This is a genomic window from Streptantibioticus rubrisoli, from assembly GCF_024436055.1.
Lineage (GTDB): Bacteria > Actinomycetota > Actinomycetes > Streptomycetales > Streptomycetaceae > Streptantibioticus_A > Streptantibioticus_A rubrisoli.
Genome location: NZ_JANFNH010000018.1, coordinates 57,335 through 103,296, shown reverse-complemented (window position 1 = coordinate 103,296; position 45,962 = coordinate 57,335). Strand labels below are relative to the sequence as shown.

At 69.9% G+C, this 45,962-nt stretch carries 33 protein-coding genes (1 of these 33 cut by a window edge); 11 read left to right on the top strand and 22 right to left on the bottom strand.

Annotation, left to right across the window (positions count from 1 at the left end; all coding sequences use genetic code 11):
* Nucleotides 1-286 precede the first annotated feature (286 nt).
* From NON19_RS17165 to thyX, 3 genes are all read right to left on the bottom strand, one after another.
* Entirely contained in the window at nucleotides 287-1,972 is a 1,686-nt protein-coding gene (locus NON19_RS17165) for a ribonuclease J (RefSeq protein ID WP_255929038.1), read from the bottom strand.
* A 119-nt stretch (nucleotides 1,973-2,091) separates the two neighbouring features.
* Nucleotides 2,092-2,991: a 4-hydroxy-tetrahydrodipicolinate synthase gene (dapA, locus tag NON19_RS17160; protein ID WP_255929037.1), complete on the bottom strand. Its 900-nt coding sequence runs from the start codon at nucleotides 2,989-2,991 to the stop codon at nucleotides 2,092-2,094.
* Nucleotides 2,992-3,199: 208 nt separating this feature from the next.
* On the bottom strand, nucleotides 3,200-3,937 hold the full coding sequence (gene thyX / locus NON19_RS17155; protein ID WP_255929036.1) for an FAD-dependent thymidylate synthase: 738 nt from the start codon (nucleotides 3,935-3,937) through the stop codon (nucleotides 3,200-3,202).
* 172 nt (nucleotides 3,938-4,109) lie between these two features.
* Between thyX and NON19_RS17150 the strand changes: the two genes are divergently transcribed.
* Entirely contained in the window at nucleotides 4,110-4,352 is a 243-nt protein-coding gene (locus NON19_RS17150) for a hypothetical protein (RefSeq protein WP_255929035.1), read from the top strand.
* Between the two features lie 141 nt (nucleotides 4,353-4,493).
* Here NON19_RS17150 and NON19_RS17145 read toward each other — a convergent pair whose 3' ends face one another.
* Nucleotides 4,494-5,438, bottom strand: a complete 945-nt coding sequence (locus NON19_RS17145) for a LysR family transcriptional regulator (RefSeq protein WP_255929033.1) — start codon at nucleotides 5,436-5,438, stop codon at nucleotides 4,494-4,496.
* Between the two features lie 122 nt (nucleotides 5,439-5,560).
* Between NON19_RS17145 and NON19_RS17140 the strand changes: the two genes are divergently transcribed.
* On the top strand, nucleotides 5,561-6,793 hold the full coding sequence (locus NON19_RS17140) for an MFS transporter (RefSeq protein WP_255929032.1): 1,233 nt from the start codon (nucleotides 5,561-5,563) through the stop codon (nucleotides 6,791-6,793).
* A gap of 70 nt (nucleotides 6,794-6,863) precedes the next feature.
* Nucleotides 6,864-7,412 (top strand): SCO5741 family PH domain-containing membrane protein, encoded by a 549-nt coding sequence (locus NON19_RS17135; protein ID WP_255929030.1) that lies wholly within the window; start codon nucleotides 6,864-6,866, stop codon nucleotides 7,410-7,412.
* A 193-nt stretch (nucleotides 7,413-7,605) separates the two neighbouring features.
* On the opposite strand, the gene NON19_RS17130 is transcribed toward NON19_RS17135, so the two are convergent.
* The 6 genes from NON19_RS17130 to eccD form a co-directional block, all read right to left on the bottom strand.
* Complete coding sequence (locus tag NON19_RS17130) at nucleotides 7,606-8,046, bottom strand: tetratricopeptide repeat protein (RefSeq protein ID WP_255929028.1); 441 nt, start codon at nucleotides 8,044-8,046, stop codon at nucleotides 7,606-7,608.
* A gap of 4 nt (nucleotides 8,047-8,050) precedes the next feature.
* Complete coding sequence (gene dapB / locus NON19_RS17125; protein ID WP_255929026.1) at nucleotides 8,051-8,806, bottom strand: 4-hydroxy-tetrahydrodipicolinate reductase; 756 nt, start codon at nucleotides 8,804-8,806, stop codon at nucleotides 8,051-8,053.
* Between the two features lie 34 nt (nucleotides 8,807-8,840).
* The gene (locus NON19_RS17120) at nucleotides 8,841-10,223 is read right to left on the bottom strand and encodes a M16 family metallopeptidase (protein ID WP_255929024.1); all 1,383 of its coding nucleotides are present in this window, start codon (nucleotides 10,221-10,223) and stop codon (nucleotides 8,841-8,843) included.
* On the bottom strand, nucleotides 10,220-12,451 hold the full coding sequence (locus NON19_RS17115) for a polyribonucleotide nucleotidyltransferase (RefSeq protein ID WP_255929022.1): 2,232 nt from the start codon (nucleotides 12,449-12,451) through the stop codon (nucleotides 10,220-10,222). The genes NON19_RS17120 and NON19_RS17115 overlap by 4 nt, the downstream gene beginning before the upstream one ends.
* Nucleotides 12,452-12,841: 390 nt before the next feature.
* Nucleotides 12,842-13,129, bottom strand: a complete 288-nt coding sequence (gene rpsO, locus NON19_RS17110) for a 30S ribosomal protein S15 (RefSeq protein WP_255929020.1) — start codon at nucleotides 13,127-13,129, stop codon at nucleotides 12,842-12,844.
* Nucleotides 13,130-13,248: 119 nt separating this feature from the next.
* Nucleotides 13,249-14,691: a type VII secretion integral membrane protein EccD gene (eccD, locus tag NON19_RS17105; RefSeq protein ID WP_255929018.1), complete on the bottom strand. Its 1,443-nt coding sequence runs from the start codon at nucleotides 14,689-14,691 to the stop codon at nucleotides 13,249-13,251.
* Nucleotides 14,692-14,858: 167 nt separating this feature from the next.
* Between eccD and eccCa the strand changes: the two genes are divergently transcribed.
* The 3 genes from eccCa (at nucleotide 14,859) to NON19_RS17090 (ending at nucleotide 21,836) form a co-directional block, all read left to right on the top strand.
* On the top strand, nucleotides 14,859-18,812 hold the full coding sequence (eccCa, locus tag NON19_RS17100; RefSeq protein WP_255929016.1) for a type VII secretion protein EccCa: 3,954 nt from the start codon (nucleotides 14,859-14,861) through the stop codon (nucleotides 18,810-18,812).
* Between the two features lie 337 nt (nucleotides 18,813-19,149).
* Nucleotides 19,150-19,566: a WXG100 family type VII secretion target gene (locus NON19_RS17095; protein WP_255929014.1), complete on the top strand. Its 417-nt coding sequence runs from the start codon at nucleotides 19,150-19,152 to the stop codon at nucleotides 19,564-19,566.
* A gap of 20 nt (nucleotides 19,567-19,586) precedes the next feature.
* On the top strand, nucleotides 19,587-21,836 hold the full coding sequence (locus NON19_RS17090) for a hypothetical protein (RefSeq protein WP_255929012.1): 2,250 nt from the start codon (nucleotides 19,587-19,589) through the stop codon (nucleotides 21,834-21,836).
* Between the two features lie 955 nt (nucleotides 21,837-22,791).
* Here the strand turns inward: NON19_RS17090 and mycP (NON19_RS17085) are convergent.
* The 4 genes from mycP (NON19_RS17085) to NON19_RS17070 form a co-directional block, all read right to left on the bottom strand.
* Entirely contained in the window at nucleotides 22,792-24,051 is a 1,260-nt protein-coding gene (gene mycP / locus NON19_RS17085; protein WP_255929010.1) for a type VII secretion-associated serine protease mycosin, read from the bottom strand.
* A gap of 1,538 nt (nucleotides 24,052-25,589) precedes the next feature.
* Nucleotides 25,590-26,072 (bottom strand): DUF2563 family protein, encoded by a 483-nt coding sequence (locus NON19_RS17080; protein WP_255929008.1) that lies wholly within the window; start codon nucleotides 26,070-26,072, stop codon nucleotides 25,590-25,592.
* Between the two features lie 146 nt (nucleotides 26,073-26,218).
* The gene (locus NON19_RS17075) at nucleotides 26,219-26,506 is read right to left on the bottom strand and encodes a WXG100 family type VII secretion target (protein ID WP_255929006.1); all 288 of its coding nucleotides are present in this window, start codon (nucleotides 26,504-26,506) and stop codon (nucleotides 26,219-26,221) included.
* A gap of 89 nt (nucleotides 26,507-26,595) precedes the next feature.
* Nucleotides 26,596-26,940 (bottom strand): WXG100 family type VII secretion target, encoded by a 345-nt coding sequence (locus NON19_RS17070; RefSeq protein ID WP_255929004.1) that lies wholly within the window; start codon nucleotides 26,938-26,940, stop codon nucleotides 26,596-26,598.
* Between the two features lie 541 nt (nucleotides 26,941-27,481).
* Here NON19_RS17070 and NON19_RS17065 point away from each other — a divergent pair.
* Entirely contained in the window at nucleotides 27,482-29,011 is a 1,530-nt protein-coding gene (locus NON19_RS17065; protein WP_255929002.1) for a beta-N-acetylhexosaminidase, read from the top strand.
* Between the two features lie 77 nt (nucleotides 29,012-29,088).
* A complete protein-coding gene (locus tag NON19_RS17060) occupies nucleotides 29,089-30,192 on the top strand; it encodes a DUF8017 domain-containing protein (protein ID WP_255929000.1) in 1,104 nt (367 codons plus the stop codon).
* 28 nt (nucleotides 30,193-30,220) lie between these two features.
* On the opposite strand, the gene mycP (NON19_RS17055) is transcribed toward NON19_RS17060, so the two are convergent.
* Together mycP (NON19_RS17055) and eccB are read right to left on the bottom strand one after the other, a co-directional pair.
* A complete protein-coding gene (gene mycP / locus NON19_RS17055) occupies nucleotides 30,221-31,447 on the bottom strand; it encodes a type VII secretion-associated serine protease mycosin (protein WP_255928998.1) in 1,227 nt (408 codons plus the stop codon).
* Nucleotides 31,447-33,009 carry a type VII secretion protein EccB gene (eccB, locus tag NON19_RS17050; protein ID WP_255928996.1) on the bottom strand — a complete coding sequence of 521 codons (1,563 nt, stop codon included), beginning with the start codon at nucleotides 33,007-33,009 and terminating at the stop codon, nucleotides 31,447-31,449. The genes mycP (NON19_RS17055) and eccB overlap by 1 nt, the downstream gene beginning before the upstream one ends.
* Nucleotides 33,010-33,279: 270 nt before the next feature.
* Between eccB and eccE the strand changes: the two genes are divergently transcribed.
* The 3 genes from eccE (at nucleotide 33,280) to NON19_RS17035 (ending at nucleotide 38,280) form a co-directional block, all read left to right on the top strand.
* Nucleotides 33,280-34,626, top strand: a complete 1,347-nt coding sequence (gene eccE / locus NON19_RS17045; RefSeq protein WP_255928994.1) for a type VII secretion protein EccE — start codon at nucleotides 33,280-33,282, stop codon at nucleotides 34,624-34,626.
* Nucleotides 34,626-35,393: a hypothetical protein gene (locus NON19_RS17040; RefSeq protein WP_255928992.1), complete on the top strand. Its 768-nt coding sequence runs from the start codon at nucleotides 34,626-34,628 to the stop codon at nucleotides 35,391-35,393. The genes eccE and NON19_RS17040 overlap by 1 nt, the downstream gene beginning before the upstream one ends.
* Before the next feature lie 325 nt (nucleotides 35,394-35,718).
* Nucleotides 35,719-38,280, top strand: a complete 2,562-nt coding sequence (locus NON19_RS17035) for an SCO5717 family growth-regulating ATPase (RefSeq protein WP_255928990.1) — start codon at nucleotides 35,719-35,721, stop codon at nucleotides 38,278-38,280.
* 60 nt (nucleotides 38,281-38,340) lie between these two features.
* On the opposite strand, the gene NON19_RS17030 is transcribed toward NON19_RS17035, so the two are convergent.
* From NON19_RS17030 to infB, 6 genes are all read right to left on the bottom strand, one after another.
* Nucleotides 38,341-39,282 carry a bifunctional riboflavin kinase/FAD synthetase gene (locus tag NON19_RS17030; protein ID WP_255928988.1) on the bottom strand — a complete coding sequence of 314 codons (942 nt, stop codon included), beginning with the start codon at nucleotides 39,280-39,282 and terminating at the stop codon, nucleotides 38,341-38,343.
* 201 nt (nucleotides 39,283-39,483) lie between these two features.
* Nucleotides 39,484-42,978: a S1 family serine peptidase gene (locus NON19_RS17025; RefSeq protein ID WP_255928986.1), complete on the bottom strand. Its 3,495-nt coding sequence runs from the start codon at nucleotides 42,976-42,978 to the stop codon at nucleotides 39,484-39,486.
* A 392-nt stretch (nucleotides 42,979-43,370) separates the two neighbouring features.
* Nucleotides 43,371-44,258, bottom strand: a complete 888-nt coding sequence (gene truB, locus NON19_RS17020) for a tRNA pseudouridine(55) synthase TruB (RefSeq protein WP_255929041.1) — start codon at nucleotides 44,256-44,258, stop codon at nucleotides 43,371-43,373.
* Between the two features lie 17 nt (nucleotides 44,259-44,275).
* Nucleotides 44,276-44,725 (bottom strand): 30S ribosome-binding factor RbfA, encoded by a 450-nt coding sequence (gene rbfA / locus NON19_RS17015; RefSeq protein ID WP_255928984.1) that lies wholly within the window; start codon nucleotides 44,723-44,725, stop codon nucleotides 44,276-44,278.
* A 35-nt stretch (nucleotides 44,726-44,760) separates the two neighbouring features.
* Nucleotides 44,761-45,054: a DUF503 domain-containing protein gene (locus tag NON19_RS17010; RefSeq protein ID WP_255928982.1), complete on the bottom strand. Its 294-nt coding sequence runs from the start codon at nucleotides 45,052-45,054 to the stop codon at nucleotides 44,761-44,763.
* A gap of 151 nt (nucleotides 45,055-45,205) precedes the next feature.
* Nucleotides 45,206-45,962, bottom strand: the final stretch of a protein-coding gene (gene infB / locus NON19_RS17005; RefSeq protein WP_255928980.1) for a translation initiation factor IF-2. 2,267 nt of this gene lie beyond the right edge of the window; 757 of the gene's 3,024 nt are visible here — the last part of the coding sequence; its start codon lies off the right edge, out of view — the gene reads right to left on this strand; the stop codon is at nucleotides 45,206-45,208.

The window sequence follows — 45,962 nt, the reverse complement described above, 5'->3', positions numbered from 1 at the left end:
CGAGACCGTCTCACCGGCCCCTCCGGGCTTTCCCTTCGGTTTCTCCAGCTTATCAGACCCTTTCCGGCCCGATTCCCGCTGGCGGGATTTCACTGCTTCGCGTTCCTGCCTTTCGGCTTTCGCGCTCTCCGACTTTAGCAGAAGCTTTCCGCCGGATTTCCCACCCACACGAGCCACCCACCGGACACAGACGTGTCCGCTGGCACTCGGCGAGGCGGGGAGATGACAACGTACTGGAGCGGGGCGCCAGGATGCAAATCCGGGCGCCCCGCGCGATGACGATCCGTCAGACCTCTACGACGACAGGCAGGATCATCGGGCGACGGCGGTAGGTGTCGGAGACCCACTTGCCGACGATCCGTCGGATGAGCTGCTGCACCTGGTGCGGTTCCAGGACGCCGTCTTCGGCCGACCTGAGCAGCGATTCCTCGATCTTCGCCGAGACCGGCGCGAACGCCCCGTCCTCAATGCCCGAGCCGCGCGCCTGGATGTCAGGGCCGCCGACGACCTTGCCGGTCGTGCTGTCCACCACCACGAAAATCGAGACGATGCCCTCGTCGCCGAGAATGCGGCGGTCCTTGAGCGAGGTCTCGGTGACATCGCCGACCGAGAGGCCGTCGACGTACACGTATCCCGCCTGCACCTTGCCGGTGATCTTGGCGGTGCCGTCGACCAGGTCCACGACCACGCCGTCCTCGGCGATGACCGTGCGCTCCCGCGGAATGCCCGTGGCGATGCCGAGATCGGCGTTGGCCCGCAGATGGCGCCATTCACCGTGCACCGGCATGAGATTGCGCGGCTTGCAGATGTTGTAGAAGTACAGCAGCTCACCGGCCGACGCGTGGCCGGAGACATGCACCCGGGCGTTGCCCTTGTGCACGACGTTGGCGCCCCAGCGGGTCAGCCCGTTGATGACCCGGTACACCGAGGCCTCGTTGCCCGGGATCAGCGAGGAGGCCAGCACCACGGTGTCGCCCTCGGCGATCCGGATCTGGTGGTCGCGGTTGGCCATGCGGGACAGCGCCGCCATCGGTTCGCCCTGCGAGCCGGTGCAGATCAGCACGATCTCCTCGTCCGGCAGGTCGTCCAGCGTCTTGACGTCCACCACCAGCCCGCCGGGGACCCGCAGATATCCGAGGTCGCGTGCGATGCCCATGTTCCGCACCATCGAGCGGCCGACGAACGCCACCCGGCGCCCGTACTCGTACGCCGCGTCGAGGACCTGCTGGATGCGGTGCACATGGCTGGCGAAGCTGGCCACGATGATGCGGCGCTCGGCCTTGGCGAAGACCTGCCGCAGTACCGGCGAGATGTCGCGCTCGTGCGGGATGAAGCCGGGGACCTCGGCGTTGGTGGAGTCCGACAGCAGCAGGTCGATGCCCTCCTCGCCGAGCCGGGCGAACGCGGGCAGGTCGGTGAGGCGGCCGTCCAGCGGAAGCTGGTCCATCTTGAAGTCGCCGGTGTGCACGACCATGCCCGCGGGGGTGCGGATGGCGACCGCGAGGGCGTCCGGGATGGAGTGGTTGACGGCGACGAACTCGCAGTCGAACGGGCCGATGCGCTCCCGGCGGCCTTCCTCGACCTCCAGCGTGTACGGCCGGATGCGGTGCTCCTGCAGCTTGGCCTCGATCAGGGCGAGGGTGAGCTTCGAGCCGATGAGCGGGATGTCGGGCTTCTCGCGCAGCAGGAACGGCACGCCGCCGATATGGTCCTCGTGCCCGTGGGTGAGGACGATGCCGACCACGTCGTCGAGGCGGTCCCTGATGGAGCTGAAGTCAGGCAGGATCAAATCGATTCCGGGCTGCTCCTCCTCGGGGAAGAGCACCCCGCAGTCGACGATCAGCAGCCGACCACCGTATTCGAAGACCGTCATGTTGCGGCCGATCTCACCGAGACCGCCGAGCGGGGTGATGCGCAGACCGCCCTGCGGCAGGGCAGGCGGCGCCGCGAGATCAGGGTGCGGATGGCTCAAAAGTGTCTCCTTACCACTCGCGCCACGTGCCCTACGCGGGATCGTGGCGCGAGTGCGTCGTGCTGTGGTTCTGGTCCGGTATTCAGTTCTGGTCCGGTATTCGGTTGTGAAGTCTTTTGTTAAAGCTGTACCCCGCCTGCGCCGAGATCCCTCTTCAGCTGCTCGGTCTCGTCCTCGGACAGTTCCACCAGGGGCAGCCGCAGCGGGCCCGCGGGCAGGCCCTTGAGGGCGAGGGCGGCCTTGACGGTGATGACGCCCTGGGTGCGGAAGACGCCGGTGTAGACGGGCAGCAGCCGCTGGTGGATCTCCAGGGCCTTGGCCACGTCACCCGCGAGGTAGGCCTCGACCAGGGCACGCAGCTCCGGGGTGACCAGGTGGCTGACGACCGACACGAAGCCGACCGCGCCGACCGACAGCAGCGGCAGGTTGAGCATGTCGTCGCCGGAGTACCAGGCCAGGCCGCTGCGCGCGATGGCCCAGCTGGCGCGGCCGAGGTCGCCCTTGGCGTCCTTGTTGGCGACGATGCGGGGGTGTTCGGCGAGCCGGACGATGGTCTCGGTCTGGATCGGGACACCGCTGCGGCCCGGAATGTCGTAGAGCATCACCGGGAGGTCGGTGCTGTCGGCGATGGCGGTGAAGTGCCGGTGCAGGCCCTCCTGGGTGGGCTTGCTGTAGTACGGCGTCACGGTGAGCAGGCCGTGGGCTCCGGCCCGTTCGGCCTGGCGGGCGAGTTCGACGCTGTGCCGGGTGTCGTTGGTGCCGACACCGGCGACGACGAAGGCGCGGTCGCCCACCGCTTCCCGTACCGCCCGGACCAGCTGCTCTTTCTCCGCATCGCTGGTGGTCGGGGACTCGCCGGTGGTGCCGTTGAGGATCAGGCCGTCGTTGCCTGCGTCCACCAGATGGGCGGCCAGGCGCTGTGCGCCGTCGACGTCGAGGGCGCCGTCCGCGGTGAACGGCGTGACCATTGCGGTCAGGACCCGCCCGAAGGGGGTCTGCGGTGTGGAGGTCGGAGCCATGGGTCCAACGCTACTCGTAGCGAGTACGGGGGTGCCCCCTCGGGGACCTTTCATGGCTGCCCCAAGGGCTGCTCAGAGGATTCCGGCGCTGCCTGCTCGGGGGTCCAAGCAGCACCGGAATCCGTTTCTGCAGCCTAGATGAACTTCACCAATGCCCGCAATTTGGACACTTGGCGCCTTGTTCCGGTGGTCCGCCCGTCAGCGTGCGTCACGGAGCGATGCGTCCGTTGGCGTTGAAGGCGGCGTGGGTCAGCGGCATGAGCCTGGCCCACTCCGCCTCCATCTGCTCGCCCACCATCTCGATCTCCCGCTGCGGGAAGGACGGCACCTTGGCCAGCTCGTGCTGGGTGCGCAGACCGATGAAGTGCATCAGCGAACGGGCGTTGCAGGTGGCGTACATCGAGGAGTACAGGCCGACGGGCAGCACCGAGCGGGCCACCTCACGGGCCACACCGGCCGCCAGCATCTCCTGGTAGGCGTCGTAGGCGTGGCGGTAGGAGTCCGCCATCACCCGGCCGGTCAGTTCGTGCTGCGCCGGGGTGCCCTCGACGAAGACGTACTTGCCGGGACGGCCCTCCTGCACCAGTTTGCGGCTCTCGTCCGGCAGGTAGAACACCGGCTGCAGTTCGCGGTAGCGGCCGGACTCCTCGTTGTACGACCAGCCGACGCGGTGCCGCATGAACTCGCGGAAGACGAAGATCGGCGCGCTGATCAGGAACGTCATCGAATTGTGCTCGAACGGGCTGCCGTGCCGGTCGCGCATCAGGAAGTTGATGAGCCCCTTGGACCGTTCGGGGTCCTTGGTCAGCTCGTCGATGGACTGCTCACCCGCGGTGGACACTCGCGCCGCCCACAGCACGTCCGAGTCGGCCGCGCTGTGCTTGACCAACTGCACGGTCATGTCACTGCGGAACCGTACGGCGGTCTCAGTGGAGGTGTCGGTCACCAATGGTCCTTCCTGCCTGCGGTGGTCGCCTGGGGACGCCCAGGGACGGCGCCAAGCTTACGTCGAAGAACTCCTGCGGATTCCGGGGGAAACGGGCACTACCGGGCGGCTTCGTACGTTTCCCGGACGGACGCTGAAGCAGGCGGGAGCCTACGACCAGGGAGGGTGCCCTATGTTCCGCCGGGGAGAGCCGGTTCCGTTCGCCTTCGTCGCCGAGGCGGACCGCTTCCGGAGCAATGTGACTCCTCCCCCGCGAGAACGTGCCACCCGCGCCCAGCTCGCCGGACGTGTGCTCGCCACGCTCACCGTGGTCGCCTCCCTGGTGGGCGCCGTCATCCTCGGCACGCCCGCGCTGCAGGCACACCAGCCGGACACCACGGGCCAGCGCTCCACCGGCACCGCGCAGCACCGCTAGGCGCTCCGCTGGGAGTGCGGCGATGTGCCGTCGATCGTCAGCGGTGCCGTTGTGGCTGGTCGCGCCCACGCGGCGGAGCCGCACATGAACACAGCCCCGCGCCCCTTCAGGGCGCACCGCAGCGGGCTTCGCCCGACCTGCCTAACACCCCGGCTGCTGGTGCCGCCTCGCCCATGCCGGTGTCCAGGTGCCGGGCTGGTCGAGCGGTGGGGTGCCGAGGTAGGCGCGCAGGGCGGCGAGTGCGGGGTGCGGGTTGTCGCGGCGCCAGATCAGTGAGTGCGGGTAGACCGGTGTCGGGTCGCGCAGGGCGATGCGCCGCAGGCCGTAGTCGGCTGGCCACAGCAGCCAGGTCTGCTCGCCGACGAAGGTCGCCACGGTCGCGGAGTCGGCGATCACGTCCAGCAGCGGCTCTGTGCCGTAGTTGGGGCCGACCAGGTCGATGGTGAGCCCGAAGGCGGCGGCCAGTTCGTCGTAGTACGCGGCCGACTCGGTGCCCGTGGCGAGGCCGGGCATCCAGATCCGGTGCCCGACGAGCTGGGCGGGCGTGACCGTACGGGCGGCGGCGAACTCATGGGCCGGGCCGGTGAGTAGTTGCACGGGCTCGTCGTACACCCGGGCGGCCTCGATCTCGTCGGGCAGCTGTCGCCCCGGCATGGTGACGGCCCGGAAGGACGCGTCGATCGTGCCGGAGCGCAGAGCGTCGACGGCCGCGTCGGCGTCGTGCAGGGTCACGATGTCGAGCTCGGTGTCGGGGTGCGCGCGGTGGTAGTCGCGCAGCAGGACCGCCGGTGCCAGCCGACGGCCGATCACGTCGACGCGCAGCGCCCTGCGGCCGGGACGTAGCGAGGCGGCGGCCCGTTCCTCGGCCCGCAGCAGGTCGCGGGCGTACGGCAGGAACGCCTGACCGTCGATGGTGAGCCGGGCTCCGCGCGCGGTACGGGCGAACAGTCGGACGTCGAACTCCTTCTCCAGCGCGGCGATGCGCTTGGAGACCGCCTGCTGGGTGATGCCCAGGTCGGCGGCGGCCTCCTGGAACTGGCCCGCCTCGGCGGCGGCGACGAAGGTGCGCACGGCGTTGAGGTCCACGCCCCAGTTGTACAACGGACGGTTGTGGCTGGGGCTCGGTCGGTTGTTTGCTCCGCTGGTCGGCCGCTTGCTTAGATCTCGCCGGTCAACGTCGGGTTGTGCGGTGAGGGGCGGGGGGCTGGGTGGGCAGGCGGTCGCTGGGGCGGCGGTTCGGGTGGCTGTGGACGGCTTACGCGGTCAGCGCGTTCGGTACGGGGCTCGGGTTCGGTGCCTTTCCGCTGATCGCGATCCTCGTGCTGCACGCCGGGACCGCGGAGGTCTCCGCGCTGTCGGCCGCGGGAACGGTGGTGGGGGCGGCCGTCGCCGTGCCGCTCGGGCCGTGGATGGAGTACCGCCGCAAGCGTCCGGTGATGGTCGCGGCGGACCTGGCCCGGTTCGGGGCGCTGCTGAGCATCCCGGCCGCGTTCGCGCTCGGCTGGCTCAGCTTCGTCCAACTGCTGGTCGTCTCGGTGGTGGTCGGCGCGGCCGACATCACGTTCAAGGCGGCCAGCGGCGCACATCTGAAGGCGCTGGTACGGCCGGAGGACCTGCTCGTCGCCAACGCCCGCATGGAGTCGACGAGTTGGACCGCCATCGTGCTCGGACCGCCGCTCGGCGGGGCCGCGATCGGGCTGTTCGGACCGGTGACGACCGTGCTGGCCGACGCGGTCAGCTATCTGCTGTCGGCGTTGGGCATCCGGGCGATCGGCGGACAGGAGCCGCGCCCCGCGCGGGCGGACGCGCCGCGGCTGCGCGCCGCCGACCTGCTCGACGGGTGGCGGTACATCCTGCGCCACCCGGCGCTGCGGCCGCTGTTCCTCAACACGGTTCTGTCCAACGGCCTGATCATGGCGACCGAACCGCTGCTCGCCGTGCTGCTGCTCGGCCGCCTGGGGTACGCGCCCTGGCAGTACGGCCTGACCTTCGCGCTGCCGTGCGTCGGGGGCCTGGTCGGCTCACGGCTGGCCCGTCGGCTCGTCGCGCGGTTCGGGCAGCACCGGGTCCTGTTCGCCTCCGGGGTGCTACGGGCGTGCTGGTTGCTCGGGTTGGCGTTCATCCGGCCCGGCGTCGCCGGGCTGGTGCTGGTCATGGGCGTCGAGTTCGGGCTGATCTGCTGCTGCGGAGTGTTCAATCCGGTGCTCGCCACCTACCGGCTGGAGCGGACCGCGCCGGACCGGATCGCCCGCACCCTGTCCGCGTGGTCGGTCACCGGCAAGGTCACCATCGCGGCCCTGACCGCCCTGTGGGGCCTGCTGGCCAGCGTCACGAGCCCGCGCACCGCGCTCGGGCTGGCCGGTGTCGCCATCCTGGCCACCCCGCTGCTGCTCCCGCGACGCGAGCGCTCGGTGCCCGAGGTGGCGCCGAGCCGCGCCTGACCGCCCGCCGAGCGGCGCTGGTAGCCTCACCCGGCACAGATGCCTGTCCGACGGAAGGGACGTCGACGCCGTGCCCCTGTCCTTCCTCACCGACCAGTCTTCGGAGGCCGCGCCCACCGCGCGGCACCACCACCATGCCGCGCCGGACGGCGACGACCGCTGGACGCGGCCGTACCGGCCCGGTCCCTGGCGGGTGGCGATCGCCTCGCTGCTGCTGGTGCTCGCCTCGTACCTGCTGTTCGCCGGGGTGATCGAGGCGGCGGCGGGCAGCGCGTCCGGCGCCGGAGCGTGCCTGGGCGTTGCGGTGCTGGTGATCGCCGGGGCGCTGCGGTCGCTGCGGATGGGCGTCTGGGTGAGCGGCCGGGGGGTGCGGCAGGTGGGCCTGCTGCGTACGACGACGGTGCCGTGGAGGCGGGTCGGCACGATACGTACCGCGCAGCAGCCGGTGCGGTGGTTGGCGCTGCCGCGCACGGTTCAGGGGCAGGCGCTGGTACTGCACGGGACGGGCGAGCCGCGCACTTTGATCACCGACCACAACGCGGATTTCCTCGGCAGGCCCGAGGCGTTCGATCTGGCCGCCGACACGGTCGAGGAGTGGGCGGCGCGACACCGGCGGTGAACTCCCCTGTGATTGCGGTCAGTTGAGACCGCCGGTCTCCGCCGTGGTGGTTGCTCGCCGTCGCTGCGGAGATTTTCTACCGTCTCACCTGCGGCCAGCCGTACGGCGTGTATGGCAAGAACTGTCCGCCGCGACGGCGAGCAACCACGTACAAGTGCCCGGCGGTGCCGAACCAACCGCAACCGGAACCGAGTTACTTCCCGTCATGCAGCGCGATGGCCCGCTGCATAGCCTTCCGAGCGCGAGGCGTGTCCCGCGCGTCGTGGTACGCGACCGCCAGCCGGAACCAGCAGCGCCAGTCGTCCGGGGACGCCTCCGTCTCCGCCTTCCGCCGGGCGAAGACCGCGTCGGCGGAGGATCGGTCGATCCGGCCGCCGGGAGTGCGCGCCAACTCGTCCACCGGCAGGCCCCCTTCGGCGTCCAGTTCCTTGGCGAGTTGGTCCGCGCGGTGCGCGAAGCGCGTTGTCTGCCACAGGAACCAGGCGCCGATCAGCGGAATGACCAGCACGGCCACGCCGAAGGCGACGGTGACCGGCGTGCCCTGCTCGATGAGCACCACACCCCGGTCGCCGGCCAGGACGAAGTAGACGACCAGGACGGCGGCCAGGACGAAATACGTGATCTTGGCGCGCACGTCGTCAGTCCAGATCCATGAAGTGTTCGAGCCCGAAGGTCAGCCCCGGCACCTCGCCGACCCGGCGGGCGGCCAGCAGGATGCCCGGCATGAAGCAGCTGTGGTGCAGCGAGTCGTGCCGGATGGTGAGCGTCTCCCCGGCGTCGCCGAACAGCACCTCCTGGTGGGCGAGCAGCCCGCGCAGCCGCACCGCGTGCACCGGCACCCCGGCCACGTCCGCGCCGCGGGCGCCCTCAAGGCCGTGCGTGGTCGGGTCCTGCTGCGGCGGGATGCCCGCCTTCTCCCGTGCCGCGGCGATGAGTTGGGCGGTGCGGGTCGCGGTGCCGGACGGGGCGTCCGCCTTGCCGCGGTGGTGCAACTCGACCACCTCGACGGACTCGAAGAACCGCGCGGCGAGCTGCGCGAACTTCATGCCGAGCACCGCGCCGATGGAGAAGTTCGGCGCGATCAGCACTCCGGTGGACGGCGAGTCGGCCAGCCAGCCGCGCAGCGTGGCGAGCCGCTCGTCGGTCCATCCGGTGGTGCCGACCACCGCGTGGATCCCGGCTCGCACGCAGAACTCCAGGTTGCCCATCACCGAGTCGGGGTGGGTGAGTTCCACGGCGACCTGGGCGCCCGCGGCGGTCAGCGTCTCAAGCGAGTCGCCCCGCCCGAGCGCGGCCACCAGTTCCATGTCGTCGGCGGCCTGCACGGCACGTACCGCCTCGGAGCCGATGCGTCCGCCCGCTCCGATGACGGCTACCCGCAGCTTGCTGCTCATCTTTCGCGCTTCCTCCGGTTCAGGGGCCGAGTTCTCAGGCCACGGCCTCGTGCAGCCGGGCCGTCTGCTTGCCCAACGGGCCGATCGCGGCCAGCGACGGGCGGGCGTCCAGCACATCACGCGCCACCGCCCGTACGTCGTCCGGGGTGACCGCGGCGATCTTGGCCAGCATCTCGCCCACCGACAACTGCTCGCCCCAGCACAGCTCGCTCTTGCCGATGCGGTTCATCAGGGCCCCGGTGTCCTCCAGGCCCAGCACGGTGGAGCCGGACATCTGCCCGGCGGCCCGCCGCAACTCCTCGTCGGACAGCCCGTGTTCGACGATGTCGTGCAGCTGGTCGCGGCAGATCTTCAGCACCTCGCCGGTCTTGTTCGGCGCGCACCCCGCGTACACCCCGAACAGGCCGCAGTCGGCGAACGAGGAGGTGTACGAGTACACCGAGTAGGCCAGGCCGCGCTTCTCCCGGACCTCCTGGAACAGCCGGGAGCTCATACCGCCGCCCAGCGCGGTGTTGAGCACGCCGAGCGCCCAGCGCCGCTCGTCGGTGCGGGACAGTCCGGGCATGCCGAGGATGACGTGCGCCTGCTCGGTGCGGTGGTCGAGCAGTTCGACCCGTCCCGCACTGCGCACCAGACGGGAGCCGGAGCGCGGCGGGGTCGGCAGCGCCTGCGGGTCGCCGAGCGCGCCCGCGCGTTCGAAGGCGCGCCGCACCTGGCGCACCACCTTGCCGTGGTCGATGTTGCCCGCGGCGGCGACGACCAGGTTGGGGGCGCCGTAGTGCCGGTTGTAGAAGCGGGCGATCTGGTCCCGGGTGAGCGCGTTGATGGTGTCGACCGTGCCGAGCACCGGACGGCCGAGCCGGGAGTCGCCGAGCACCGCGGTGGTGAACAGGTCGTGCACCTGGTCGCCCGGGTCGTCCTCGGTCATCGCGATCTCTTCCAGGACCACGCCGCGCTCGGCGTCCACGTCCTCGGCGGTGATCAGCGAGCCGGTGAGCATGTCGCAGATGACGTCGATGGCCAGCGGCAGGTCGGTGTCGAGCACCCGCGCGTAGTAGCACGTGTACTCCTTGGCCGTGAACGCGTTCATCTCGCCGCCGACCGCGTCGATCGCCGCGGAGATGTCCAGCGCGGTACGCCGCTCGGTGCCCTTGAAGAGCAGGTGCTCCAGGTAGTGCGTGGCGCCGTTGAGCTTGGGCGTCTCGTCCCGTGAGCCGACGCCGACCCATATGCCGAACGTCGCCGAGCGCACGGTCGGCAGGGTCTCGGTGACGATCCGCAGGCCGCCCGGCAGGATGGTGCGGCGGACCGTGCCGCCGCCGTCCTCGCCCTTGAGCACGGTGCGGGTGGTGGTACGGGGGACGGCCCGCCCCTCGGAAGAGGTGCGGGCCGTCCCACGGTGTGTTGCCGAGGTCACTTGGCGGACTCGTCCTTCGCGGCGTCGTTCTCGCCGTCCTCGCCGTCCTCGCCCTCGATGACCGGGATCAGCGACAGCTTGCCGCGCTGGTCGATCTCGGCGATCTCGACCTGGACCTTGGCGCCGACGCCGAGCACGTCGTCCACGTTCTCCACGCGCTTGCCACCGGCGAGCTTGCGGATCTGCGAGATGTGCAGCAGACCGTCCTTGCCCGGCATCAGCGAGACGAACGCGCCGAACGTGGTGGTCTTGACGACCGTGCCCAGGTAGCGCTCGCCGACCTCGGGCATCGTCGGGTTGGCGATGCCGTTGATGGTGGCGCGGGCGGCCTCGGCGGCCGCGCCCTCGGAGGCGCCGATCAGCACCGTGCCGTCGTCCTCGATGGCGATCTCGGCGCCGGTGTCCTCCTGGATCTGGTTGATCATCTTGCCCTTGGGGCCGATGACCTCACCGATCTTGTCGACCGGGATCTTGATGCTGATGATCCGCGGCGCGTTCGGGGACATCTCGTCCGGAACGTCGATCGCCTCGCTCATCACGTCCAGGATGTGCAGTCGCGCGTCCCGGGCCTGCTTCAGCGCGGCGGCCAGCACGGAGGCGGGGATGCCGTCGAGCTTGGTGTCGAGCTGCAGCGCGGTGACGAAGTTGCGGGTACCGGCGACCTTGAAGTCCATGTCGCCGAACGCGTCCTCGGCACCCAGGATGTCGGTGAGCGTCACATAGTGCGTCTCACCGTCGATCTCCTGCGAGATCAGGCCCATGGCGATACCGGCGACCGGGGCCTTCAGCGGCACACCGGCGTTCAGCAGCGACATGGTCGACGCGCACACCGAGCCCATCGAGGTCGAGCCGTTGGAGCCCAGCGCCTCGGAGACCTGGCGGATGGCGTACGGGAACTCCTCGCGGGTCGGCAGCACCGGGATCAGCGCCCGCTCGGCCAGCGCGCCGTGGCCGATCTCGCGGCGCTTGGGCGAGCCGACGCGGCCGGTCTCACCGGTGGAGTACGGCGGGAAGTTGTAGTTGTGCATGTAGCGCTTGCGCGTCTCGGGCGACAGCGTGTCCAGCTGCTGCTCCATGCGCAGCATGTTCAGCGTGGAGATGCCCAGGATCTGGGTCTCACCGCGCTCGAACAGCGCCGAGCCGTGCACCCGCGGCACGACCTCGACCTCGGCGGACAGGGTGCGGATGTCGGTGACACCGCGGCCGTCGATGCGGACCTTGTCCTTGATGACGCGCTCGCGCACCAGCTTCTTGGTCAGCGCGCGGTAGGCGGCGGAGATCTCCTTCTCGCGCCCCTCGAACTGCGGCAGCAGCTTCTCGGCGGCCACCGCCTTGACCCGGTCCAGCTCGGTCTCGCGGGCCTGCTTGCCGGCGATGGTCAGGGCCTGGGCCAGCTCGTCGCGGACCGCCTCGGTCAGCGCCTCCAGGACATCGTCCTGGTAGTCGAGGAAGATCGGGAACTCGGCGACCGGCTTGGCGGCCTTGGCGGCGAGGTCCGACTGGGCCTTGCACAGCGCCTTGATGAACGGCTTGGCGGCCTCCAGACCGGCGGCCACGACCTCCTCGGTCGGCGCCTCGGCGCCGCCCTCGACCAGCTTGATGGTCTTCTCGGTGGCCTCGGCCTCGACCATCATGATCGCGACATCGCCGTCGTCGAGGGTACGGCCCGCCACGACCATGTCGAAGACGGCCTCTTCCAGCTCACTGTGGGTCGGGAAGCACACCCACTGGCCACGGATCAGCGCCACGCGCACACCGCCGATCGGGCCGGAGAACGGCAGACCGGCGAGCTGCGTGGAGCAGGAGGCGGCGTTGATGGCGACCACGTCGTAGAGGTGGTCGGGGTTGAGCGCCATGACCGTGGCGACGATCTGGATCTCGTTGCGCAGGCCCTTCTTGAAGGACGGGCGCAGCGGGCGGTCGATCAGGCGGCAGGTGAGGATCGCGTCCTCGGAGGGGCGGCCCTCACGGCGGAAGAACGAGCCGGGGATCCGCCCGGCCGCGTACATCCGCTCTTCGACGTCCACCGTCAGCGGGAAGAAGTCGAGCTGGTCCTTGGGGTGCTTCGACGCGGTGGTGGCCGACAGGACCATGGTCTCGTCGTCCAGGTACGCCACGGCGGAACCGGCGGCCTGGCGGGCGAGACGGCCCGTCTCGAAGCGGATGGTACGGGTGCCGAAGGAACCGTTGTCGATGACGGCGTCGGCGTAGTGGGTCTCGTTCTCCACTATGGGGATTCTCCTTGTGTCCGCCCCCGGGCAACCGCCCGGGGACCCTCTGCGGTGGAGCGCCGCACGTGCCGACTCACGGTCCCGGCCGGGCCGGTCTTCGATCGAAGCCACCGGGTGCCGCGCAAGCGCGCTGCCCGGGGGCCACTACCGAGGACCGGCGCCTCTGGCACCGACTCTGCGGTCGGCTGGCGCGGGCGCTCCTCCTTCTTCAGAAGCCTCTACCCGAGGCTTCTCCAGTGTGAAGTTGTCTTCTGTGCGAAGTCGCCTTCGTCAGGTGGTACCGGGGCCAGCCTACAAAGCTTGCGGTCCGGGCACATGCGCGGCGGAGTCACACATACGGCAAAGGGAGCGGCCCCCAGGTCTGGGAACCGCTCCCTTCACGGCGTCTTACTTGGCGCCCGCCGCACCGCGGCGGATGCCGAGGCGGTCGACCAGGGTACGGAAGCGCGTGATGTCCTTCTTCGCCAGGTACTGCAGCAGGCGGCGGCGCTGGCCGACGAGCAGCAGCAGACCACGGCGGGAGTGGTGGTCGTGCTTGTGGGTCTTCAGGTGCTCGGTCAGGTCCGAGATGCGCCGGGTCAGCAGCGCGACCTGGACCTCGGGGGAGCCGGTGTCGCTCTCCGAGGAACCGAACTCGGCGATGATCTGCTTCTTCGTGGCGGCGTCGAGCGACACGCGTACTCCTTCAGGTTTCGTTGTCCGCGAGCGCCCCTGGTCTTCATCACAGACGGGTCTTCGATGACTCGGCGGACAGCCGCATGTGGGCATGCAGCGGTCACCCAGAGTACCAGCCGTTACCCGGAGGTCATTCCGCGGGCCGCCGCGTACACGTTCAGCACCGCCAGGCACAACGGTACGAGACAGAGCAGCACCGCGCCCTCGACCAGGTCCAGCAGTCGGCCCCAGAACGGCGAGACGCCCTTCTTCGGCACGATCAACGCGATCGCGGTGAGCAGCCCCGCGCCCGCCGCGACACTGGCGGCGAGCCACACGGTGCGGATGTCGACCTGGGCGCTGTTGCCGGTGAGCAGGTCGCGCAGCAGGCTCGCCGGAGGATTGAGGGACAGCCCCAGCACCAGCAGGCAGATCGCGGCCAGCCCGGCCACCAGCAGGCAGCCGACCTGCGCGGTGTAGCGGAACAGCCGGGCCCGCAGCAGCGTGGCCACCCCGACGGCCAGCGCCAGCAGCTGCGCCCAGACCGAGTGCGTGAAGCCGAGCACCGCGGCGCAGCCCACCACCACCGCGGAGCAGCCGCCGACCAGGCCGAGCAGCATCTCGTGGCCGCGCCGGGCGCGGGCGGCGACCTTCTCCTCGTCCACCGGCTCGTCCCGGCCCTCCGAACCCTCGGCGCGCGGCGCGGTGTAGCCGATCGGCAGCCGGGCGAACCGGGCGGACAGCGCGGGCAGGAACGCGGTGACGGCGATCGCCGCGACCGCGCACACCGCGGCGGTCTCGGTGGCGGACGCCTGGGTGAGGATCCCGGCGAAGGTGGCCAGCGTGCCGACGCCGGAGACGAACGCGGCCGCCACGAACGGGGCATCACCTTGCGGGGTGAAGGCGATCAACAGCGTTGACACCACCAGCACGGTGACGCAGCCCAGCAGGAACTGCAGCCGCCCCTGCCCCTGTCCGGGGTCGGCGGCGATGATGCCGGATCCGGCGATCATCAGCAGCGGCAGCGCGGCGAGCCCCAGCGCGACGGCCGAGCCACGGTCCTGGTAGACCCGGGCGCGCACCGCCGACAGCGCGGTCAGCAGCACCCCCGCGGCGCCCGCGATGATCCCGGGCAGGCTGTGCATGTCGTGCCGTACCGGGTCGGCGAACCACAGCACGAAGCCCATCAGGGCCAGCAGCAGCACACCGCCGACCAGTCCGGCCGCGCGCATCAGATCGTCGCTCCAGCGCCGCAGGTCGCGGGTGACGGCGGAGGCGACGGCGTCCACCACGTCGTCGTAGACCGCGGGCGGCAGCGACTCGGCGAACGGCCGCAGGGAGAGCAGTTCACCGTCCAGCACGCGCTGCGCGGCGAGCGAACGCGCGCCGTCCAGCACCGTGCCGTCCCGCCGCACCAGGTGCCAGCCGGTGGGCACGCCGTCCGCCTGCGACTGTCCGGACAGCCGAAGGATCTCGGGGTAGACATCGGCGAGCGCGATGTCCTCCGGAAGGGCGACATCGATACGGCTGTCGGGTGCGACGACGGTGACCCGGCAGAAGCCGGTCCCTGCGGTCGTGCTCACCTCGCGGTTCCCCCTAGCGTGCGTACGGCGTGGCAGGTGCGGCTCGTCACCCTATCGGGATGGGAAGTTGGCATGCCCAGTAGGATCGGCCCCCGCGCGGAGGGAGGCCGTCGCCAGGGGGGCGCCGGTGCGCAACTGTCGTCTCCGCATTGAGGATTGATGCATCGGTGAGTGTGGTCGTCGTCAAGCGCCCGCCCCGGGCGGTACCGCCCGAGGTCCCGACCGAGGAGGTGCGACTGGAGACCCCTCCCGAACTGCCCCGGACCCAGGACCAGGGCATGTTGATGGCCCTGTTGCCGATGCTGAGCATGGCCTCGTCGGCCGCCTTCTTCTTCATGCCGGGCCAGCAGGCGTTCATGAAGGTCATGGGCGGTTTGATGGTGGCCTCCACGGGCGCGATGGCCATCGCCCAGGCGGTCAAGATGCGCCAGGGTCCCAGCGGCCAGATGTCGCAGGCCCGCCGCGACTACTTCAAGTACCTGGCGCAGGTGCGCAAGCAGGTCCGCAAGACGGCGGCCGCCCAGCGCGCCGCCCAGTTCCACCAGCACCCCGCCCCCGACCAGCTGTGGTCACTGGTCGCCGAGGGCAAGCGGGTGTGGGAACGCCGCATCAACGACGAGGACTTCGCCCAGGTGCGCATCGGCCTCGGCCCGCAGCAGCTGGCGACCCCGCTGGTCGCGCCGACCACCGCGCCGGTGGACGAGCTCGAACCGCTGACCGCCGCCGCGATGCGCCAGTTCCTCTCCGCGCACGGCGCCCTCGACGGCCTGCCGATGGCGATCAGCCTGCGCTCCTTCTACCACCTGACCATCTCCGGCGCCCCCGACTCGGTCTACGGCGCCGCCCGCGCCATGCTCGCCCAACTCACCGCCCTGCACTCGCCGGAGGACCTGGTCATCGCGGTGGTAGCGGGCCGCGGCGCGGCGTCGGAGTGGGAGTGGGTGAAGTGGCTTCCACACACCCAGCTTCCGGGGGCGCTGGACGGGGCGGGGACGCGGCGGCTGTTCCTGGACGATCTGGGCGAGTTGGAGGAACTGCTGGCCAACCGCCTCGACGGGCGACCCCGGTTCAGCCGCTCCGGTCAACCGCTGCTGGACCAGCCGCATGTGGTGGTGGTACTGGACCACGGTTCCGTCCCGCCGGACTCCGTACTGGCCAGCGCCGAGGGGCTGCAGGGGGTCACCCTGGTCGAGGTGGTCGCGGGCGAGTTGGACGAGGCGCGCGGCGGGCTGTCCATCGTGGTGCACCCGGACTCGCTGTGGCTGGAAGCCCTGGGCACCTCCGCCTACGAGGGCGTGCCCGACCTGCTGTCGGCCGTCGAGGCCGAGGCGCTGGCCCGCCAGTTGGCACCGCTGCGGATGGGTGGCGGCGACGATGACGAACCGCTGCTGGCGAACCTGGACTTCACCGACCTGCTGGGGCTCGGCGACGCCGCGACGGTGGACGTCGCCCGCACCTGGCGGCCGCGTGCGCAGCACGACCGGCTACGGGTACCGATCGGCGTCGGCGAGGACGGCGAGCCGGTGATGCTGGACCTCAAGGAGGCGGCGCAGGAGGGCATGGGCCCGCACGGCCTGTGCGTCGGCGCGACCGGCTCCGGCAAGTCGGAACTGTTGCGCACACTGGTCCTGGGCTTGGCGGTCACCCACTCCTCCGAGACGCTGAACTTCGTCCTCGCCGACTTCAAGGGCGGCGCGACGTTCGCGGGCATGGCCGAACTCCCCCATGTGGCGGCCGTGATCACCAACCTGGCGGACGACCTGACGCTCGTCGACCGCATGCGGGACTCGATCACCGGTGAACTCCAGCGCCGCCAGGAGCTGTTGCGGGCATCGGGCAACTACGCCAACATCCACGACTACGAGCGGGCGCGGGCCGCCGGAGCCGCCCTGGAGCCGCTGGCGTCGCTGGTCCTGGTGATCGACGAGTTCAGCGAACTCCTCACCGCCAAGCCCGAGTTCATCGACATGTTCATCCAGATCGGGCGCATCGGCCGGTCGCTGGGCGTGCATCTGCTGCTCGCCTCGCAGCGCCTGGAGGAGGGCAGGCTGCGCGGCCTGGACACCTACCTGTCGTACCGGATCGGCCTGCGCACCTTCTCCGCCGCCGAGTCGAGGGCGGCACTCGGCGTGCCGGACGCGTACCACCTGCCGTCGGTGCCTGGCTCCGGGTATCTGAAGTTCGGCACCGACACCATGGTGCGGTTCAAGGCCGCCTACGTATCCGGCAGTTACCGCACCGGCAGCACGTCCCGCCCGGGCGACCCGCTGCCGGTGGAGCGGCGCCCGGTGCGCTTCAGCGCCGCGTACGTGCCGGTGGTCTACGCCGCGCCCGCACCGGACTTCTGCGCGGCCACGGCGGGCGTGGACGAACCGGTCTCGGACACCGTGCTGGACGTGATCGTGCGCCGCTTGGACGGCCAGGGGCCGCCCGCCCACCAGGTGTGGCTGCCGCCGCTCAACGAGGCGCCCGCGCTGGACCAGTTGCTGCCGCCGCTGTCGGCGCTGGCGGAGCGCGGTCTGACCGCGCCGGAGTACCCGGCACTGGGCAGGCTGGTGGTGCCCGTCGGTCTGCTCGACAAGCCCTTCGAGCAGCGTCGCGACGTGCTGTACCGGGACTTCTCCGGTGCCGCGGGCCACATGATGGTCGTCGGCGGCCCGCAGTCCGGCCGTTCGACGCTGCTGCGCACCGTGATCAGCGCCTTCGCCCTCACCCACACCCCGCAGGAAGTCCAGTTCTACGGGCTGGACTTCGGCGGAGGTGCCATGGTCGCGCTGGACGGACTGCCGCACCTGGGCGGCGTCGCCACCCGTCTGGACGGCGACAAGGTCCGGCGTACGGTCGCGGAGGTGGCCGGGATCCTCAACCGGCGTGAGGCGCTGTTCCGTCGCGAGTCCATCGACTCCATAGCCACCTACCGCAAGCGCCGGGCGGCCGGTGAGCTGCCGGGCGAGCAGTGGGGCGATGTCTTCCTGGTGATCGACGGATGGGGTTCGTTCAAGACCGACTACGAGATGCTGGAGCCGGTCGTCACCGACATCGCCGGTCGCGGCCTCGGTTTCGGGGTGCACGTCATCATCACCGCCTCCCGCTACATGGAGGTCCGCCCGGCCCTGAAGGACCTGCTGCTCAACCGGCTGGAGCTGCGCCTCGGCGACCCCGGCGACTCGGAGATCGACCGCCGTACCGCCGTCAACGTGCCGATCGGCACGCCCGGTCGGGGCCTGACCACCGAGCGGCTGCACTTCATGGCGGCGCTCCCCCGGATCGACGGCTCCTCCTCGGCGACGGACCTGTCCGAGGGCACGGCGGACTTCGTGCGCACGATGGTGGCCAACTGGTCGGGGGCGTTCGCCCCGAAGGTGCGCATGCTGCCGACCAACCTGCCCGCGGGGAGGCTGCCGAAGGGCTTCGAGTTCCCCGAGCGGGGTCTGGCGATCGGCGTCGACGAGAACGACCTGGAACCGGTATTCGTCGACTTCGACAGCGATCCGCTGTTCCTGGTCTTCGGTGACAGCGAGTCCGGAAAGACCGCACTGCTGCGGCTGCTCATCAAACAGATAACCGAGCGGTACACCCCCGAAGAGGCCCTGATCGTCGTCGGCGACTACCGGCGCGGCCTGCTGGGAGCCGTACCCGACCCGCATCTGCTCCAGTACGCGGCGGCGCCCAGCGCGCTGCAGAACCACATGGAGCAGATCAACACCATCATGTCGCGGCGCGTACCCGGCCCCGACATCACCCCGCAGCAACTACGCGACCGCAGTTGGTGGTCCGGCCCGCAGGCGTTCGTCGTCATCGACGACTACGACCTGGTCGGCACGGCCTCCAACAATCCAATGCTCGCGGTACTGGAGAACCTCCCGTACGTCCGCGACATCGGCATCCGCTTCATCGTCGCCCGCAGCTCCGCGGGCGCCAGCCGCGCCTCCTACGAGCCCTTCATCCAACGCTTCAAGGAACTCGGCGCCCAGGGCGTCCTCCTGTCCGGCGACCCGGGCGAGGGCGAACTCCTCGGCAACGTCCGCGCCCGCCCGATGCCACCGGGACGGGGTTACTTCGTCTCCCGGCGCCGGGGCAGCCGACTCATCCAGACGGGGTGGCTGGCGCGGGAGAACTAGCCTCGTGCGCCACGCATTTGAAGTCCGCACCGCCCGCGGTTGAGGAGAACGTTCTGTCTGGTGAGTCGATGGTCGACGTCGGGAGCAGGCGGAGGCCCAGTTGCGGTTGCCTTCGCCGAAGTGACCAAGCTGGTCGAGGCACACGTTGCGCAGATCAACCCCGATTCCACCGTGTCGGTGACCCTCCCTGGCGCGGGATCTGCGGTCGGCATTCGGCACGTAGGGCCAACAGTCAGGACGCGTCCGAGTGGGGCGCAGTCGAACCGTGCAGCTCTGCAGCAACCAAGTTGATACCTGATCAGGACCGATCGCTGGGGGGACAACCATGAGTATGGACATGGACCGGAGACTCAATCCCTTTCGGTATGACGCCAATGGCAACCTGACGGAGGCGGCGAAGCAGCAGGACCAGGCGCTCCATCTGGACTCGTACGACGGCAGTGGGCCGAGCGGGCCAAAGCTGCACGTGACCGCAGGCGTACTCAACGACCGGGCGGACAAGACCGACAAGGTCGCGAGCGATTTCCACAGCGCCTGCGAAAGTCCCATGAAGAGCACTGGCGACGTAGCCAAGGGACTGAAGGGCTTCCGCTCCGCAAGCGCTTTCGCCACCTTCGAGGAGCGCTGGCGCTCCGAGGCCCACTATGTGGAGAACCAGTTGCTCGCCAAGTTCGCCCAGGCCCTCCGTGACGCGGCGACGGCGTTCACCACTCACGACACTGCCACAGCTGACCAGTTCAGCAATCGGCACTGACACTGACGGGCGACCAAAATATGCCGAGCTACGAGGATCTGCTAAACGCCGATCTCTCCTACCTCAAGACCGCCGTCGACGACTGGCAGAACCTTCCGAAGAAGATCTCCGGTGTGGACGGCGTGTCACAGGGCTTTGAGAACAACGTCATGAAGGACCTGGAAGGCTCCGACTGGCACGGCGAAGCAGCGGGAGCCGCCCACGCTGTCTCGCTGAAGATCAGAACCCAGCTTCGCACCGCTGGCGACGAAGCCAACGACGTCTACAACCTCCTTAACGACGCGCTGGGCAAGTTCACCGACGCACAGAACCGGTTGAAAGCGATCGACAACCAGGTCAACGACCCACACAGCAGCGTGCGGTTCGACAGTGACCACAACGTCGTACTGAAGGACCCGCAGGGCGCCGAGAAAGACCCCGCCGCGGCACGCTACATGTACGAGGCCGTCAACGAGTTCAACGACAGCATAAAGAAGATCCTCCAGGACGCGACAGACGCCGACGAGGCCCTGTACTGGGCCCTGAACCAGGACCCCAACGGCTCCGACCAGGGCTTCAACGAAGACGCCTACCACAGCATCGCAGACGCCGAGCAGGCGCGCCAGAACGCAATCCAGGACGCGGACCAAGCGGTGAAGCTGGCCCAGCTGGGTCCGAAACTCACTTCTGATCAGCTTGCCCGACTCAACCAGTTGCTGTCCGAACACACAGGTGACCCGGTCTTCGGTGCCGAGTTCGCCACCAAGCTCGGCGCTGCGAACACCCTGAACTTCTGGGCCAAACTGACCGACCCCAGCGACAACCCATCCCTCTCGAACGAAACCGACGACCTCAAACATCTACAGGGGAATCTCAGCCTCACGCTCGCGGACGCAACGCGATACGACTCATCGTCGATGAGGGACTGGGAGAACCAGATCGTTCAGCTCGGTTCGCAACCCATCGACTCGAGCACGACCTCCCACCCCTTGGGCTTCCAGGTCATGAGCAACCTGATGCGCTTCGGAAACTACGACAGCAGCTTCCTTCAGCGCTACGGGGATGCACTGTTCCAAAAGGACCAAAAGTTCAAGATCGACCCGAGTAACCATAACGGCACCACCTGGCTCGATGTCCAGAACAACTCAACCCTCAACTTCTTCGGGAATGACCAGAGCGACCCGATGAACGGGTTCATGGAGGCGTTGGGCCACAATCCGGAGGCAGCAACAGATTTCCTCAAGTCGGATGACCACTTCAAATACCTCACCCAGGAGCGCTTCTGGGCGGGGGACACCATGGGAACGGACCACGTATCCGGATATGCCAATCTCGGCCACGCCCTTGTAGCTGCGACGCTAGGGCGCCCCTACGATCTCCCCGATGACATCATGCACAAGACTACCGATGGTGCACACATCGCCAACGAAATCGTCGCCCTCTATGCCAACAACCCTCACCTACTCAAACAGCAACGAGGAATCGGCAACAGTCTCGGAGCCATAGCGGGAGGCTACATCGGCGACATTGACATGGCCCTGCAAGACGGCCATTATGCGAATCTTTTCAGTAACTCACAGAGCCCGCAAATGCTGCACATCGGCAGACTGGACACCATTCACTTTCTGAGCACTCTTGGGCAGGATCCGGATGCCTACGCGGCCGTCTCGCACGCACAACGGGCTTTCACACTCAACGCACTGACTGCCAACCCGCCAACAGCCCTGAGCCCAAAGTTGCCTAACGACGACAACGCCATACCCATCGTACGCACCGGAGCGTATGTGCAAGGCTTGATCGATAAATCGAGGATCGATCAGGCAATATCCTCCGGGGCAGTGTCTGACGCGGCATACAATAACGCCCTCGCCGATAAGAAGAATTGGGTGAAGATGGCCGTTAATGGAATATATGACGCCGGAGCGGCTTTCATACCCGGCCCTTCCGAGGACGCCAAAGACATCGTCAAGACCATCGTCCCGTCGCTCATCTCAACCGGACACGGTGCCGCCAAGGCGGAAATCGGGAAGGTGATCGACAGCTATCCAGGATTCAACCTCAAAGACACGAGTCAACTCGTACATAACTACACCGGCCAAATAGCATACAGAGGCCAAGAGTCAACGATGGCACCATATCAGGATCTAGTGAACTCGGTCCCGGGACTGGACACGGACGGCCAGACTAAACTGAGAAGCGACTTGGACTCGGCAGCCGGTGATGGCTACGGCCGCGGAGCAGGAGATCAAGACCTGATGGGACAACTCCCCCAATCAGGGGTACAGCAGTGAGCGGCACACAAGGGCAGCGTGGAGCGCATCACCTTTTCAACTATTCCGCACAGTCGAAGCTAAACGCTTCCGTCAGATACTCCGCCATCCTCCTGCTGCTTGCCTCTGGGGTTTCCGGATGCTCCGGCGGGAGCGATGACATTCACCTCGTATCGGCGGACACCGTATGCGGCGGTTCCCTCTCCGTCGGCGCCCAAGCCGCTCTGAGCACGCTCACACACGAGACGCAGTACGAGCAGGACATTCCAGACTTCACTCCGGATTCCGCTGCGAAGGAACTAACAAGCCCACCAAAACAACCAAACCGGAAAAACAGCTGCGCCGTCTTTCCCAAAAGCATCGCCAACAAGGCGAGCACGCCCGAGGTGGAGGTCACTTTCAGCTGGAGCAGCACTTACAACAACTCTGCACCGAACCCCCCAACGAACAGCCGAGAGAGTTCCGCAAAGTGGACTTACTATCCTATCGGCATTGACGCGCTCGCGGGCGACAATCTGTCATCTCTAGACTTTCGTTGCGCTCTCAGCGGGCAAAGCGGTATCCATGGGGCGGCGCTGAATGGCGAGATCTCCTACCCTTCCGCACCGGAGGAAAGTTCCTCGCTGAGGAGAGCGTCCGCTATGACCATTCTTCTATCAGTGTCTCAAGACATTTCACGGAAAATCGGTTGTAAGGGAAACACGAACCTTCCGGCGACACTCCCAAATCCGGACCCACCGGCAGGGCACGATGGCTGAGTGACGACATCCCGGAGCGGCTTCACGATCCGCCTTCTGTCCAGCACTGATGCCTCGCCCCCATTCACCTTTGCTGCGGCGCTCTCACGCACTTCCTCATCGGAAAAGGCACACACCTCGACTACGAATGCCGCGTCCGCAGGAAGGAACTGCGCAAGGAAGCAGCCGCCGCGAGGATGCCTACGAACCGGGGGGCTCGTAGGCATCCTCGGTGTTACTCAACGCTGGTACGGGTTCGGTGGAGGTGGTGGCATTGGGCCTGGGTAGTTTCCCAACAGCGGTGGCACGGGAGCAGTCGCTGGTAGTCCTTGGGTGTTCTTTCGACGGCGAACGATGACCGCGGCGGCCAGGCCACCGAGCACTACCGCGCCACCGATTCCGAGACCCACCCACAGCATCGTCTTGCTGTTACTGCTCTTAGCAGCCGTAGCTTGGCCGTCGGGGGCGGGAGCCGAACTCTTACTCGCGGAAGGCGAAGGGGAGTTGGCGAACAGATTAGGAAACAGCGGGTTGACGTTCGGCGGCCCCGGGTCTCCAGGGGTGTCCAGGAGGGCGATGCGAGGGCGAACGGCGCCGTAGCCGCCGTAAATGCTGGGGATCTTGCCCGACTTCGGCTTTCCCGCAGTGTTGATCATAACCCGCAGGACCTGGTTGTTCGTCCAGTCGGGGTGCTTGGCCCAGATGAGGGCGGCGGAGGCGGAGGCGATTGCGGTGGCCTCGCTGGTTCCAGAGCCCGAGCAGTAACCCTGCTGGGAGCCAAGGGACTTGCTGCAGCGTCCTGGCATATCCTTGCCGGGAGCAGATAGCGCGATTTGCGGCCCGTATGTAGAGAATTTCGTGACGGTCCAGGACTGGTCAACGGCGGATACTCCCACGGCGCCGGGGGTTGCCGCAGGATATGCGACGGGGTTGCCTTTGTCTCCGTCATTCCCAGCGCCTGCGAAGACTAGCGAACCGTGGCTCAGTGCATACTTGATGGCTGGTTCCAACGGGGCACGATCTTCCGACGAAGATTCACTCGTTCGTATAGCCAAGGAGATGTTCAGGACTTTCGCCCCATGGTCAGTCGCGTAGTGGATCGCTTCAGCGATATTTTGTGCGGCCCTCGCCGGATTGTTGGCGCCTTGAGGGGCCACGTTGAGAGGGAGGATACGTGCCCCGGGGGCCAGGCCCATCACCCCACTGCCCGAAGCACCGTTGCCAGCGATGAGCATAGCCATGGCTGTTCCGTGACCGTCCGCATCCTGCCAGCCGTCGCCCCCACCGACGTAGTCCTTGCCCGGTAGCAACTGCCCCTTGAGCTCAGGCGCCGTCGCGTCCACTCCGCCATCGATTACCGCAACAGTCACACCTTTTCCGGTGCTCACCTGCCACATCTGGCGGGCTTGCATGGCGTCCAGGAACCACTCTCGATCCTGAATGGTCTGCGCCTGTGCAGCTGGCGGCACTGCCAAACCACATGTCAGTACGGCGGCCAACGCAGCTGTCAAAGCCGCACCGCGAGCGAGGAGTCGGCTACGCACCCGCTGCTTCAACTGTCCATTCCCCTAGCTCTACAACTGCGGCCGCAAAACGCGTCTTTGCTACTCAACCACGGGTGGCACGACATCTCGGCCGCCGGACGCCCATGTCTCCTCGTCTTCGACGAGGTAGTCCGGCCTTGTGCCACGCCGCCCTCGATCGGCATGGAGCGTACCCGGACGTGCTCCCACGACAGACCCCATGGGGCGCACATCACTGGCGCTCACGATGCCCTCTTCGGTCAAGACCTCAGGTGACCGTCGGAGCCCACTACCACCCGGTGTGTATTCGCTCGCGCTACCCGTACCCGATCGAGGCGCGCCCACTTCCCCACCAGGCTCGCTGGCCAAGCGCCGGGCAGAGACCCCTCCGACTACGCCGGAGGAAGGCTTAGGAACACCTGCATACCGAGCACCGCCAGCGGGACCGCGCGTACCGGCTGGTTGCTCCTCACCGACCACCAAGCCACGCGGCATTTTCGGTGTGAGGCTTCGATTGTTGAGCGACGGTGTTCCGCCGATGATTCCCTCGTCGCCAACTTCGGTGCGAGGCATGCGATTCGACGTGCCCGCACCACTGCTCAGTTCCGGGAGCGGTTCTGTGGGGAGAGCCTTGCTGCCTGACTTCGTCAAAGGGGTGGGCACACCCACGATACCGGGGACGAACGGGACAGGGCTGGGCCCTGAACTAGGCTCACTCGGGGTAAACGTCGTTACTGCTGCATGTGGACGCTGCGCGACAGTTACTGGCTCAGTGCTATCCAGATTTGTACTTGGAGCTGGCGGAGGAACTCTGTCGGCGCTATGCCCCGCCGCAGCGGCGGTGAAGGTGCTTTCTGGGACAGCACGTCCCGCAGGGGTGCCCGTACTCGGCCCAGACTCGACGTCACTACGTACTGGGGCTTCCGCCCCCGGGCTGCTCGTCGTGACCTGTGTCTGCTCTCCGCCGACGTTAAGGTCCGGCGGCAACATAGCCCCCGGCAACGGCTTAAACGTAGGCACCGCCTGCTTTGCCGCCGTCAGGTCATTCGTTGCCAGCCGATAGGCCGACGCCAACTTGTTGATCTGGGTGATGGCCTCTTGACGGTCGGACTCCATAGCGGAAGCGGACTGCTTGGTGGGTGAGTTGGGGGTGCAGAGATAAGCACTGGCGGGCGGGGTCGGCACCGCGGGCTGGACCTTGTGCAGAGTCTGACCGGCGTATCCCATGACGTGCGCGACGGTCTGGGTGTAGTTCCTCAGTTGCCTTGTGCTAGTGAGGAACTGGTTGCTCCACTCACGGAACGCGTCGCCGCCTTCGCCTTTCCACTCAACTCCCTGGACCTTGGCCGCGACGTGCCCGCCGAGTTCCTCCAGTGCGGCGGCGGCCTGCTGCAAGGCTTCAGCCTTCCCGCTGAGATCCTCGGGTTTCGCGTTGGCGACCATGAAGTGGATTTCAACGAGCGATGCATTCTCGTAGGAGTCTTGCGTACTCATCTACCGTCCCAATCCCTCTGTCAACCGCCCATGGAACGGGAGTTGCCACCCGCGTTGTTCGTGGAGCCCTGCCCCCCGTTGGACAAGCTCGCGTCCTGCGCCTGCGTCTGCGATTGCTGGGCGGAGAACTGCTGCATCCGGGCCTGGAGAACACGGAGGCGGTCGCGGTGCTCCTCATCCACGCCCTGGTAGCCGCGGTTCGCCATGTCCACGCAGATTCCCAGGGCCTCGATCTGGTCGCCCCACGCCTGTGCCAGCGTCTTGAGGGTGTCGTGCACGCTGTCGTACGTACTGGCCAGGGTGCGCGCCTCGTCGAAGTCACCGTATGACGTGTGGGTGACGGTCTGGTCGCTCAGCTTGCTGTGCGAGGCGTAGGACTTGTCCAAGTCCTGCAATACCGTGTCCAAAGCCTTCTTGAAGTCAGCCAGCGACTCGGGATCCGGCTTGAGGTCCGGCGAACTTGGCGACTCTCCGGGCTGCACCGTGCCATGTGGCAGACCCATTGCTTCTATCCCCCTGGGTTCGGTCAACGAAGCCGGGCCGGTGCCATCACCGGCCTCTCCGCACATGTTCTGCTCTGCTCTCCTGTGAACAGCGACGGAAGACGTCGCGGTCGCCCCCTCGACGAACTGTCGCTGTGCTCACAGCGTCAGATCTGGAACTGTCCGGCGATCTTCCGGTCCGTCGCGTGATAGGACCCGGGGGCCTTACCCACCTCCGTGCCGATGCGCCGGAGGTGCTCGTGCAGGTCCTGGGCCTTCCGGTCCCAGTCACGCTGCACCCTGGCGTACGCCTCCTTGGACTCACCGTCCCACGAAGCGACCAACTTGTTGACACGCCCTTGGAGGTCTTCGAGCTCGTTCTTAATGGCGTCGGCGGCCTGACACACCTTGCTGGCCAGATCCGCGACACCGTCGTACCGCATTGAAATAGTCATGACTTCTCCTGGCTACCGAGGGCTCATTACGTACTGATCGACTTGCTGGCCTGGATCGGATGCATCGACGGTGCGACGCATCTCCCGATTCACCCCAGGCGGGCGAGGATCGAGTTGTCCCCCGAGCCACCCTGTAGCCGTTTCAGGGCCTCCTGGTGCTCCTGGTCCATTTGGGAGAAGTGCCCCTTGGCGGAGGAGATCATTTCCTTGACCAGTTCCAGGATCCCATTGATCTGCTTAGCGTCTTCGTTCACCTGCTGCTGGAGATTCCGGTACTCGGTCGCGGCGAGACCGCTCCACGACGCACTGACCTGGTCCACCACGTGGTACAGCGTTTGGATCTGCTGGTGGAGGTGCCCCTTCATGTTCTCCAGAGCATCTTCCAGCGACTTCAGATCCTCATGCTCGACGTTGAGATTCTGATTACCAGCCATCGACGCTGCCCTTCCCCCATCAAATGGAATGAGTCGAGACAAGTCGGTACACCCGGACCATCTCGTCGACGCCATGCCTGTGACGCCTCGAACCACTCTAGCCACTCCCTACGACAGCCCCAACCACGTGCCGAGGCAGGCCACTTGACGGGCGTCAGGTATGCATCGCCCCGCTCCCCCAAGCCCGGACCAGACGTCGAGTCCCTGGGCGTCAAGCACTCTCGGACAAGCCATTCCTGGGTTGAGCTCGGCCATATTCGCTCCACGGCGAGGCACCCCCTTGACGCCGCCACACATTTGCAACTCGTCGCAATTTCAACCATTACCTATGCCGACCCCGCCACGACTGGCGTCAGCGGCCTCGCATCCTTGACGCTCCGTCAGGCGCACGGTACCCAGGAAGCGCATTTGGTCGGTTTATCGGAGTTCGGTCGCAGGTGTCGGGTGGGCCTTTGGGGCCTCGGCGGAGGGATCGTTCGTGAGACGACACGGTGCGGTGGCCGGGTGGCGGTTGCCGTGTTTGTTGGGTGCGTTGCTCTTAATGGTGGGCCTTACCGCCGGGACCACGGCGGCGGTGCCCAGGGAGGTGGCGGCGCGGCCGTTGGCTCAGGTGGTGCCGGTGCCCGCGGTGGTGCGTCAGGGCGGGGCGCCGTACACGTTCGGGGAGGGCACCGTCATTCGGGTGTCGCCGGGGGCGGTGGGCGTCGGACGGTACCTGGCGGGGCTGCTGCGGCCCTCGATGGGGTATCCGCTGCCCCTGCGCCCCCTGGGCAGGCGCGACGGGATCGTGCTGGCACTCAGCGGTCATGCCGGGGACCTGGGCGACGAGGGTTACCGGCTGGACGTCACCAAGCAGGGCGTCGCCATCACCGCCGAGCGGCCCGCGGGGCTGTTCCACGGCGTGCAGACGCTGCGGCAGCTGCTGCCCGCCGCCGTGGAGGAGCGGACGCCGCAACCGGGGCCGTGGACGGTGTCCGGCGGGACGATCACCGACGTGCCCCGGTACTCCTACCGCGGCGCGATGCTCGACGTCTCACGGCACTTCTTCACCGTCGCCGAGGTGGAGCGGTACATCGACCAGCTCGCGCTCTACAAGATCGACTACCTTCATCTGCACCTGTCCGACGACCAGGGGTGGCGGATCGCGATCTCGTCCTGGCCGCGGCTGGCCGCCTACGGCGGCTCGACCGAGGTCGGGGGCGGGCCCGGCGGGTACTACACCAAGGCGCAGTACGAGCAGCTCGTGCGCTATGCGGCGAGCCGCTACATGACAGTCGTCCCGGAGATCGACATGCCCGCGCACACCAACGCGGCACTCGCCTCGTACGGGCCGCTCAACTGCGACGGGGTGGCTCCGCCGCTGTACACCGGGACGAACGTGGGTTTCAGCTCGCTGTGCGTGGCGAAGGCGGTGACCTATCGCTTTGTCGTCGACGTGCTGCGGGAGTTGGCGGCGCTCACCCCCGGCCCGTATCTGCACATCGGCGGCGACGAGGCGCACTCCACCAGTGCCGCCGACTACACGGCGTTCATGGACCGGGTGCAGCCGTTGGTGACCGGGTACGGCAAGACCGTGCTGGCGTGGCACGAGATCACCAACGCGCATCCTGTTCAGGGCGCCGTCGCGCAGTACTGGGGCACCGCCGGTACGGAGCAGGGCGTCGTGGCGGCGGCCAAGGCGGGGACGCGGCTGGTGATGTCGCCCGCCAACCACACGTACCTGGACATGAAGTACAACCCGTCGACCAAGTTGGGCCTCAGCTGGGCCGGTTACACCGAGGTCAAGGACGCGTACGGCTGGGATCCGGCGACGTTCCTGCGCGGTGCGCCCGCTTCCGCCGTGCTCGGCGTGGAGGCGCCGCTTTGGTCGGAAACCATCTCGACAAGCGACGACATCGGGTATATGGCGTTTCCTCGGCTGCCCGCCGTGGCCGAACTGGGCTGGTCCCCGGCCGTTTCGCACGACTGGGACGCGTTCCGGCTGCGTCTGGCGGCACAGGGCCCGCGTTGGGACGCCCTCGGGATCGACTACTACCGCTCTGCCCAAGTCCCCTGGCCCGCACAGGAGTAGCGGGCGGGTAGCCGTTGTTGCCGTGCTGTCGCCGTTCCCCGTCCGGGCGGCGACGGACGGCACGTAGGGTATCGGCCATGTCTTGGCCCCAGAATCCGCACGACGCGCAGGATCCACAGCAGCAACCGCAGCAACCGCAGCAGGGCTTCGGCCCCGCACCCGCCTGGACCCCCACCGGCGAGATGCCGCGAATACAGCCGCCAGGCCCCCCAGGCCCACCCACACCGCCCGCGCAGCCCCCGCAGCAACCGCAGGCCCAACCGCCGTACGCGCAGCCCGCACAGCCGCCCCAGGGCCCGCCGCCCCTCGGGTTCCCGCAGCACGCCCCCGCGCCGCAGGGCCAGCCGCCGTTCACCCCGCCGGAGCCGGAGGCCGCGCGGCCCGCGCGCAACCGCAAGACGCTGCTCACCGTCGTCGGCGCGGTGGTCGCCCTCGCGGTGATCGGCGGCGGTGTGGCGTTCGCCATGAAGGGCGGCGGCGCCAAGCCGAAGGTCTCGAAGCCGACCCACGCGCCGACCGTGGCCGCGCCGACGCCGACCGAGCAGGGTCCCAACTCCAGCGGCAACGGCTCGGACGCCAAGCCGATGATCGCGGGCTGGCAGACGCAGGTCTGGCAGCACCACGGCTTCACGTATGACGTGCCGCCGGCGTCCGACCACTGGAGCGTCGACAAGCCCGATCTGGAGAACGCGTACACGGACCAGAACGGCAAGCCCATGCTGGGCATGACCGGTGTCTCGTACTACCGCCAGGGCGGCTGTGCCTCGTCGGGCAGCACGACGGGTCCGATCCAGGCGGGCAAGGGGCAGCTCGCCACCATCGGCTCCCAGGGCGACCGGGGCAACACGCTCCAGGACAGTGCCAAGATCGCCGCGAACAACTGGCTGTTCGGGGCGTACGGGGGGCTGGACGGCCACAAGCCGAAGGTGACGGTGAATCAGGTCACGCCCTGGAAGCACAACGGCATCGACGGCTACCTCGCCACCGCGACGGCGACCAACATCTACCGGCCCAGCCCCTGCGTCCCGGCGACCGCCACCTCACGGGCCATCGCCATGCGGCTGAAGGACGGCACGACCGGGATCTGGATCCTCTACGCGGACCAGGGCGTGCCCAACGCGCTGACCTCCGACGAGATCGACAAGATCATGGGCACCGTCCGTCCGGCGAGCGCCAACTGAGCAGGCTGGCCGCCGACTTCGGCCGCGCTCAGGTGGTCGTACGGCGGCGCCTGGCGTCCCGTACGACCACCGCGCCGCCCGCGATCACCGCCACCAGGACGGCGGCGGAGCACAGGGCGTAGGTCGCGGTGCGCTCGGCGCGCTGCTGTGGGGTCTCCCCCAGGGTCAGCGCGGCGGGCTGCACCTTGGCGCCGCCCTGGGTCGGGGACCTGTCCGGAACGGGTTCGTCGATCGGCTTGGCGTCGTCGGTGAGCGCGCGTACCGGGTCGACCACGCCCCAGCCGATGAAGTTGTTGTGTCCGGGGTCCACCCGCTGTGCGGTCTGCTCGATCTGGGCGACGACCTGCTGTTCATGCCAGTCGTGGTGCTTGGCGCGGACGAGCGCTGCGACGGCGGCCACATAAGGGGCGGCGAAACTCGTTCCGTTGTCGACGCACTGGCCGCCGATCGGCACCGTGGAGACCATGTCGACGCCGGGTGCCGCGACGCCCACGAACGGGCCTGACTGGGAGAAGTCGGCGCGCTCGTTGTTGCGGTCGGAGGCGCCCACGGCCAGTACGCCGGGGAAGGCGGCCGGGTAGGTGGTGTGCTGCTGGCCGCCCGTGCCGTCGTTGCCCGCGGCGGCGACCACCACCACGTCCTGGCTGAGCGCGTACTGCACGGCCTGGGTCAGCGCCGGGTCGGGGCCGGGGCCGCCGGTGGTGTCCTGGGAGATGTTGATGACCTTGGCGCCCTCCGCGACCGACTTGCGGATGGCCTGCGCGAGCGTTCCCGCGTTGCCGTTGCCCTGGTCGTCGTTCTGCCGCACCGGGATGATCGTCGCCCGCGGCGCGAGGCCGACGAACCCGGTACCGGCGGCCGGGCGCGCGGCGATGATGCCCGCCACCTTGGTGCCGTGGCCGACGGTGTCGTTGGTTCCGTCGCCCTTGGTGTCGATCAGGTCGAAGCCGTCGCGCTTGTCGACGGCGTCCTTCAGCTGCGGGTTGCGGGCGTCGACGCCGGTGTCGATCACGGCGACGCTGACGCCCTCGCCCTGGCTGTTCTGCCACAGCTGGTCGAGCATCACCCGCTGCAGTGACCAGGGTTCGCTCCTGATGGGGCGCGCAGGGTAGGTGCACTCGCCGTCGTCGGCCAGGGCGAGGCGCGCGGTTACCGGGTGGTGTGCCGGTACCAGTCCGGGGGCGAGCGCCAGCGCGCAGGCGGCGCCCCCGGCGAACATGTTCCGCAGCAGCGGGGCGAGTTGGAGTGCGCGCATCACGAACCCTGCGGCTGGGCCGCGTCGTTGGTGTCCAGGGTGGGGCCGGCGGGCAGGAAGGACGACCAGGCCTGGGGAACCGGAACCGGCTGCACCTGGCCGTAACCGAGCCGTACCTGGGCCTGGTTGGCCTGCTGCTGGCTCGCGTCGGGGCTCTGGGAGCCAGGGGAAGCGGAGGGGTCGGTGCCGATGTTCGACTTGTGGGAGTCGCTGTCGTTGTTGGACTGCACGGCGTAGCGCAGGCCGGTGTCGGTGACCAGGAAGACGCTGCCGGTGTCCGCGGACTTCCCGGCGGTCTGCCGGTAGAGCAGACCGGAGCCGGGCGTCACATAGGCGCTGGTTCCGCCGTCCACGACGGTGGCGGGGAAGTGCGCGCCGGTCCACACGCTCACCCGCGGCCTGTTGTTGCCGTCCACGGTTCCCCGGTAGACGCTGCACGACGCGCCGGAGACCCCGTCGTTCGCCTGCTGCGGCGGTTCCTGCGGCCAGCCGTAGTCGGCGGAGAAGGGTTTGTCGTCGGGGGTGAAGTCCTGGGCGGCGACCTGCTGGGGTGCGGGTACGCCCGGGTACATCGAGGTGACGCCGGGCATGTTGAGCAGGAGCTTGGCCACCAGGTCGGAGACGCGCTGGACCTTGTTGGCCATCACCACGTACTTCTGCGAGCCGGTACCGCTGGGCGCCACCAGCACCATGCCGATCCTGTTCAACTGCGGGCTCAGTCCGGGGACGTTGGCCGCCCCGCCAAGGCCGGGCACCGGTGGGAACTCCAGCGCGTCGCCCCGGTTGAAGGTGGCGAGCCAGTCCTCGGTGACCAACTGCGGCGTGCGGTCGCCGCCGAACAGGATCCGCACCAGCAGCTTCTGGGCGTCCTGCCCGGTCTTGTCGGCAGCCTTCCAACGAGGGTCGCCGATGGGGTACTTGGTGCCGTTCGGGTCGATCAGGTACTGGGCTCCGTCCGGCCCCTGGACGAACAGCCCCTGGTCACCGTTCAACCGCCCGGCGCCGTCGACCTTGGCGGCGTCCCGGCTGGCGAGCACGAAGGCCGCCTTCTGGACATCTCCCGGCCCCTGTCCCGGCCGCTCGCACACCGCCCACAGCTTGGCGGTTCCGGCGTCGGCGCTGGTGGGCAGCCGGTCGGGCGCGTACGGTATGCCCAGGGTGGGGCCGTGCGGGATCTTGCCGTTGTCGAGCACCGACTCCGGGATCTTCAGCACGCCGAACTTCTGGGGATCCAGCAGGAGTTTGGCGGACGCCAGGTTGAGCACGGGGTGCAGTTCGGGCTCGCCGCCGGTGTTCAGCACCACGTAGCGGGTGGTGGACTCGCTGCCGACCAGGACCTTGGCGCCAGGTGTGTTCCAGCCCTGCGGAGCGCCCGGTTTGATCATTCCCCAGGCGCCGAAGCCCGCGAGCAGCAGCGCGCCGACGACCAGGCTCGGCGCGAAGGCGCGCAGCGGTCGCGGGGCGCCCTCCTCACTGCCCGAGGCGGACGGCTGGAGGAACGCCGCCAAGGTCCGCTTCCTGGCAAAGGTGTAGGCGTTGAGCTCGTCCCGCCGTGAGGCCATCGGCTGCTTCTTCTCCCCCGGTGATTCGGTGTCGGTCTACGCGCTCGCGGGGCCGGTGCCCGCCGCGGTCGCGGTGCGCGCCGACGGTCTTCCGTCGGCGGTGCACCCCGGTTATCCACAGGCTGGGGCGGGCGCCCGCGCTTGTCGGACTGGGCCTCTACTATGCCGGGTGACGATCGACAACGGTCGTGCGGGTGGGACAGTCAGCACGTCAACCGCCCGGAGGCGAACCGGCATTCACCACAAGAGTGGAACAAGGGGGCGACGGGGATGGCCAGCGCGACCACGACGCGTACCGAAGGGCAGCCGCCTTCCGGCACGCGCTCGCGCGGTACGGCACACGCGGCCGGTGCGCCGCTCCCCGGCGGCGGGACGCGCGGCGGCACGGGGCCGCAGTCCGGCGCGGTGCTGCGGCCGCATCCGCAGTCGGGCCGCATCGGCCCGTTCGGGGTGCGGCAGTTGGTGCTGATAGAGGTGGCCGCCGCGCTGCTGCTGGCGGCCTGGGTCACCGATCCGCTGCTGCTCGCGCCCGCGGGGGTGCTCGCCGCGGCGCTGGTGGTGCTCGCCGTGGTGCGCCGGCACCGGCGGCCCGCGCCGGAGTGGCTGGCCGCCGCCCTGGCGCTACGGGCCCGCAGGCGGCGCGCCGGTGAAGCGGTACCGCCCGGCACCGACCCCGGATTCGCGCCCGCCGTCGAGTGCGATCCGAGCCTGCGCACCTACAGTTACACCGCCCGGGAGCGGCGCACGGTGGGCATGGTAGGAGACGGCACGTTCCTGACCGCGGTGCTCCAGGTGCAGGCCGCCGACATACCGCTGCGCCCGCTGCGCACCGCCCGTCCACTGCCGCTGGAACTGCTCCACGACGCCCTGGAAGTGGACGCGATACGGCTGGAGTCGGTCCAGGTGGTGCAGCACACCCAGCCCGCCCCGGCGCCGCATCTGCCGGAACAGGCGGTCGCCGCACGCAGTTACGCCGCGCTGCAGGCCCAGTCCGGCGCCCCGGCGGTCCGGCTGACCTGGGTGGCGCTCAAGCTCGACCCGCAGCTGTGCCCCGAGGCGGTACGGGCCCGTGGCGGCGGCATAGGCGGAGCGCGGCGCGCCCTGCTGCGCGCCACCGACCAGTTGGCGAGCAGGCTGGCCGGTGCGGGCTTCCAGGCCACGCCGCTGGACGAGGCCGGGCTGATCAACGCGGTGGCCACGTCGAGTTGTGTCAACCCGCTGGCCAACGCGCAGGCGGGCCGGTCGGACACACCGGCGCGGCGCACGGCGGAGACGGCGCGGGCCTGGCGCTGTGACGACCGCTGGCACACCACGTACTGGATAGGTCGCTGGCCGCAGTTGGGACCGGGTGGCACACCGGCGCCGAACCTGGTGGCGCTGCTCACCTCGATGCCCGCGCTGGCCTCCACGTTCAGCCTGACCGTGAGCCGGGGCGCCGCGGGCGCGCCCGCGGTGGCCGCGTACGTCCGGGTGACCGGCCGCAGCGATACCGAACTGGCGTCGGCGCGCCGGCAGTTGGAGCGCGCGGCGCGCGGGGTGAAGGTGGATCTGGTGCGGCTGGACCGCGAGCAGTTGCCCGGTGTGCTGGCCACGTTGCCGTTGGGAGGTGCCCGCTGATGGCCTCTTCGGCGGTGTCCGAGGCCGGTACGGCGTCGGGCGTGGAGCGGGAAGTCCGGGGCGCGCGGGCCAGGTTGGGGTTCGGCCTGCTCGGGCCGCGCCGCTCCCGGCATGTGCTGCCCGCCGGGCAGCTGTCGGCGGTGGGTGTGCCGGTCGGTGACGACGGTGTGGTCATCGGCGTGGACGCGCAGAACCAGCCAGCGGTGCTCGGTATCAACCGGCCGACACCGTTGGAGGTCGTGTTGGTCGGCGGCCTGTGGACGGCCCAGGTGATCGCGCTGCGCGCGGCGGCCACCGGGGCGCGGATCGCGGTGGAGACCGGACGGCCGCAGGCGTGGGCGCCGTTGGCGCAGGCGGCCGGTGGCGGCCAGCAGTGTGTGACGGTGCACGAGGTGGGGCGGGTGCCACCGCAGGGTCCGTCGGTGGGCTCTCCGGTGCTGGTGGTGCGGGACGCGGGGATCCGGCCGCCGCGCGGGCGGGTGGCGGCGGCTCCGTGGCAGTCGGTGCTGACGCTGCTGCCGTATCTGGGGCCGACGGCGCCGCGGTTCCTGGAGAGCGCCACGCTCGTCGGGGTGCAGCGGGTCTCGCCGGACGAGGCCGAGGTGATCGGCCGGATCATGGCGTTGCCCGCGTCGGACGTCGGTGCGCTGTCCGGGCTGGGCGACAACTTCGCGCTGTGGTGCACCCGTACGCACCGTCAGTTCGTGATGACCCAGCCCACCGACGCCGAGACCGGGCTGCTGGGGGTCGCCCGCCGGGTGGACTGACACCGGGTGCCCGTTGCCCGGCGGGCGGTACGGCCGCCGATGGCCGATGCGCCGCGGACGGCGGGGGCGGGCCTGACACGGAGGGGCACCTGATGATTAGGCTGTCCTCCAGAGCGGCAGGAGCACACGAGGGCAGGTATCCCGAATCAGCCTCCGCGGCCCCCTGAGACCGAGGGGACCGCAGCAACAGGCCGGATGGGCTGCCGCGGTACGGGGAGGAACCATCGATGGCGCGAGCCTGCGCGGCGACGACCACCCCACCCGTGCCGCAGACCCCGGCGTACGACATGCCGTTCGCGAGCATGACAGCAATCCAGGAGGCACAGTGAGCACCGACCGGGACGAGAACCGCGGCGACGGGCGGTCGACCGACGCCGACCACACCGGCGAGTTCACCATCGACTACACCCCGCCCGCCTGGTACATGACGAACAGCGAGGAGAGCGGTTCCGCCGCCACCTCGGCGGCCCCGGAGCCACCGGCGCCGCAACCGCCGGTCGCCGCGCCCGAGATGGCGCCGCCGTCCGCGCCCACCCCGGCACCGCAGTCGGTGCCGGGCCACGGCGCGGAGGGACCGGGCTGGTCGACGCCTGCCAGCGCTATGCCGGTTGACGGCGCCGAGCCCGCCTTCCCGGGCCTGGCCAAGACGCCCGGTACGCCGGGCGGCCCGGCCACCAGCTCCGCCGACGCCAGTGGCGCACCCGGGACGCCGGACCCGGCCAGCGCCGCCAGTGCCGAGGAGCCGGACGCCAAGGGCTCCGAGGGCTCCGAGGACGCCAAGGACGAGCCGCCGCTGGGTGCCGTCCGCAGTGAGTCCACCATGAAGTTCTCGGCTCTGTCGCCCAAGGCCGCCAAGCCCGCGCAGAGCGCCGAGCCGAATGCGGCGGACGCGGACGCCACCGCGCAGGAGGCACCGCCGAAGGCGCAGGCCACCGCGCAGGACGAGCCCGCGGAGGCGGCCCCCGCCGCGGAGGAACCGCGCGACGCCGTACCCCAGCCCCCGGCGCCGCACCTGCCAACTCCCGGGCCGACGGCGCCCGTTGCCGCCACCGGCGACTCGGCGCCGCCAAGCGGCGCCCAGCCGTGGTCACCGCCCGCGCCGCAGCCGCCCGCGCCGCAACCGCCCGCGCCGCAACCGCCCGTACCGCAGCAGCCGGTGGCCGACTCCGCGTGGCCGCTGCAGCCGCCGCCTCCGCAGGCCCCGCCGCAGCACGCCGTACCGCCGCTGCCGCCGCAGTTCCAGGCGCCGCAGCCGCCCGTACCGCAGCAACCCGGGCCGCAGCAACCCGGTTACGGCTTCCCGCAGCCGCCCGCGCCCAACGCGCCGAACGGTCCCCACGCGGCGAATCCGGCAACCGGCGCGCCGCTGCCACCGCAGGCGCCGTACGGCCCTGCGGTCGGTCAGGGTGCGCCGCTGCCACCGCAGCAGCCCGGTCCCGGTTTCCCGCAGCCGCCGGTGCCCAACGCGCCCAACGCGCCGATGCCGCAGTCCTCTTACGGCTTCCCGCATCAGGGTGCGCCGCTGCCGCCGCCCGCGAACCCCGAGCAGCAGCAGGCCGCACAGCCCGCCGACCCCCGTACCGGTGACTGGCCCGCGATCACCCCCGACCAGCGGCAGCGCACTGTCGGCGGGGCGCCGCTGGGGTACACGGCCGCCGTGGAGCTGTCCTCCGACCGGCTGCTGCGCAACCAGCCCAAGGCCAAGAAGCCGGGCAGCAACATCCCCGGCCGGTCGCGGTTCAGTCTGGGCGGCAAGGCGGCCGAGGCCGAGCGGCAGCGGAAGCTGGAGCTGATCCGCACCCCGGTGCTGTCCTGCTACCGGATAGCGGTGATCAGCCTCAAGGGCGGTGTGGGCAAGACCACGACCACCACCGCGCTCGGCTCCACGCTGGCCTCCGAGCGCCAGGACAAGATCCTGGCCATCGACGCCAACCCGGACGCGGGAACGCTCGGCCGCCGGGTGCGCCGGGAGACCGGGGCGACCATTCGCGACCTGGTGCAGCACATCCCGCATCTGCACAGCTACATGGACATCCGCCGGTTCACCTCGCAGGCGCCCTCCGGTCTGGAGATCATCGCCAACGACGTGGACCCGGCCGTGTCGACCACGTTCAACGACGAGGACTACCGGCGCGCCATCGACGTGCTCGGCCGCCAGTACCCGATCATCCTCACCGACTCGGGCACCGGTCTGCTCTACAGCGCGATGCGCGGAGTGCTGGACCTCGCCGAGCAGTTGATCATCATTTCCACCCCGTCCGTGGACGGCGCGAGCAGTGCGAGCACCACCCTCGACTGGCTGTCCGCGCACGGCTACGCGGATCTGGTGCAGCGCAGCATCACGGTGATCTCCGGGGTGCGCGAGACCGGGAAGATGATCAAGGTCGAGGACATCGTGGCGCACTTCGAGACGCGGTGCCGCGGCGTGGTCGTGGTCCCGTTCGACGAGCACCTGGCGGCGGGCGCCGAGGTCGACCTGGACATGATGCGGCCGAAGACCCGCGAGGCGTACTTCAACCTGGCCGCGATGGTCGCCGAGGACTTCGCGCGGGCCCAGCAGGCGCAGGGGCTGTGGACACAGGGCGAGGGCGGCGGGATGCCGCCGCAGATGGCTCCGCCCATCCCGGGCCAGCCGCAGCCCGGTTACTACGCGGCGCCCGGCCCCTACGGTCCGTACGGCGAGGCCCAGCCGCCGCAGCCGCCGTACGGTCAGCCGGGCGCGCCGCAGGGCTGGCCGCCGCAGCCGCCGTCCCAGACCCAGGCCCAGTCCGCGCCCAGCCCCGCCGGTGCGCCGCAGCCCGGACCGGGCCAGCCCGGCGGTGAGACCCCGCCGCCCGGCTGGCCGCAGCCCCAGCAGGGGTACGGCTATCCGCCGCCGCAGCAGTGAGCACATGGGGAAGGGCCGGACACTCTCGTCCGGCCCTTCCCCACAAGGCGGTTCCGCGGCTTACGCCTCCACGAGTTCGCGGGCCCGCTTCACGTCGATGGCCATGCGTTCCAGCAGGGCGTCGATCGAGTCGAACTTCTCCTGGCCGCGCAGGAAGGCGTAGAAGTCGACGGCCACGTGCAGCCCGTACAGATCCAGGCCCACCCGGTCGATGGCGTAGGCCTCCACGGTGCGCTGGGTGCCGTCGAAGGTCGGGTTGGTGCCGACCGAGATGGCGGCGGGCATCGACTCGCCGTCGACCACCAGCCATCCCGCGTAGACGCCGTCGGCGGGGATCGCCGAGTGCGGCAGCGTCTCCACGTTGGCGGTGGGGTAGCCCAGTTCCCGGCCACGCTGGGCGCCGCGTACCACCACGCCCTCGACGCGGTGCGGGCGGCCGAGGATCTCCATGGCACCGGTGACATCGCCCTCGGCGACCAGTCGGCGCACCAGCGTGGAGGAGAACGGCTCGCCGCCGCCCGCCGTGCCGCGCATGTACAGGTCGACGACCTCGACCTGGTAGTCGTACTTCAGGCCGAGCGCCGAGAGGTACTCCACGTCGCCAGCGGCCTTGTGGCCGAAGCGGAAGTTCGGGCCCTCGACCACGAGCTTGGCGCCCAGCGCCTCGACCAGCACCGTGCGGACGAAGTCGCCCGGCGAGAGCTGGGAGAACTCGGTGGTGAACGGGAGGATCAGCAGCGCGTCGACGCCGAGCTGTTCCATCAGCTCGGCGCGCCGGTGGTGCGCGGCCAGCAGCGGCGGGTGGCTGCCGGGGCGGACCACCTCGCTGGGGTGCGGGTCGAAGGTGACCACGACCGACGGGATGCCGAGCTCGCGGGCGCGCTCCACGGCGCGTCCGATGATCAGCTGGTGCCCGCGGTGGACGCCGTCGTACGAGCCGATGGTGACGACGCCGCGCCCCCACCCCTGGGGAACGTCCTCCAAGCCCCGCCAGCGCTCCACAGTGACCGCTCCTCGCCCGCAACAGAAATTCCAGTGTGCCGGTCCAAGAGTGCCATGTCGCCGCGCTGGCTGTGGGTTCGGGTTCCTGTCCTGGGGTTTTCTCCCTCTGGGCCGGGGGCTTCGGGGTCTGTTCTCCCGCCCAGCCGCCACCGCACCATGGTGGCTGGTCGCGCGGTTTCCTGCGCCCCTTCGGGGCCGCGCTCAGGCCGTGCCGCGGCGGACCGCTTCCAGCACCGCCGCGTCGTGTTCGTCTTCCAGGAGGACCTGGAGGAGTTCCCGTCGCAGGGGGCGCGAGACCGCGGAGCCGGATGCGGTGAGTACGGGCGCGAGTGCTCTGCGTACTTCGGCCCGGGGGTCGCGTAGCAGGCCGACCGCCAGTGGGAAGAGGACGGCGCGGGCGCCGGGGCCTTGTTCCAGGCGCAGTTCGAGGTAGTCGGCCACGTCGCGGGCGCCCTCCGGGCAGTGCTCCGCGTAAGCGCGGACGAGCGCCGCGGCGCGGCGGGCCAGTGCCGGGGTGGTGACCCGGGCCAGCTCGGCCAGTACCTCGGCGGCACGTGGGCCCGGCTCGCGCAGCCGGGCCTGGAAGGCGGCCAGTACCGGCTCGGGATGGGTGGCCAGCGCGGCGCCCAGCACGCTCGCCGGAATGTACGGGTCCGCCGCCGCGAAGCGGGCCAGCGCCCGCTCCAGATAGCGGTTGCGGGTCACCGGGTCCCGTACCAGCAACGCGAGCGCCGCGCCGTGCAGTGAGCAGGTGTCGCTGCGGCCGAGCAGGGCCAGGGCGGCGTAGCGCAGCAGTTGGCGGTCCGCCTCGGAGGTGACGTGGGTGGCGGCGCGCAATCCGTAGGCCGCGGCGGCCACATGGCGTTCCGGGCGGTCGTCGTGCGCCCAGCGGTCCACCGCGCGGCACAGCGCGGAGGGCTCGTCCTCGGCGAGCGAGGCGAGCAGTTCGTCGGCGCGCGGATGGGCGGCCGCGACCAGCGCCTCGGTCAGCGCGTCGATGGCGCGGTGCCGGTGGGTGTGCAGCAGCGCCTGGGCGGCGGACGCCACCGTCGGGGTACGGCCCGGTCCCGGGGCGGCGGGCAGCGGCCGGTCGTCGTCGAACCAGCCGCAGATCAGCGGCAGCGCCACGTCCGCGTCGGCGCACAGCAGTTCACCGGCCGCGGTCAGGAACCGGTCCCCGCCCGTGCCGCGGCTTCTGGCCGGGGGCGGCCCGTCGGCGGGCAGCAGTAGCCGCAGCAGATCCAGCCGGGCCGCGGTGTCCAGCGGCAGCCGCAGCCAGAACCAGGGGCCGAACTCGGCCAGCCCGGCGGGCAGTCGCGGCGAGTCGAACCCGCCGTGCCGCAGTGAGCGCACGGTGATCCGCTCCGCCAGCCGCCGCAGCACATCGCGGTACGGCGCGGCGTCGGGGACGCGCAGCAGCACCTCGCCGAGCAGGTGCGCCGCCCACCAGGTGGCGTCCGCGCGCCGCTCGTCGGACGCGTCGGCGCCGCGGCCGTGCGTCCGGTCCGGCGGCTGGCCGCCGGTCACCAGCCGGGTGGGCTCCGCCGCGCCCGCGTCCAGCGCGCCGATCAAGTCGTCGAGCCGGTGGGCGAGTTCGGCCGTGCCGTCCCGCCGCCCGGCCAGCAGCAGGGCCTGCACCACCGGGCCGATCCGGTGCCGGGGCACCGGCAGCGCGTGCGGCGGCTGGGTGGGGGCGACGGAGGGGGCGGGCGGGGGCGGTGGCAGCCGGTCGTCGTGGGTGCCGGTGCGCACCGTCGTCACCGGGCGGGACGGCAGCCGCACCGGGGCCTCCTGGTGGTCGGGAGGCGCGCTCTGCCAGCGGTGGACCAGGGCGTGCAGCGCGGCGTCCAGATCGAGGTGCCCGGCCTGCAGCCAGTCGCCGAACTCCTCGTGCGCGAACCGGTATCCGGCGCCCGCGGGCACCAACAGCCCCTCGGTGAGCACCGCGGACGCCCAGCCGCTGCGCCACGGGAAAACCTCCTCGAACGTCTCCCGGTCCAACTCCCCCTGGCCCGGCCCCAGGCACTGCCGCGCCGCCTCGTGCACCTGCCCGGCGACCCGGGCGGCCAGCCGCCGCACCGCGCTACCGGCGAGCTGCTCGGAACCGGCCACCGCGAGCCGTACCGCGATCCGCAGGCACACCAGGTCCAGGTAGGCGGAGAAGACCGCGTACCGGTCCGGGCACCCGGCCAGCTCCGGGTTGGCCGCGCGGACCTCGGCCAGCAGCCGCAGCGTCAGCGGATGCGCGGCATCCGCCGGGTCGATCGCGCCGTCCGGGATCCCGTAGCGCTCACGGGCCCGTTCGGCCTGCTCCGGGGTGAGGTCGCCGAGCCGTAGGCAGGCGGGAAGTGCCCGCGCGGGGCCGCCCGGCGCGGTACCGGGGGCCTCGGGCCGGTACAGCAGCTCGGCCGGGAACAGCGCACCGGCCCGCTCCCAGTACTCCGGGCGGCAGGCCACCACCAGCCTGACTCCGGCGGCCCGCAGCCAACTCGCGGTGCCCGCGGTCCAGTCGGGCAGGGCGTGCGCCAGCACCGGGGGCATCTCCTCGGGCGCGTCCAGCAGCACCAGCAGCGGACGGTCCGCGGCGCGGGCCAGATGCGCCACCGCGTCGGGTGTGACGCCCTCCGCCTGCCCTGCCTCGCCGACCCCGCCCGAGGCGTCGATGATCCGCCCGGCGGCCCGCAGCGCCCGTTCCACCGCCTCCTTCAACCCGCCGTCGCCGGGCCGCAGTTCGGCGCCGCGCAGCCATACGGTGGGCGCGGGGCGGGCGCCCCGGGCGCGGCGGGCGGCCAGCGCGCCCAGCTCCGTGGTGCGGCCGCAGCCGGGGTCGCCGACCAGGCCGAGCACCAGCGGGCCGCGTTCGCCGGTGCCGTCCAGGAACTTGCGCAACTCGGCCTCGACCGCCGGTCGGTGCTCCGGCTCGCGCAGATCGCGGGGGCGTCCGGCGCCCGCCGAGCCGACCGAGGTGGCGGTGAGCTGCAGCGCCCCGGCCAGGTTCAGATGGGCGCCGTAGGCGGGCACGGTGGCCGCGTTGCGGGCGAGCGGTTCGGCCAGCGGGCCCTCGGCGCGCAGCGGGATGGCGAAGCCGGTCGCGGCGTGCGCGGCGTGTACGGCGGTGGCCACCACGCCGAGCACCGCGCCGGTCCTGGTGTCCACCAGCGGGCTGCCGGAGACCAGCGGCCCGCCGCGCAGCGCCTCCGGGGTTCCGGTGACCAACTCGTAGACCTCGCCCAGCAGATGGAAGCGGTCGGTGGCGGTGTACGTGGCCGACACGGTGCCGACCACGGCCGCGTGCACCCAGCCCTCGGCATGCAGCCGCACCCAGCCGTCCGGGTCGGCGGGTCCGCTCTCGGCGACCGGCAGCGGAGGCACCACAAGCCCCTCGGTGGCGACCAGCGCCAGCCCCTGCTCCGGCAGCGGGGTGATCGCCTCGGCCTCGACCAGGAAGGTCTGCTCGCCGACGTGTGCGCCGTGCGGCGAAGCGCTGGCGCCCAGGGTGGCGGAGGGCGACGGGCGGACGTGCAGTACCAGGCGGCGCAGCCCGTCCACGGCCTCATGGCTGGTCAGCAGCGTGCCGTTGGTGTCGATGAGAAACCCGGTGCCGCGCGGCCGACCGGCCAGATCGCACAGCCGCACCAGCGACTCGTCCGGATCGGCCTTTCCCTGACCCGCGCCGGGTGGGACCCCAAGCGCCATCCACGAACCTCCCACCGAGCTCTCCCCCGTCTGACGGTAGGCGGGTGGTGATCGACAGGACAGGGCGCGCGGCGAAAGCGCCCCCGGACACCACGGGATTCACTCCGAGCGCCTGCCCGTTGGGGTGAATCCGCAGTTCGGGGCGGATAAGAGAAGATCGGAGGGGAATCGTCGAGTGCGGGCCCGGGCGGCCAACCGCCCCGGCCCGCGCTCACGGTGGCGCACAGCGCTCCGCTGAGGGGTGCGGCGATGTGCCGTCACGCGTCTGCGGCACCACTGTGGCTGGTCGCGCCCACGCGGCGGAGCCGCACATGAACACAGCCCCGCGCCCCTTCAGGGCGCTGCCGGACCGCGGCGGGCTCGACTGACCTGCTCAGGAGGTACTGACCTGCTCAGGAGGCGAAGCCCGCGAGGATCTTGGTCTCGCCGCGCCGCTCCTCGACCAGGGCGATGAAGCGGTCCTCCGGTCCGAAGACCGCGATGGGTCCGGCGCCGAGCCCGGGGGCCTTCTGCCGTACGCCGTTGATCAACCGCTTGGCCTGCTCGGCGCTGACGTCCCAGCGCGGGAACGCCTCGGCCGCGGCCCGCCCGATCGGCAGTACGGCGAAGTCGTCCGCCAACTCCTCCAGTGTCCGGGCCTGTTCGATGCCGTAGGGGCCGACGCGGGTGCGGCGCAGCGCGGTCAGATGCCCGCCGGTGCCCAGGTCCGCGCCGAGGTCGCGGGCGAGGGCGCGGATGTAGGTGCCGGAGGAGCAGTCGACGGTCACGTCCACGTCCAGCAGGGCGGTGCCGTCCTCGGCGACCGCCTCGCGTACCGCGTGCACATCGAAGGACGAGACGGTGATCGGCCGAGCGGTCAGCTCCACGTCCTCGCCGTCGAGCACCCTGCGGTACGAGCGCTTCCCGTCGATCTTGATCGCGCTGACCTTGGACGGCACCTGGAGGATGTCACCGGTGAGCTTGGCGACTCCCGCCTCCAGCGCCTCCCGGGTCACCCCGCACGCCTCGGCGGTGGCGGTGACCTCGCCCTCGGCGTCGTCGGTCACCGTGGACTGCCCGAGCCGGATGGTGGCCTGGTACGTCTTGGTGGTCAGCGCCAGGTGCCCGAGCAGCCGGGTGGCCTTCTCCACGCCGACCACCAGGACACCGGTGGCCATCGGGTCGAGGGTGCCGGCGTGGCCGACCCGGCGGGTCCCGGCGAGCTTCCTGATCCGGGAGACCACAGTGTGCGAAGTGAGCCCGGCGGGCTTGTCGACAATGACCAGTCCGTCCGGGCCCATCGGCCTGTTGCGCTGGCTCACGCTTCGTCCGACTCCTCGTCGTCGTGCGCGGCGGGCTTGCGGTACGGGTCCGCCTCGCCCGCGTAGCCCTTGCCCGCGGCGCTCTCGCGGACCTGGGCGTCGGCGGCGCGCGCCTTGGCCAGCAGGTCGTCGATGGTCCGGGCGGTGTCCGGGACCGCGTCGAGGACGAAGGTGAGGGTGGGGGTGAACCGTACGCCGGTCTGGCGGCCGACCTCGGAGCGCAGCACTCCCTTGGCGCTCTCCAGCGCCGCGGCGGAGGCGGCACGCTCCTCCTCGTCGCCGAAGACCGTGTAGAAGACGGTCGCCTCCCGCAGGTCACCGGTGACCCGGGTGTCCGTGATCGTCACGTAGCCCAGCCGCGGATCCTTGATCCGGCGCTGCAGGGTCTCGGCGACCACGACCCGGATGCGGTCCGCCAGCTTGCGCGCCCGCGCGGTGTCGGTCATGCGTAATCTTCTCTCTTCTTCGGTCTTCGTTCGGTTCAGTCGTCTTCGCCGTGGATCCGCTCCCGGGCGGACAGCAAATCCACCTCGGGCCGGGCGGCCATCCAGCGCTCGCAGCGGTCCAGTACACCCTTGATGTGCCCGAGGTCCCCGGACACCACCGCGATGCCGATCTCGGCCCTGCGGTAGAGGTCCTGGTCGCCGACCTCGGCGACGCTGACGCCGTACCGGCGTTGCAGCTCGGCCACGATGGGCCGGATGACGGAGCGCTTCTCCTTCAGCGACCGCACGTCGCCGAGAAGCAGATCGAAGGACAACGTCCCTACGTACATGGGCAGCAGGTCAAGCCGACCTGTGAGGCCTCGTGTGAACAGTAATCACAACAGTACCGGCAACGGCCGGGGCCGATCGACGGGTTATTTTCCGCCGACCGGCCCCGGTCGCCAGCCCCGGGCTACGCCGGGGCTGGCTTCACCGTGCGGATCAACCGCGCGGCTTCTCGCGCATCTCGTAGGTGGCGATGATGTCGTCGACCTTGATGTCGTTGTAGTTGCCGAGGTTGATACCGCCCTCGTAACCCTCGCGGATCTCGGTGACGTCGTCCTTGAAGCGGCGCAGGCCCTCGATGGTGAGGTTCTCCGCGACGACCTTGCCGTCGCGGATGAGCCGAGCCTTGGTGTTGCGCCGGACCTCGCCGGAGCGGATGAGCACACCGGCGATGTTGCCGAGCTTGGACGAGCGGAAGACCTCGCGGATCTCCGCGGTGCCGAGCTCGACCTCCTCGTACTCCGGCTTGAGCATGCCCTTCAGCGCCGCCTCGATCTCCTCGATCACCTGGTAGATGACCGAGTAGTACCGCACGTCCACGCCCTCACGCTCGGCCAGCGACGTGGCGCGGCCCTCGGCCCGCACGTTGAAGCCGATGATGATGGCGTCCGAGCCCGCGGCCAGCGACACGTCGGTCTCGGTGACCGCACCCACACCGCGGTGCAGGATGCGCAGGTCGACGTCGTCGCCGACGTCCAGCTGCAGCAGCGAGGACTCCAGGGCTTCCACCGAACCGGAGGCGTCGCCCTTGATGATGAGGTTGAGCTGCTGCACCTCGCCTGCCTTGAGCACCTTGTCCAGGTCCTCCAGGCTGACCCGGCGACGGGTCTTGGCGAACATCGCGTTGCGCTCGCGGGCGGCCCGCTTCTCGGCGATCTGCCGGGCGGTGCGGTCCTCGTCGACGACGAGGAAG

Bases quoted from the DNA above. Each gene is read 5' to 3' on its own strand.
- dapA (WP_255929037.1), bottom strand. From the start codon at position 2,991: ATGGCTCCGACCTCCACACCGCAGACCCCCTTCGGGCGGGTCCTGACC.
- NON19_RS17150 (WP_255929035.1), top strand. From the start codon at position 4,110: ATGTTCCGCCGGGGAGAGCCGGTTCCGTTCGCCTTCGTCGCCGAGGCG.
- dapB (WP_255929026.1), bottom strand. From the start codon at position 8,806: ATGAGCAGCAAGCTGCGGGTAGCCGTCATCGGAGCGGGCGGACGCATC.
- NON19_RS17095 (WP_255929014.1), top strand. From the start codon at position 19,150: ATGGACCGGAGACTCAATCCCTTTCGGTATGACGCCAATGGCAACCTG.
- NON19_RS17090 (WP_255929012.1), top strand. From the start codon at position 19,587: ATGCCGAGCTACGAGGATCTGCTAAACGCCGATCTCTCCTACCTCAAG.
- NON19_RS17080 (WP_255929008.1), bottom strand. From the start codon at position 26,072: ATGGGTCTGCCACATGGCACGGTGCAGCCCGGAGAGTCGCCAAGTTCG.
- NON19_RS17075 (WP_255929006.1), bottom strand. From the start codon at position 26,506: ATGACTATTTCAATGCGGTACGACGGTGTCGCGGATCTGGCCAGCAAG.
- NON19_RS17070 (WP_255929004.1), bottom strand. From the start codon at position 26,940: ATGGCTGGTAATCAGAATCTCAACGTCGAGCATGAGGATCTGAAGTCG.
- NON19_RS17065 (WP_255929002.1), top strand. From the start codon at position 27,482: ATGGTGGGCCTTACCGCCGGGACCACGGCGGCGGTGCCCAGGGAGGTG.
- NON19_RS17060 (WP_255929000.1), top strand. From the start codon at position 29,089: ATGTCTTGGCCCCAGAATCCGCACGACGCGCAGGATCCACAGCAGCAA.
- mycP (WP_255928998.1), bottom strand. From the start codon at position 31,447: ATGCGCGCACTCCAACTCGCCCCGCTGCTGCGGAACATGTTCGCCGGG.
- eccB (WP_255928996.1), bottom strand. From the start codon at position 33,009: ATGGCCTCACGGCGGGACGAGCTCAACGCCTACACCTTTGCCAGGAAG.
- eccE (WP_255928994.1), top strand. From the start codon at position 33,280: ATGGCCAGCGCGACCACGACGCGTACCGAAGGGCAGCCGCCTTCCGGC.
- NON19_RS17040 (WP_255928992.1), top strand. From the start codon at position 34,626: ATGGCCTCTTCGGCGGTGTCCGAGGCCGGTACGGCGTCGGGCGTGGAG.
- NON19_RS17025 (WP_255928986.1), bottom strand. From the start codon at position 42,978: ATGGCGCTTGGGGTCCCACCCGGCGCGGGTCAGGGAAAGGCCGATCCG.
- truB (WP_255929041.1), bottom strand. From the start codon at position 44,258: ATGGGCCCGGACGGACTGGTCATTGTCGACAAGCCCGCCGGGCTCACT.
- rbfA (WP_255928984.1), bottom strand. From the start codon at position 44,725: ATGACCGACACCGCGCGGGCGCGCAAGCTGGCGGACCGCATCCGGGTC.
- NON19_RS17010 (WP_255928982.1), bottom strand. From the start codon at position 45,054: ATGTACGTAGGGACGTTGTCCTTCGATCTGCTTCTCGGCGACGTGCGG.